This window comes from Paraburkholderia kururiensis JCM 10599 = LMG 19447 (genome assembly GCF_003986935.1).
GTDB classification, from domain to species: Bacteria; Pseudomonadota; Gammaproteobacteria; order Burkholderiales; family Burkholderiaceae; genus Paraburkholderia; species Paraburkholderia kururiensis.
Window position 1 is genome coordinate 283322 of sequence record NZ_RJZE01000005.1, and the last position, 57224, is coordinate 340545.

The window sequence follows — 57224 nt, forward strand, 5'->3', positions numbered from 1 at the left end:
CATTCTGCACGAGCTGGGGTGCCGCAAGATGCAGGGCTATCTGTTCGGCAAGCCGATGGCGGGTGACGCGGCCTGTGCGCTGCTCAGCCGGGAAACGATTCAGGCGGCTTGAGTTGCCGGCGGTGTGAATGGCGGGCGGCAGGCGCGGAAGGCCAACGCGGCCGACCGCACGGCTCGCACCCTTTAGCGATTCAAAGCACGTTCAGCATCGCCAGCGCCGTTTCCTGCATGTGCGGCAGCACGCGCTTGAGCGACGCGTCCGCCGTCTCGTCGCCCATCGGCATGTTGGTGCTCAGTGCCGCCACCACCTGGCCGTGCCGGTTTTTCAGCGGAATGGCGATGCCTCTTACCCCCACCTGCAATTGCTGCTCGATGATCGCGTAGCCCTTCGCGCGGGCGCGCCGAATGCTGGTCAACAGCTTCGCGGGGTCCGTAATGGTGTGCGGCGTGAAGGGGTGCAGCGGGGTCGAGTTGAGCCAGTCCACCACGGCGTGCTCGTCCGGCTCGAATGCGAGCAGCACGACGCCGGGCGACGTGAGCGGCGCCGGCACGCGCGCACCGAGCACGAAGCCCGTGGTCATCACGCGCGACGGGCTGTTGCGCGCAATGAACACGAGTTCCCATTCATCGAGCACGCTGATGTACACGCCCTCGCCAATCGCCGCGCTCAATTGCTGCAGATACGGCTGCACCATGCGCGGCAGGCGCGCCGAATCGAAATACGACCAGCCGACGCGCAGCACGCGCGGCGTGAGTCCGAAGAGCTTGCCGTCCGTGTAGAGATACCCGAGATGCTCGAGCGTGAGCAGATAGCGGCGAGCGGCGGTGCGGGTCAAGCCCGTGCGCTCCGCGGCCTGGGTGGGCGTCATGCGGGGATGGGAGTCGTCGAAGGCTTCCAGGATCGCGAGGCCCTTTTCGAGCCCTGCGATCCAGTCGCGCCTTGCCAGCGGTGTCTTGCTCATGGGTGTAGCGACCGTTGTCGTTCGATCGTTGCGCGCGCGGCTGGCGAGCCGCGGCGCAATGTGTTGCGGATCAGGCTTTTTTCAGGCCTTTTTCAGGCCTTTTTCATGAAGGCGGCGACGATCAGCGAAATCGCGCAGCCGGCACAGAGATACGCGGCCACGAGGTGCCACGAGCCACCGGCAAAGCTGACGAGCGCCACCGCGATGAACGGCGTGAAGCCGCCGCCCACCACGCTCGCGAACTGGTAGCCCACGCCCGCGCCGCTGTAGCGGTACTCGGCGCCGAACAGTTCGGTGAAGAGCGGCTGCTGGACGCTTACCACCATGTCGTGCGCCATGTTGGCGAGCAGCACGGCGAAGACGGTGATCCAGACCACCGAGCGCGCCTCCATGGCCAGAAAGAACGGCACGGCGCACGCAAGGCCGATCAGCGCGCCGATCATGTAGATGCGGCGCAGGCCGAAGCGGTCGGCCAGCCACGCAAAGCACGGAATCGTTACGCAGCTCACGGCGCCCACGAGCAGGCTCACATTGAGGAAGAACTCGCGCGGCATGCCGAGGTTCGTCGTGGAGTAGCTGAGGGCGAACGCCGTCACGATGTACATGGAGAACAGCTCGGCCAGACGCAGCGCAACGATCAGCAAAAACGCCTTCGGATGCCGGGTCAGCGCCTCGATCACGGGCATGCGCAGCTTGCGGTGACCCTTCTCGACCTTTTCCACGAACTCGTGCGACTCCGCCATGCTGGAGCGCACCCACAGACCGATCAGCACGAGCACCACGCTAAACACGAACGGCAGGCGCCAGCCCCACGACTTGAACGCGGCGTTGTCGAGCAGATGACTGAGCAGCGAGACGAGCCCCGTGGCCAGCACGAGCCCCACGCCATAGCCCACCTGCACGCCGCTGCTGTAGAACGCCTTCTTCTTCGCGGGCGCGGATTCCACGGCCATCAGCGCAGCCCCGCCCCACTCGCCGCCCACCGCGAAGCCCTGAATGGCGCGCAGCGTCACGAGCAACACGGGCGCCCACCAGCCGATGCTCGCGAAGGTGGGCAAGAAGCCGATCAACATGGTGGAGAGGCCCATCATCATGACCGTGAGCACGAGCATGCGCTTGCGGCCGAGGCGGTCGCCGAAGTGGCCGAATACGATGCCGCCGAGCGGCCGGAACAGGAAGCCGACGCCGAACGTCGCGAATGCGGCGAGCGTGCCCATCGTGGGGCTCACGTTCGGAAAGAAGGCGCTGTTGAACACGAGCGCCGCGACGATGCCGTACAACAGGAAGTCGTACCAGTCCACCACCGCGCCGACGAAGCTGCCGAGCGCCGCCCGCCGGGCTTCGCTGCGCGTGTTGTCCCCGTACGCGAGGCGCGATGAATCGACGGCTGAATGCATGATGTGTCTCCTGAACTTTCTATCTGGATATGTCTTCGGCGCGGCGGCGAGCGTTGCGCGGATCGCCGCCGCCATGCGCGCCACGGTGATATCGTCCGTGGCTTGCAGGATAGTGGCGGCAGCCGCACGAGAGCAATCGGGCCCGAAATGTCGACGTTCGATAATCGCACGCTCGCGTGCAATAGTCGAACGCTCCTCGGGTTAGCACCAGGCGCCGTCGCGCGTCGAAAAGGCAACGGCGCTCTGCTTGCGCCGCCCGTGTCCTGTCGGGATGCATCGGTCAACGAAAGGTAAGTGCAAAAGTCATGGAAAAAACCACCTCGCTTTCAGACGCCGCGCAAGGCCGGCTGATCTCCCACGGGCCCGGCGAAGAAGCAAGCTTTGAGGCCGTGCTGGAATCGGCCAGGTCGCGATTACGTGCGGCCCCGGCGCTGCCCGGCGTCACGCTCGACCAGCAGTTGGCGCTGCTCGACGAACTCTCCCGCTTCGAACTGGGCCGCTTTCTGTTGGTGAACCGCGGGCTCAACGCGTGGTGGACCCATCAACTCGTGACCTACGACCCCTCGGCGGCGCTCGCGAATTCCCTCACCGATCTGGAGCGACGCGTGTTCGAAGCATTGCCGGCCACGCTCGCCACGCGTCAGCGTTTCGGCATCTTTCGCGAGCAGTTGCAAAGGCGGCTCGCGCCCGGCATGGCGCTGGCATCGGTGCCGTGCGGGCTGATGGGCGAACTGTTGCTGCTCGACTACGCGGGGCTCGAGGACGTCACGCTGACGGGCATCGATCTCGATCAACAGGCACTCGATGCCGCGCGCAAACTCGCCGAAACGCGCGGGCTGAGCGAGCGCGTAACGCTGCGCCGCGAAGACGCCTGGTCGCTGTCGCTCGAAAACGCCGTGGACGTGCTGACCAGCAACGGCCTGAACATCTACGAGCCGGACGACGTGCGCGTCGTCGCGCTGTACCGCTCGTTTTTCAAGGCGCTCAAGCCGGGCGGCACGCTCATTACGAGTTTCCTCACGCCTGCGCCCACGATGTCGGCCGACTCGCCCTGGGATATGGCGAAGACGCAGCCCGCCCTGCTCCAGCTGCAATATCTGCTGTTCGTGCGCGTGATCGATGCGAAGTGGAGTGCGTATCGCACGCATGCCCAGACGGCGCAGCAACTCGAAGAAGCGGGCTTCACGGAAGTCGAATTCATCGACGACGATGCACGGATGTTCCCCACCGTCATCGCGCGAAAACCGGCTTGAAACAAGGCACGAAACGCCAGGACTGCGATGGCGCGAAGGAGTGTGAGCGCCGCCGCCGAGCGGGAAAAACGGCAAGGTTAACACCGCTCGCGGAAAGTTAACAGCGGTACGTGCACGGTATATCGCCGATGCACACTTTGCGTGTGCCGTGAGCAACATTGTCCTGGTGTTTGTGCGCGCTTCCTGGCAAGCTATCTCTCTACGTTGGCTCGCGGTCCGAACACCGCGAAGACCATGAACAATGGAGAGTCCTATGGCAATGAGCTCGCATTCACGGGAAGCAAGCGCGGCGGAGCGATTCGTTTGGGCGACGCGCAAGGTCGATATGGCGTTTCGCGCGACGCGTGCCGAGCCGTCCGCAACGGACAGCGCGCAGCGCGATCACTCGCGCGCCGTGCTGGAACTCGAACAGGCGTTGGACGAACTGGCCGCCGCGCAGGCGCTGTTCGACGCCACCGTGCGCAAGAGTTCGGCACGCCGCTCGTAGCAGGCTGCGCACGCGGCCCGCGCAATCCGCAGTCAGCGCTGAGGCGGCTGCGGATTGTTGGCCGGATTCGTATCGAACTTCGCCACGCGCTCGATACCGCTACCCTCATTCACGAGTGCCAGTAGCTCACGCTCCAGCGCGTCGGCCACATCCTTCCCGTACACCTCGTTGCCCTTCACGTACACCGTGAACGACTTCAGGTATTTCGCCTGTTTCGCGGGGTTTTCGATCGTGTCTTTCGTCCACTGATAAAGCGGATATCTTTCGACGCCTTCTTTCTCGGCCTCGCTGACATAGCCGGCAAAGGCGTCGTACTGACACACCAACTGCGCGCCATGCCGTTGCAGCACCTCATGCAACGGCGCATACGCGTGCCCGGAGGGATCGCTGCGCAGCCCGGGCGCCAGCGCCTCCGACGCCGTGAGTCTGAGCTGGAACTGCCACGCGTTGTCCATGTTCGCCTCTCTTCGATGGATTCGTGCACGCGGGTGCCCCGGCTCGGCCCGCGCTCAAGTGGACTTCAGGTGGAAAGCGGAACGCGCTCGGGCTCGTCGGCCTCGAACCAGTCGGGGTTGCGCGCCGCGATGGGCCCGAGCGAGACGAGTATTTCACGCAGATGCGCGCGCATTGCTTCCTCCGCGGCGCCGGCATCGTGAGTGCGCAACGCCGCCAGAATCTTTGCGTGCTGACGGATCAGCAAATCGAGCGGCGACACCTCGGGCAAGCTGAGGTAGCGCACGCGGTCCATCTGCGCCTTGATGTCCTGAATGGTGTCCCAGGCGGCAGTGCAGTCGATGGACTGCGCGATGGAGCGGTGGAATGCTTCGTCGAGTGTGAGGAACGCTGCCGTGTCGTTGGCGCGCGCCGCGACTTTCTGTTCGCGGATATTGTCGGCCAGGTCCTGCAACTGGGTGTCGCTGATCGATGCAGCGGCCTTGCGCACCACTGCCGTTTCGATCGCTTCGCGGATGAACCGCCCTTCGCGAACCTGGCGCGGCGAAATGCGCTTCACGAAGGTGCCACGCTGCGGCAACACCTGAAGCACGCCTGCTTCCACCAGTTTGATGAACGCTTCACGTACGGGCTGCCGCGAAACATGGAACATCTCGGAGACTTCCTTCTCCGAGAGTGGCGTGCCGGGCGTCATGTGTCCCACGAAAATGGCCTCACGCAGCGCACGAAAAATCTGCTTGCCGATGGGTTCGTGCGAATCGTGCTGCACTTGATCGGTGAGGTCGGGCAGTGCGACGCGTGCCGCAGCCGTGCTTGCGGCACGCCCCGCGCGCGTGACACGCGACGCGCGTGGCGCCGCAGCGCGCGGAGCGACAGCCGGGTCAACACGCGCAGTGGCGGAGGTGCGGTTCGAAGCGGATTTCATCTCGGTTGAGCGAAGCGGATGGGCAGAGCACAGTCCAGTAAAACGCGGCAAGGCCCAGCAAAGCGCGAACGGTGCGGACTGGCTCGAACCGCGCCATCCTACCACGCGCGTTTCACGCTCAAAGCCCGTGCACGAGGCTCGCGAATCCAGATAGCGGAGCAGATCGATCCGAGTACGGCCACACCGCCTGCCAGCACGAAGGCGCTGCCGTACGCACCATGCGTGGCTTCCACGATGAAGCCGGTAATCGCGGGGCCGATCACGCCGGCGAGGTTGGCGAGCAGGTGCACGAAACCGCCTGCACCACCCACGTGTTCGCGCGGCACCGTGTCCTGAATCACGGCCCAGTACACGGAGCCGGTGACGTACAGGAAGAAGATGGCAAGCGACATCAACGTCACCGCGCCGCTCACGCTTGCCACACGGCCCGCAAGTGCGACGCACACGGCCGTGGCGCCAAGACAGACGGCCAGCACGATGCGGCGAGACAGCAGCGCCTTGCCGGTCATGCGCAAAATGCCGTCCGACACGAAACCGCCTAGTGCGAGCCCGATGCTGCCGAGCAGCCAAGGAATGACTGTGGCAAAGCTCATGTCGCGCAGGCTCAGATGATGTGCCTCGGTCAAGTAAGTGGGGAACCACGAGAGAAAGAAGAACAGCACGTAGTTGTACGAGAAGAACGCGAACGCCGTGGCGAGCACGAGCGGCTTGCGCAGGTAGTAGCCGAGCGGCGCGGCAGCGCCCTCCGGCGCGAGCGTGGCGGCTTCTTGCCCGGCCCGTCCGGCCTCGATCAGCGCGAGTTCCTCGCCGGAAATGCGCGGATGGTCGTGTGGACGCTCGGTCGTCGTCGTGACCCACAGCACGAGCCATGCGAGACCCAGCAGCATGATGCCGACGAATGCCCAACGCCAGCCGAACTGCACCGCGAGATAGCCGACCACGGGCCCCGCCAACGCGCCGCCCAGCGGCGTACCTGAGCTGATCACGCCGATGGCGCTCGCCACTTCGCGGCGCGGAAACCAGTTGTTGACCATCTTGCTGTTCGTGGAGCTGAACGGCCCTTCGCCCATGCCGAACAGCACGCGCAGCACGATGAGCGAAACGATTCCTGTGGCAAGCGCCGTGGCTCCGCAGAAGATCGACCACACGCCCATCGCGACACCGAATACGAGCTTCGCACCCAACCGGTCAGACAGCACGCCGCCCACGAAGTTGAACAATGCATAGCCGATGAAAAAGCTGCTGAAGACGATGCCGAGCTGCGCGTGCGAGAAGTGCAGGTCCTGCTGGATCAGCGGCGCCGCGATGGAAAGCGCCGCGCGATCGAGATAATTGATGATGCCCGCGAGAAAAAACAGGGCGACGACGAACCAGCGCTGACTCCTGATCATGAAGTGTCTCCTGATATTCGCCTCTTGACGGGCGTCTGGTGAAAAACATGGGACCACAGATGCGGCCAGGTCCGGCGGTCGTCAATCGAAACTCAAATGCACCTTCATCGACTGCGAACGGTCATGGGCAATCTCGAATGCCCGATTCGCTTCGGCAAGCGAAAACGAATGCGTCATCAAAGGGCTCAGGTCGATGCGGCCCGATGCGATTTCATCGGTTGCAACGGCGTATTCGTTGGCAAAACGAAACGAGCCCATGTAGCGAATCTCTTTCGACATCACGAGGTTGGCCGCCACCGGCGATTGCCCTGCCGGCAGATTGCCCACCTGCATCACCGTGCCGCCCGCACGCACCGAACGCAGCGCGGTATCAAGCCCGGCAGGGCTACCCGAGGCTTCGATCACGACGTCGAACGTGCCGCGCTGCGCTGACCAGCGGGCGATCTGGTCGGCATCGGCGGCGTTCACGGTTTCGTCTGCGCCGACCGAACGAGCGACTTGCAGCGCCTTGCCGGAAAGATCCACCGCCACCACGCGATGCGCCCCTGCACGCCGCGCCACGGCGAGCAACAGGCATCCGACAGGCCCGCAGCCGACGAGCAGCACGCGTGCGCCCACGAGCGAGCCGGCCTGCTTCACCGCATGCAACGCGACGGCAAGCGGCTCGGCCATCGATGCCTGCGCGAAGCCGAGGCTTTCCGGCACCGGCACGCACTGCGTTGCGCCTACCACGATGAACTGCCGGAACATGCCCTGGCTGTGCGGAAACGTGGACGCGCTACCCATGAAGCGCATGTCGAGGCAATGGTTCGGCATGCCCATGCGACAGAAGCGGCACGTGCCGCACGCGAGCCCAGGATTCACGGCCACGCGCTGCCCTCGCACGAGGCCGGTTACGTCTGCACCCACGCAGTCGATCTCGCCCGCGGCTTCGTGCCCGAGGATGAACGGCTCGCGCACCGCGAAGTCGCCGCTCTTGCCCTTGAAGTAATACGAGAGGTCCGATCCGCAGATGCCGCCCGCGCGTACGCGCACGCGGACCTGGCCCGCGGCGGGTTCGGGCGGATCGAGTTCGTCGATACGAATGCGTTGGGGCTCGTGTAATACCGCAGCCAGCATGGTCAGCTCCTCACCAGTTCCACAGTGTGCCGTCTTCGAGCCGCGCGACGGGCAGCCACGCGGGATCGTAGGGATAACGTGCCGCCAGCGCTTCGTCGATATCGACGCCGTGTCCCGGCGCTTCGCCCGGATGCATCACGCCGCGCTCGAAGCGCCATGCGTGCGGGAAGACATCGAGCGCTGCTTCCGGATAGCCCATGTACTCCTGCACGCCGAAGTTCGGCACCCACAGGTCGAAATGCAGCGCCGCGCCCATGCAGACGGGCGACAGATCAGACGCACCATGACAGCCCGTGCGCACCTGGTAGAGCGACGCGAGATCCGCCACGCGCCGAAGATGCGTGATGCCTCCCGCGTGCGTGAGCGTCGCGCGAATGTAGTCGACCAGTTGCTCTTCGATGAGCTGCTTGCAGTCCCAGATGCTGTTGAACACCTCGCCCACCGCAATGGGCGTTACCGTATGTTCCCGAATCAGACGAAACGCGGCCTGATTTTCGGCGGGCGTCGGGTCTTCGAGCCAGAAGAGCCGGTAGGGTTCGACAGCCTTGCCGAGACGCGCCGCCTCGATGGGTGTCAACCGATGATGGACGTCGTGCAGCAGATGCGTGTCGAAGCCGAAGCGCTCGCGCACCGCCTCGAAGAGCTTCGGCACGAAATCGAGATACTTCTCCGTCGACCAGCTCTGCTCGTCCACCGCGCCCTTTGTCGCCGGCTCGTAGGCGCCCGCGCGCTTCGAGACGCCATATACCGAACCCATGTTCGGGATACCGCACTGAATGCGGATCGCCTTGTAACCGGCCTCGACGTGCTCGGCATAGCGCTCCAGCGCCTCGGGAAGGTCGCGGCCGGTGGCGTGGCCGTACACCATTACGCTGTCGCGCGAGGCACCGCCCAGCAGCCGGTACAGCGGCAGATTCGCGGCCTTGCCGAGAATGTCCCAGAGGGCCATGTCCACGGCGCCGATCGCCGTCATGGTGACGGGCCCACGGCGCCAGTAAGCGCCCTTGTACAGGTACTGCCAGATGTCTTCGATGCGGCCAGGGTCGCGCCCGATCAGCGTCGGGCACACATGGTCCTTGAGATACGAAGCGACCGCGAGTTCGCGGCCATTCAGCGTCGCGTCGCCAATGCCGTACAGGCCTTCGTCCGTCACGATCTTCAGCGTGACGAAGTTGCGGCCGGGGCACGTGACGATCACGTCCGCGCGAACAATCTTCATTCTTCGATCCTTGCAGCGAGGTGAGGAAATGACGCTTTCAGACGCACGGCGACGAGACTTTTGTCTGCTCGCACACGTCGCCTGCTCGCGTCTTTCGATAAGGTTTGGTCATGCTACCATACAAGTATTCTCGTACAAGCCGGGATCGCCCTTTCGTCGCCCCAGGGATAACGCGGACGTTGCGCGGCATTGCGCTTGCGGCTCGTCCAGACCGCGTGGCTTGAGGCACACTCACGTGCGTCGCCCCGGCTTCTTCACTTCATTCACCCATTTTCCGAGCCGTCATGACCCTCGCTCACACATCACGTCTCACGCGGCATGCGTTGCCCTCGCTCGGCCATCATTTGCTTTCGACCGCGTGGCACGAACCGCGCATTGGCATCGTGCACCTCGGCATCGGCAACTTTCATCGCGCGCATCAGGCGCTCTATACGGAAGAGGCGATGACTGCAGCGGGCGGGGAATGGGGTATTTGCGGTGTGACGCTGCAAGGCGACGTGACGAAGCGCGACGCGCTGATGGCACAAGACAGCCTTTATAGCGTGGTGGAACGCGGGCCCGAAGGCGAGCGCATCACGGTCGTGCGTGTGCTGCGCGAGGTGCTCGCCATGCCGCATGACCGGGCTGCGCTTTTTGCGCGCCTCGCCGATCCGCACGTACGCATCGTCTCGCTCACCGTGACCGAGAAGGGTTATTGCCGCGATACGCGCACCGGCAACGTCGACTTCGCTCATCCCGACATCGCGCACGATCTCGCTCGTCCCGACTCGCCGAAGACCGTGCCCGGCATTCTCGTGGCCGCATTGCGCGCGCGCCGCGGCAATCCGTTCACCGTGCTCTCGTGCGACAACCTTGCACACAACGGTGCGGCGCTGCGGCAGGTGGTCGCTTCATTCGCGCACGCACTCGACCCGGCACTCGCCGACTGGATCGCCGCCGAGGTAGCCTTTCCGTCCACGATGGTGGATCGCATCGTGCCGGCGACGACAGACGCCGACCGCGCATCCGCTGCGGCCGCCCACGGATACGGCGATGCTGCGCCCGTGCCCTGCGAGCCGTTTCGTCAGTGGGTGATCGAAGACCGCTTTCCGCTCGGACGTCCCGCATGGGAGTTAGCGGGCGCGCAGCTCGTGGACGACGTGACGCCGTTCGAAATGGCCAAACTGCGCATGCTGAACGGCACGCATTCGACGATGGCCTATCTCTCGATGCTGGCGGGCATCGACACTGTGGACGCCGCGATTGCCGATCCGCAGTTGCACCGTCTGATTCACGCCATGATGACGCTGGACATTGCGCCCACATTGCGTGTACCCGCCTCGTTCGACGTGCTCGCGTATCGCGATGCATTGCTCACACGCTACGCGAACCCTGCGCTCAAACATCGCTGCGCGCAGATCGCAATGGACGGTAGCCAGAAAATTCCGCCGCGCCTCGTCGCGCCGATTGCCGAACGCATCGAGGCAAACCTGCCTTTCGATCGACTCGCACTCGCCGTCGCCGCCTGGATGCGTTTTCTGCGCGGGCGCCGCGACGACAGTACGTCGTACGAGATTCACGACCCGCTGGCCGAACGCTTGCACGGGCTCGCGGTATCGGCAGGAGAGAACAATCGTGCCTTGATGGACGCTCTGCTCGACGTGCGCGAGGTGTTTCCCGCTGCGCTGGCACAGAGCGAGCCGTTAAGACGCGCATTGCTCGACGCACTCACGGCGTTGCACCACGGCACGCGGGAAGCCATCGCGGCCTACGCGTGAGGTGCACGTGCCGGAAACGCCATCAGCCCGGCCGACGCGCAACGAAGTCGATCTCGACCAGCGCGTCGCGCGCAAGACCTGTCACGCCGATGCAGGTCCGCGCCGGCAGTCGGCCCTTGGGAAAATAGCTGGCGTAAGTCGCGTTCATGGTGGCGTAGTCGCGCTTGAACTCGGTAAGGAAGATGCGCGTCGACACCACGTGTTCGAGGCCGAGACCCAGCCCTTCCAGCACGATGACGAGGTTGTCCATGACACGCCGTGTCTGCGCCACAACGCCTTCGGGCAATGGCGCGCTGTCGTCGTCCGGCGAAGTGGGCATCTGGCCGGTGACGAAGATCCAGCCATCGCTTTCCGTGGCATGCGAGAAAGGACCCACGGGCGTCGGCGCGCCCTCCACCATCCAGAACCGCGTCGTTTCTTCCATGTCGCTGTGCTCCATTGCTCGATGCAGGTTTGCGTTACAGCCGCGAGTAAGGCTCCGATAGCGCCTTTGCCGACTTGATCAGGTCATCGAGCATCAGCTCGCGCTTCTTCGGGTCCGTGTCGCGGCTCGTCATGAAGCACAGCGCCGCAACCGCAGTGCCCGCGCGGTCGCGAATCGGTGCGGCCATACAGAGCCGGAATGTATGCGAGAGGCCTTCCGTACAGCAATAACCTTGTGCGTCGGCGTGCTGTACGTCGCGCAGGAAGTCGTCGAACGCAATACGTGTGCTGTTTTCCAGCACGAAGTCTTCGTCGGGAATCAGCGCGCGAATCTCGTTGACGCTCAGGTGGCCCAGCAGCAGGCGGCCCGTCGCGGTCCATGGAATGGGCACTTTCACGCCGATGTCGGAGCTGATGTTGAACGGCCGCGAGCTGCTCTCAGAGAGCATCACCGTGTACTTGTTGCCTTCCAGCGTGCACAGTTGCGCCGTTTCATCGTGCTTGCGCACGAGCGACAAGATGGACTGATGCGCGCGGCTGATCAGGTCGTTGTGCGCGGCGTAGTCCGCCCCGAAGTAATGCATTTCGCGGCCGAAGAACACGCTGCCGTCGCCGCTCAGTTCGAGCCAGCCGGCCTCGGAGAAAATGGCCACGAGTTCGTAGATGCTCGAGCGCGGCGCACCGGTTGCCTCGATCAGCTCGCGCATGGTCATGGGTCGTCGGGCAGTGTGCAGTTGCCTGAAGATGTCGATGATGCGTTCTACGCCTCGTGCCCGCGACGATGCGGGCGTGGAGATTCCTTCGTCTTTCTCGGCCATGTGTGTCGTGTGTCGATTCGATGTTGTCGAGGCGCCTGCCCGCAGCGCCCGGCACGCGCATGTGCGCAGCGCCGTTTCAGTGGTCCAGCACGCGATGCAGAAACTGCCGCGTACGTTCGTTCTGCGGGTTCACGAAAATCTGCTCGGGTGCGCCCTGCTCCGCAATCACGCCCTTGTCCATGAACACCACGCGGTCCGCGGTCTTGCGCGCAAAACCCATTTCATGGGTGACTACGACCATCGTCATGCCGTCGCGCGCGAGGCCGCGCATGACGTCGGTCACTTCGCCCACCAGTTCCGGGTCCAGTGCGGACGTAGCTTCGTCGAAGAACATGATGCCGGGCTCCACCGCGAGCGCGCGCGCAATCGCCACGCGTTGCTGCTGCCCGCCGGAAAGCTGGCTCGGATAGTGCGCCGCGCGATCGGCAAGACCCACGCGGTCCAGCGCTTCCATGCCACGCCGGTTCGCCTCTTCACGGTTCATGCCGCGCGCCTTGATGAGCGCGAGCGTCACGTTGCCGAGCGCCGTCTTGTGCGGAAACAGGTTGAACTGCTGAAACACCATGCCCACGTGCCCGCGAATTTCCTTCGCGCGGCGTGCGTCGTGCAGCGGCACCTCGTTGACCCAGACCTCGCCGGCGTCCGCGGTTTCGAGACCGCTCATGATGCGCAACACGGTGCTCTTGCCGGACCCCGAAGCGCCGATGAGCACCAGCACCTCGCCGGGCCGCACGTCCAGATTCACGTCCTTGAGCACCTGCGTGGCGCCGAACGACTTGCTGACGCCCGTGAGATTGATGACAGGTTTCGATGCAGTCGCGGTGGTCATGACGGCAGTCTCCTTCGATCGTGGCGACGCACCCACTGCGAGAGCGGGAAGCAGACAACGAAATAAAGCACGGCGACGAGGCCGTAGATCTGCACGGGCTGGCCGATGCGATCCACGATGGCCTGCCCACCGTGCATGAGTTCCGACATGCCGATCATGCTGACGATCGACGTGTCCTTGATGAGCGAGAGATATTGGCCCACGAGCGGCGGCAGCACGATCTTGCCGGTCTGGGGCAGCACGACGGAGAAAAACGCCTGCGTCTTCGTGAGCCCGAGAATCTGCGAGACTTCCCACTGCCCTCTGGGCACGGCTTCGATGCCGGAGCGGAACACCTCGGCAATGTACGCACCCTGATAGATGCTCAGGCCCACCACGCCCGCGGCAAACACATCGATTGCATAGCCGAAGTACGACACGCCGAAGTAGATGAACATCAACGTGATGAGTATCGGCGTGCCGCGAAAAAGCTCGACGTAGAGCTTTGCGACGCGGGCCGTGCCCCATGGGCCGAATGCGCGCAGCACGGCCGCTACGAGCCCGATCGCCGTTCCGCCCGCGATTGACGCGGCCGAAAGCGCGAGCGTCATGAGCAGGCCTTGCAGCAGGATAGAGAGGCTGGACATCAACAGATCGGCTGACATGTCGTGTCTCCGTTTAGCCGGCTCGCGTGCGATTCGGCTCGCGCAGCACCGGCAGCACGCGGCGCGTGCGACGTGGTGCGACGAGCGGCGGATGGAACAGATGGGCGCCGATACGCCCCGCAATCCACGAGAGCGCGTTGCTGAGCACGAGATACGCCACCAGCGTCACCGCGAACGTCTGGATGTAGAGCAGCGTGCGCGAGTTGATGACCGTTGCCGTCCCGGTGAGTTCGGGCAATGCGATGGCCGATAACAACGAAGTGCCCAGCAACAGCTGGATCAGGTTATTGACGATCGCGGGATACACGGCGCGCGCGGCTTGCGGCAACACGACTTCCATGAAGATCTGCGTGCGCTCCAGCCCGAGAATGCCGGCGGCCTCGATCTGCCCGCGCGGCACGGACTGAATGCCCGCGCGAAACACCTCGGCCATGTAGGCGCCGACGTTCACACCTAGCGCAATCACGCCCGCCGTGTACGCATCGAGATTCACGCCGAGCGACGGCAGGCCGAAAAATACGATGAAGATCTGCAACAGCACCGGCGTGTTGCGGATCGCCTCGATGTAGCCGCTCGCGGCGAAACGCAGCACACGTGCACGCGAACCGGCCGCAAGCGCGGTCACGAGACCCAACGCCAACGCAAGACAGAAGGCGAGCAGCGTCACCTGCAGCGTGAGCCATGCGGCCCGCACGAACTCGGGCACGTAGCCCCATAGTGTCAGCCATTGGTAACTCATCTCGCCTCCCTCTGCGCGTGCCGCACGCTATGCTCAGAACTGCGGGTTGAGCGGATAGCGCGGATCGACGCCGAACCACTTCTTGTACAGCTGCGCATTGAGCTTCGACGCGTTGACGTTGAAGAGGAACAGGTTCAGGTAATTGAGCCACTGCTGGTCGCCGGCCTTCACGCCGAACGCGTTGTATTCGAGCGGCACCAGTGCTTCGTCCGTCACGGCGAGGTCCGGGTCGAGCTTCGCCTGGTACGCGAGGAAGTTGTTGTCCTCGATCATCGCGTCGGCCTGGCCCTGCTTCACGGCGAGAATGGCCGCCTGCGAGCTGTCGTACTCCTGAATCTTGACGGGGATGTTGAGTGCCCGCACTTCGTCGCCGTTGGTCGACCCCTTCACGGTGGCAATAGTGCGGCCCGACATGTCCTTCACCGACTTGATGCCGCTGCTCTTCTTCACGAGCAACGCCTCGCTTGCCACCACATAAGGCGTGGTGAACGCGATCTCCTTCGCCCGCTCCAGGTTGCGCGTGAAGTTACAGAACACCACGTCCACCTTGTCAGTCTGCAGATTCGGAATGCGGTTCGCGCTGGTCGTGTTCACGATCTCGAGCTTCACGCCCATTTCCTTCGCCAGTTCCCTTGCGAGGTCGACGTCGTAGCCGTCGGGTTGTCCGTCTTTGTTGTAGAAGCCGAACGGCGCGAACGTAAGGCAATCGCCCACGCGCAGCGTGCCGCGCTGCAACACGCCTTGCAACGCGGAGCCGCCGGCCGCGGCCGCGCCTTCGCCGGGACTTGCCACTTTCGTGCAGCCTGCCAGCGCGAGCAGACCCGCTACGACGAACAAACCGGCGAACTTCGCGCTCACTCTGACGTGTTTCATTTTTCGATCCCGATACGGAGTAAAGAATCCCATGCGAATACGCGCAAAAAGACGGGCACAAGCAGGCCGCCGCATGAGGCGCACGATGCGTTCGGCGACGGGATCAAGGTTGGTCGCCGCGCCGTCCGATATACCGGATCGTCGTCCGGCACAGCAGATGGAGCGCAGTGTTTCATGGAAAAAAAACGGCTGCAATGGGGAATACGCGGACCGGTGAGGATGCAGCGAGGGTGCTTCACAGCGGCATGGAGCACGACAGCGAAGCTCGCTTTACCGTGGGCAGAACGCGTGTTTGCCTTGCCCTATATGCATCGATGGCGACATGTGGGGCGGTTCGAGATGCCGTCTGAGATGCGGCGATTGATGTCGCGAAATGCGCGCGCGAAAAGTGTGGCGGGTGAAACGAAAGAAGCCAAAAGACGTCGTTACGCAGCCACCTCGGGCAAACCGAGCATGTCGAGAAAAGCGCGCGCCACAGGCGTTGCGGGTTCGCCCTCTTTGCCCTTGAACACGGCTGCCAGTTCCCAGCACGGCTCGTCGGCCTCGTTGAGTGCTGCCGTGGCAATGGGTGCGCCACGCGTCTCGCGCATTCGCGCAGCGGCCACGGATTCGGGCGCCATCGCAATGGCGAGCCCTTCGGCCGCGAGATCCAGCAGCATGGGAATGTCGTTGACCTCGAAACCGATGTGCCGATGCAGTCCCGCTGCCGCGAAGGCGCGGTCCACGAGCCGGCGCATGCCCCATTCGGGACGCAGGTCTGCGAAGGTCTCTCCGGCCAGATCGGACAGGCTCAATCCATGCGCGCCGGCAAGGCGATGGCGCGCCCCGCACACCACCACCATGCCCTCGCACGCGAACATGCGCAGCCCGAGGTCATCGGGAATCGGCACGGCGGGTTGCGTGAACGCGATGTCCATGCGGCCTTCGCGAACGTCGTCGATCAGCGTGCGTGAGCCGTCGAGCGTGAGCTCGATGTCGATACCGCTGAATGCCGCGCGAAAACGGCCCAGCGATGCGGGCAAATCGATGAAAGGGGCAAGACCGTGAATGGCGCCAATGCTGAGCCGCCCACGCGCAAGCCCATGCACCTGCGTCACGGCGTGGCGCGCCTCGCGCGCGGCAGCGAGCACGCGGCGTGCTTCTTCGAGCAGGACTTCGCCCGCAGCCGTGAGTGCGACACGACGCGTGCTGCGCACGAAGAGCGGACCGCCCAGGTCTTCTTCGAGTGCGCGAATGGAAGCTGAAAGGCCGGACTGCACCACGTTCACGCGCTGTGAGGCACGCGTGAAATGCCGCTCTTCGGCAACGGCAACGAAATGCTCCAGTTGCTTCAGGTCCACGCTGCGCCTCGCAAAGTGAAAGCGGAATGAATGCAGGATTAATCGAAAATCGCGCTTAATTTAAGCACATTTTTCCATTGGAACGATAGGTCGATGTTCTATATCGTCATGGAATTCCTTACGCAATCGGTCGCGCGTCGGCCGCAATCACGGTAACCCCTCAAGCGGAGAAAGTTTCATCATGGAATATCGCCAGTTGGGCCGTTCCGGCCTCAAGGTATCGAGCCTCACACTCGGCACGATGACGATGGGCGGCAAAGGCAAATTCGCGAACGTCGGCACAGTGGGACTCGACGAAGCGCGCCGCCAGATCGACATGTGCCTCGACGCAGGCGTCAATCTGATCGATACGGCAGACGTGTACTCGAACGGCGCGTCTGAAGAGATCGTGGGCGAAGCGCTGGGCGGCAAACGCAAGAGCGGCGTGCTCATCGCCACCAAAGCACGCTTTCCGATGGGCGATGGCCCGAACGATCGCGGCCTCTCGCGCCATCATCTGATCGAGGCCTGCGAGGCAAGCCTGCGGCGCCTCAAGACCGACGTCATCGACCTGTATCAGGTGCACGAATGGGATGGCGTGACGCCGCTCGAAGAAACGCTCGAAGCGCTGGATCTGCTCGTTCGTCAAGGCAAGGTGCGTTACGTGGGTTGCTCGAACTACTCGGGCTGGCATCTGATGAAAGCGCTCGGCGTCAGCGCGCGCGATCGTCTGCCGGCCTTCGTGAGCCAGCAGATTCACTACACGCTCGAAGCGCGCGAAGCGGAATACGAACTCGTGCCCATCTCGCTTGACCAGGGGCTCGGCATTCTCGTGTGGAGTCCGCTGGCGGGCGGCCTGCTGTCGGGCAAACATCGTCGCGACGTCACGCCGGAAGGCACGCGTCAGCTGGCAGGCTGGAAAGAGCCGCCCATTCGCGATCAGGAACGGCTGTGGTCCATTGTCGACGCTCTGGTCGACATTGCGGGCGCGCGCGGCGTTTCGGCGGCACAGGTCGCGCTCGCGTGGCTGCTGGGGCGTCCCGCGGTGGCGTCCGTCATCATCGGTGGACGCAACGAAGCGCAATTGCGCGACAACCTGGGCGCGGCCAATCTCAAGCTCACCGCGGAAGAGCGCGAGCGACTCGACAAGGTCAGCCAGCCCCCGCTGCTCTACCCGTACTGGCACCAGATGCAAACGGCAAGCGATCGCCTGGGCGCCGCAGACCTTTCGCTGATTGCGCCGTACATGAAGTAAACACGCAGGTTAGGTCCGCTGCATGGGCCGGTGCTGTGCTATACCGATAGCGCAGCACCGGCCCTTCCTTTTGTGGCCTGCGCAAACGCGGATATTCGCCGTAGCGCGATATGTCTACGGGTTGCAGCCTTTATTTCATTTCGAAAGCTTCATTAAGCGTGCGGGCGCGCAATCCAGTCTTTTCCTGCGTTTTCCCAATATCTAGAAAAATATCTATAGTATTACCATTCCAGGTAATTGAAATACTGAAACCCCACTATATAGATAGTTCCGTAAAAATAGTCCGACTAGTTAAGGGTATACCGCGATTATTGGACAAAACCGCCTGATATAGCATTTTTTCCACGCCGCAGCCCGCCCCACCACCCACGCATGAGCGACAGGCCGGCGGCCGCCGCAGGAAGTTGTGATGCCCGGTGCCCGCTCTCTTCCGAGCTTGCGCCGCCGTTGACGATACGACACTCAACACGACGGAAACAGGAGACCATCATGGCGCAAAAGCGTGACGACGCGGATCAGGTGAACGACTCCCGGCGCGGACTATTGCAGGGAGCCGCACTGGGAACAGGGCTCGCCACGGCAATGGCATTGCTTGGCGGTGCAATTTCGCCGGCACAGGCGGCCGAAGCCGCGCCATTTCCAGGCCATAAGCGGTGGAAAATCGTATTCGTCAATCACGTGACGACGAATCCTTTCTTTGTGCCAACGCAATATGGCATTCAGGACGCGACTGCGATATTCGGCATGGACTATCAATGGACCGGGTCCGCCAATGCCGACGTCAGCGAAATGGTGAATGCGCTGAATGCGGCCGTTGCAGCAAAAGCCGACGCGATCGCCGTGCCCATTGTCGATCCGAAAGCCTTCGACAAACCCATTCAGAACGCGCTCGACGCCGGCATCCCTGTGTTCGCGTACAACGCGGACGCCCCTTCGGGCACAACAAATCCGCGTCTTGCGTACATCGGTCAGGATCTGTATCTGTCCGGGTATCAGATGGGTGAGCGCATTGCGAGCCTGATCGACAGCGGACTCGTCGCGCTCTTCATCGCTACGCCTGGGCAGCTCAACATCCAGCCGCGTCTCGACGGCGCGATGGCGGCCATCAAGAAGTCGGGCAAGAACATCGATGCGCAAACCATCGCCACGGGCGCGACGGTCAACGAGGAACTCTCGAAGATCAAGTCGTTCTACCTCGGCCACCAGAACCTGAAAGGCATGTTCGCCGTCGACGCGGGCAGCACGCAGGGCGTGGCCGAAGTCATGAAGGAATCGAATCTTCAGTCGAAGGGCGTACACGGCGGCGGCTTCGACCTGCTGCCGCGCACCGTGCAACTGATTCACGAAGGCGTGCTCGACTTCACGATCGACCAGCAACCCTACGTGCAGGGCTTCTATACTGTTCTGGAGGCGTTCGTGTTCCTCGCGTCCGGTGGGCTGGTTGGCCCGGCCAACATCAATACCGGTCTCAAGTTCGTGACGAAGGGCACCGTCGAGCCTTATCTCAATACGTCGACGCGCTATGAAGGCAAGAGCACCAAGGCGCAAATCGTGCCGCGCAGCGGCGGGATCAAGTCGTAATGTCTTCCGTGGCTGACAGACAGACCAGCAGTGCCCGGCCCCAACGGCGGCTGGGCACGATTGCACGTTCGAGCGAGACGCGCATCTTCGTGGTGGCGCTGATTCTCAGTGCCTACTTCGAATTCATGAACCGCGACTTTCTTCTGACGGGCGCGAGCCTGCAGAACCTTTCGCAGTTCATCGCGCCCGCGGCCATCATCGCGTGCGGCGAAATCATGCTGATGATCGGCGGCGAAATCGATCTCTCGGCCGGCATGGTGTTTGCGTTTGCCCCTTTCGTCATGCATTTCGCGAGCGAGGCCGGTGCGCCCGCGTGGGCGGCGGTGCTCGCCGGCGTGCTTGCAGCCGCGGCGGTGGGCTTCGTGAATGGCGCCATGACGGTGTATCTGCGCATTCCATCGTTCGTCACTACGCTTGGCACGCTCTTCTTCGTCAACGGCTTCACATTGACCATTTCGCGCGGCACGCCCGTGACGCCGCCCGAGGGCGAAGCGTTCGCTTCGTTCATGGGTGCGTGGGGCTACAGCGAAATCATCTGGGCCGTGGCGATTGCGCTCGTGATGCACGTCACGCTGCGCTACACGCGCTGGGGCCTGCACACCATTGCGGCGGGCGCCAATCCGCTGGGGGCGAGCGAGGCCGGTATCCAGATCCGCCGGCTCAAGCTCGGCAACTTCATCATTGCCGCGCTGCTGGCGGGCTTTACGGGCATTCTGGAAGGCTTTCGCATCAGTTCGATCGACCCGCAGGCAGGCGGCAACCAGATCATGTTCCTCGCCGTGGCAGCCGCGGTGATTGGCGGCACACCGCTCGCGGGCGGTTCGGGCACGATCATCGGCGGCTTCATCGGCGCGGCGGTGCTCGGCATTCTCAACGACGGCTTCACGCTCATCGGCATCAACGCGTTCACGTTCAACATGATTCTGGGCGCCGCCATTCTGGCCGCGATGATCATCAACATCCACGTCATGCGGCTCGCGCGCAAAGGAGAGCTGTGATGACGGACACCGCTACGACTCCGGTTACGGCGGCGGCAACCGTGGATGCGCTGCGCGGCGAAAACATCGTGAAGCGCTTCGGCGCGGTCACGGCGCTGGACGGCGTGAACATCCGCCTCGGCCAGGGCGAGATTCTCGGCATTCTCGGCGACAACGGCGCGGGCAAGTCCACGCTCATGAAGATCCTCACGGGCTTTCATCCGCAGACGAGCGGCACGCTCTTCGTGCACGGCGAGCAAACGGAGCTGCGTTCGGTGGACCACGCGCGCGCGCTCGGCATTGAATGCGTCTACCAGGATCTCGCGCTCGCGAACTCGCTGAGCATTTATCACAACATGTTCCTGAACCGCGAGATCGTGCATCGCGGCCCGCTGCGTCTGCTCAATAACCGCGCCATGCGCCTGCGCGCGGCCGAGTGCCTGGAAGATATCGGCGTACACGTGCCTTCGGTGGACTTGCCTGTGGAGCAGCTTTCGGGTGGCCAGCGCCAGGCCATTGCCGTGGCACGCGCGGTCAATTCGAACGCGCGCATCCTGCTGCTCGACGAACCGCTCGCCGCCATGGGCGCCCGCGAGGCGGGACTCATCATCGACCTCATCATGCGGCTCAAGAAAAAGGGCAACCTTTCGATCGCGATGATCATGCACAACTACGCGCAAACGCTCGACATTGCCGATCGCATCATGCTGATGCAGCGCGGCCGCGTGACTTACGAACGCGATTGCGCGAGCACGTCGGTGGCGGAGTTGATGGACATCGTGCGCCGCGAATATCGCGAAATGCGGACGGGTACGCGCTGAGCCGTTTGTGATCGGCGCGGGCCGCAGGGCGTCGCGCGCCGTTGCGCTCGTGCACTTCGATAGCGCCTTACATATTCCCTTCACCCATCACTTCAAGATCAGCCCCTTCGCGTCGCGAAGTCCCCGCCCAAAATTTCGCGGCTCGCGTGGAATAATTCTTCGTCCTGTCTGTTATTCCGGTACGCGCGTGACCGATACCGGAACGATTCGATGAACGACGACGACCTGCCAGCCGTGCTGCCCACGCTGCTTCCGCGGCTGTGGCGGTTCGCGCTGCGCCTCACGCAGAACCAGCACGACGCCGAAGACCTGGTGCAGCGTGCGTGCGTTCGCGCCCTCGAACGAAGAAATCAGCTTCAGCCTGGCACGTCGGCACTCAGCTGGCTGTTTTCGATCGTGCATTCGACGTGGCTCAATGAACTGCGCTCGCGCTCCATTCGCAGCCGCGGCAGCATGGACTGGCAGGACGACGAGATCGAGTCGTTCGCCGACCCCTCCGGACACAACCCCGAAGTCGATCTCATGCACCGCCAGGTCATTCGCGCGGTGGAATCGCTGCCGGACGCGCAGCGTGTGGTCATGGTGCTGGTGGCCATCGAAGGACTCAGCTATCGCGAAGCCGCCGAGGTACTGGACGTGCCGATCGGCACCATCATGAGCCGGCTCTCGCGCGCGAGGCTGACGGTCGGACAACAATTCGGGGTACAGGCGCCAGCCTCCACCCGCAAGGGGGAAGCACTATGACGAACGTCGACGATACGTTGCTGATGTTGTACGTGGACGGCGAACTGCCGCCCGAGCAGCGCGCCGAGGTGGAAGCCGCCGTCGCGCATTCGCCCGATCTGTCGGTACGCGTGGCGGCGTTGCGCGCATCGTGCCTGCCGTATCGCGCGGCCTACGAGCGCCAGCATCTGCCGCCCGTGCCGCAGAGCCTCACGCGCCGCATCGACGAGCTCGTGAGCGTCAGCACGCCGCCGCAACGCGCAACACGGCCGGCTCGCCGCACGCAGATGCCGTGGCTCGCCGCGGCGTTCGTCGCGGGCGCGATCTGCTCCGGTGTGTTGACCGCGTATTTCGCGAGCGGAAATGCGCTGCACGCGGGCGTTGATCCGTGGGTGCGTAGCGTGGCCGACTATCAGGTGCTCTACGGTCGCGAAACGGTAGCAAGCCTCAAGGAAGACCACACCGCTACCGAGCAGATTCTCACGGACCTGAGCCAGCGCCAGGGCATGCCGATTCGTGTGCCCGACCTGCGCGAGGCAGGACTCAAGTTCAAGCGTGTGCAGGTGCTCTACTACCACAACCGTCCGCTGATTCAGATGGTGTATCTGCCTGAACGCGGCGACCCGGTCGCGCTCTGCGTTATTGAAGATACGCACGGCGACGCCCCGCTTCGCACGCAGCAAGTAGGCGAAATGAAGACCGTGACGTGGCGTGCCAACAAGCTCGCTTATGTGCTGCTCGCGCGCAACGACAGCGTCGATCTGAACGAAATGGCGCAGCGGATCGTCAACGGAAAAACGGGCGATCTGTATGGGAATGCGACGGAGAACACGCCGCGCGGAAACTCGATGACGTAAGCGTGTGTGGTCTGGATGCACGAGGTCGGCAGGGCCGTCGTCGCTCATGCTGAGCGTAGCAAGGGTGTGTGAACGCTTCTCGCCGGGTTATTTCTGTGCGGGTTCTGCCGCACGTGGCGCGTTGATGCTTCGCTCGTCGCCTCGTCGTTCATCGCGTTGCGGATTCGCTCGCCTCGCTTTGCGCTCGCGATTCGTCTGCAACGCGGCTGCCCGCCGCCCTGCCCGCTTCCTCATCCAGATCAGGACACCCGTCACGCTCAGCGTCGCGACCATGACGCCCATGAAGCTGATGGCGATGCGCCCTGCCGTACCGAACAGCCGCCCCGAATGCAGCGGAAACTGCGCCTGCAGAAAGAGGTCGCCTGCGCTGCCCACGCCCGGCACGGTACGCGCAATCTGCGTTCCGGTCGTGGCATCCCAATAGGTCCAGGCGTTGCCAAGGTGATAGTCGCCGTAGTCGTCACCGGGGGCGAAGTAGCCCACCGCGTAGTAGTTGCGATCCGGTGAAAAGAAGAGTCCGCCTGGCGCCGCGCGCAGCTTCAACTGCCGCCCGGCGGCGCTCGCGAGTTCGAGAACGCGTTCGCGACTCAACATCGCCGGTTGCGGCTGCGGCTGGGCTGAGGGCTTCGCTTCGCTCTCCGGCTCGGGCGCCAGCGTGGAGAACATCGACAACACAGGGCGCACAACCGGCTCCCTGAGGTTCATCGATATCGACGTGACAGCGATCACGCCCAACAATACCCATACCCACACGCCGCCCGAGCGATGCACGTCGAAGGCCAGCGGGTAACCGCCGCGACGCACGCGAAACGCGAACGACTTGCGCCATGTCTTGAAGCTGGGAAAGGCGAGCATCAACGCGATGACGCTATCAAGCGTCCATACGATGGCGACAAAACCCAGGAGCCATACGCCTGTCGCCAGGCCGCCCGCCGTGCCGGGCAGATAGAGCGTGTAGTGCAGTTCGTAGAGGAACGGCAGCAGATTGAGCCGCGAAAGCGACAACGCGCCCCATTCGCGACGGCCCTGAACCGCGCCCGTGGCGGGATCGATCGCCAGTTGATTGAAGTCGAGCGCGTAGGGCTTGCCGGTATGAGGATCGTTTCGCGGCGCGACGAGCACTTGCAACGTGCGCCCCGGCTCCGCTGCAAGCGGCAGCCAGGTCACGCGCAAGCGGGGGTCCGCGGCTTCAACGCGCTTCGCCAGTTCGAGCGACGGTAATGCTGGCCCCGACGTGTGGGCATAAAAGAACGCGGGGTTGAGCGTAGCATCCAGTTCGCGGTGCCAGGCGATGATCGAGCCCGTGAGTCCCGAAAGGAACAGGAATACCGCTGTTCCAAGCCCGAACCAGCGATGCAGGCGAACCAGGATGGGTCTCACGGACATCTCGACGCCGCTCAGAAATCGATCTTCGCGTTCAGGCTGATCGTGCGCGGATCGCCAGGCTTCACGTAGTCGGCGTACTGGAATTCCCAGTAGCGGCGGCCCAACACGTTGTCGAGCGCGGCGCGCAGCGTGACGTCGTGAGCGCCGACGCGTGTGCGATAGGTCGCGCCCAGATTGACGAGCAGGAAGCCCGCTGCACTCAGGTCGCCCGCCTCGCGCAGCGACGTGTTGCCGGTGAACTTCGCATCGACGCCAAGCTCGAGCCCCGGCACGGCGGGCACGATGTAACCCACATGTCCTGCCACCACGAAGCGCGGCGCACCCGCCACGCGGTTACCGTTGTAGGTGCTGCCTTTCGCGTACCAGGAGTCGAGCAGCATCATGCTGCCGCCGACGTTCCACTGCGAGCCGATCTGCGCGGCGCCGGCCACTTCGAGACCCTGATAGATCGATTCGCCATCCTGAACATAAACGTTCGCGCTGTTCGCATAGGCGGCGCCACGTTCAATGCGGAACAATGCAGCCGTTGCGCTCCAGCGGTTGTGCGCCGTCTTGATGCCGACTTCGTACTGCTTGCTGCGTAGGGGGTTGAGCAGCGCACCCGCGTTCGCATAGGTCGACGCAACCGAAGCGCCCGCTTCCAGCGCCTCGACGTAGCTCGCATAGACCGTCGTACGCGGGTCGAGCTTGTACATCACCGCGAACGATGGCGTGATCACGCCGTTCTTGCCGTACGACGAAGTTTGTCCGCCGGTCAGATCGAATCCGCGTTGCTCGTAGTTCGTGTAACGAATGCCCGCGAGCACGGACCAGCGGTCGGTGATCTGCACGGTGTCGCTCGCGAACAGGGCCTTTTGCGTGATGTCGCTCGCGCGGTACGTGCCTGCGTTGACGGAGGGATAGTAGGCATTCAGGTTCGGCGAATAGATGTTGCCCGTGCCGATGGTGCCGTAGAAGCTGCCGTCTTCGTAGTAGTTCACCTGCTTTTGCCACGACGCACCGAACACCAGTTGATGCGCAAGCATGCCCGTTCGCACCTTGCCTTCCACGAGCGCCTGCATCTGGCTGTACTGATGCGCTTCGATGCCGTAGAAGCGCGAGTCGGTGTAGTCGCCCGAGCTGTTCGCGAGATAAAGCGTGCTTTCGTTGCGGTCGCGCCGCGCGGTGCTGTAGCTGTACACGAGGCTCGCGGTCCAGTCCGGCGAGAGCTTGTAATGAATGCCGCCGGTATAGAGCTGCAGGTTCGTGTTCAGATGCTGACCTGCGCTGCTGAGATTCCCGTTGCCGCCGCTGATCGTCGCGGGCAGGCTCGTGCCGGTGTACTGCGCAACCGAAATGGACGGCGGCTGACTGGACGCGCTGCGCTCCTGGTAGAGCAGGTTGAAATCCGCGGAGAGCGAGCGGGTCAATCGAGCGTCGAGTGCGAGCGATACCGAGTTTCGATTCAACTCGCCTTCGTTATAGGTCTTACCCTCCTCGTGCGTGGCATTGAGGCGCGCACCGAACATCTGGCTGGGGCCGAAGCGCTGGCTCAGATCCACATGCTCGCTGAACACGCCGTTGTTGCGATAGCCGATGTCGACGCTACGCACAGGCGTCGCGCCAGGCTGTTTCGTCACGTAGTTGATGATGCCGCCCGGCGTCGCGAAACCGTACATGAAGCCGGAGAGCCCCTTCAGCAGTTCCACGCGCTCGAACTGCTCGTAAGGCAGCGTGATGCCATAGCCGTTGAACGGCATGCCGTCGATCTTGAAACCGTTCTGCCAGTCGAGCTGCAAGCCGCGCACGGTGATGTAGCTGGCCCAGGCGCTGTTCGCGTCGGAGTTGTCGGAGACGGAGGCATCGCCCATGAAGATGTCGCCGAGCTTGCCCGGCTGACGCGCCGCCAGTTCCTCTTCGTCCACTACGGTGGTCGAGAACGGCGTGTCGAGCTGCGAGCGGCTGCCGAGCGCGCCCGTCGCTACCTTCGTTTCCAGATGCTGCTCGGACTCCCCCGCCGTCGCCGCGCTGACCGTCACGGCAGGTAGCACGGTGTCGCCCTGCTTCGCACCGCTCGCCGGCGCAGCGGACGGCGTCGTGGAGACGCCGGCATTCGTACTGTCGGCTGTCGTCGCGGCCCAGGCAGGCTGGCCGGCGAGCCAGGAAAATGCCAAGGCGATTTGCCACGCGCACCGGTTACGCTTCTGCGCCGGCACCGCGTGCCGCACAGCCCCGAAGTCTGTTCCCATGCTTTGTCGATTCGCTCTTTGTTGGTCTGGTGATCCACGCACAAAATCTAAATGCGAGTCATTTGCATTTAGATTTTGTGCGCATCGTACTGGAGGACTATGCAAATCGCAAGAGGAAATGCGCAGCGTGCGGAGTGGGACGGCTGGAGGGCCGCCAGGACGGCGCCCTCGCGTGACATGGCAATAGTCCGGCAACGCGGGCGTTTCGGGCGTGGCCTTGTCGACGGGGAGAAAACTGAATCCGGAAGAGTTCGCGGAGCCGCGACCGGATGACGCTGAAGCAGAAGCCGCCCTGCAGCGCGCCCGAGCGAGGGCACAACAGGCAGGGCGGCGTTACTACATCTGGAGAGTTTGAAGAACAGCTAACGGTAGCGCGATACCGGTTCCGCGCAGGCGCGCGGGCGCGTCAAGGCTGCCGTGTCGTCGCGGCAGTTGGGCAAGCCGGGTCTTTACCCCAATGCCCGTCGCAGACACGCCAGCGACAGAGCTGGTCTTCGAAGAAGCCTTTCTGGCCGCACTCCTTCACGCGCTCCGCGAGGCGCACATCGCCTGCGTTCGATGCCGCGATTTTTGTCGGGGCTTGCTTCGAGGTTTCCTTCGCATTGGCCTGCTTCGCCGAAGATTGCTTCGACTGCGCAGGCTTCGCAGGCGCTTCCTTCTCAGACTCGGTGGACGGCTTCGTGCGCGCGACGAGCGCGGCCAGCAAGTCCGCGTCCGAGTCGTCGTGGGTCTTGCCGCCCTTCGTGTCGCGAGACTTCTGCGTCTGTGCTACGGCTACAGGTTTCGCCGCATGGTGGCCGCCACTCGGCGCCTCATGTTTGCCGCGCGATGCGACTGTCTCGTGTTGCTTGCTGTTCGCTGCCGTCGCAGCGGCAGAGGCAGAGGCAGACTTCGCATTCTTCGCCGGCGCAACCGCAAGCGTGGTGGCCGAGGCCGGTGCGCCGGTGTCCTCAGCCCCATTCGCCAGGGCGCGGGACAGGCGATTGTCGTCGGCGGCCCCTGATGCCGATGCCACGTCCGGCGACGACGCCGCGCCCGACGCATTCGGTGCGCTCGCCGAATCGTCGGCCACGATGGTTGCCGCTTGCGACGCAGAAGCCGGCGCGGGGCTGGCCGCAGTGGTTTGAGCAGCGCTCGCGCCACTCGCCTGTGCCGCGGCAGTTGTTGCTGAAGTTGTCGCTGAAGTAGTCGCGGCGTCGCCCTGCGCTGCGCCAGCAGGATGCGTCTGGTAGCGCCCTTGCAGTTGCCAGGCGCCCACTGCGGCCAGCGCCACGACCAGCAATCCGCCCACCACGAGCGGCTTCTTCGCGCGCGGCGGCTTCTTCTCTGCGGGAGGTACGACACGGCCTTCCAGGTTCGCGAGGATGCGCGAACCGTTGGCTTCGCTTGCCGGAGCCGTATCGGAAAGCAGGCTGGGCGGGGTTCTGGAATTCGGGCTGTCCGGCGCACTCATTCGCTGTCTCATTGAATCCTTGTTTAATTCGCCGCGATAATAATGTCCGAACCTGGCGAGCAGGCTGATTCTAAAGTCTCGCATTACAAAATACAATTGCCAGCAAATTGCGGGGTGCACCTTGATTGCAGCGGTCCTTACTTTCTATTTCCTTGTCGTCGTGCTGGCCGCGGCAATGGTCCTTTTGCCGGCAGTGCGCGCATCCATTCTGGGTGCGGCCTTCCAGATTCACGGACGCGTGATGCGCCGTGCATCGGCGCATGCAATGCGCACTCGCGAGCAATTACATAAATCGGCAAAAATTTCCCAAACAACTTTAGTCGACGTGCAAAATTTGCTGATACGCCGGCGCTTGCTGATTTTTACTGCCACAGGTATTCTTGCCACGCCGCCGTTGATTGCAATTGCATTGAGAGGCCGTCAGCTATTTCAATATGACGACAATGTGCGGGTGCCCGACGAAAAAATCGCTGCCCTGCTGAATGGCGAGCAGCTCGTGCCCCCGCCGCCGCTTCCGCCTGAGGTCTTCGCCACGCAGGAAGTCGAGCAGGTGCGGCCTGCGCTGCAGGACGCAAGCCGCGACTGGAACCTGCTGGACGCCGATTTCAGAACGCGCTTATTGCTCGTGTACAAGATCATGCATGAGCAATACGGTTATCAAATGGCCTTGCTGGAAGGCTATCGCAGCCCGGAACGGCAAAACCGGCTCGCGCAGATGGGGGGAAACGTGACCAATGCCGCGGCGTATCAGAGCTATCACCAATATGGATTGGCCGCGGACAATGCCTTTTTGCGTGACGGCAAGCTGGTCATTTCAGAAAAAGATCCATGGGCCATGCGAGGCTACGAGTTGTACGGACAGACCGCCGAGCAGGTCGGTCTCACATGGGGCGGCCGCTGGAAAATGATGGATCTGGGGCACGTCGAATATCACAAGCCCGGGTTCGTATTGGGCCGCGCGCACTAAATTGCGCGAAAACGACATAAGAAAGGGGGCGCATGGGGCATTTAACAATTTCCACCGCCAGGAAATGGCGCGTTCAATCCTGTGCAAACGGGACTTTCGAACCCTTCGTCATTTTTCCTTCACGAAATTGCGATAACCGCCATGCAGTTGCTGCGGGCGGCATCTGTCGCCATCCAGACACGATCCGGCAACCGGGGCCCGCTACGCTCGCGAGACTCCAGCGCCGCTGAGCAGAACGCCGACGCGGCCGCATGCCATCCGCGCTGCGCCCACCGGCTCGAAAAGCACACCACACCGAGTACATCACCAGCACTGAACGGCACCCATGCAACGCTTTCTCACCGTGTTGACCAGTAAACGCACGCTCACGATCGTCGGCTTCATCGCGCTCGCAGCGGTCCTGTTCGTCGGCGCGAGCCTGCTCGATCTACCGCCGCTATGGCCGGCGCTCGTGCTGGGTGCGCTCGTCGCGCTATGGCTCGTGGTGTGGCTCGTGCGGCGCCTGCGTGCACGGCGCGCCAATCGCAAGCTGGGCGAAATGCTCGAGCAGCAGGCCGAGACCGACAAGGCCGCGGCAGCCGCCGCCCCGCCTGCACGTCAGGCCGAACTCGACACGCTGCGCGCGCGCCTCATCGATGCGGTCAAGACCATCAAGACGTCCAAGATCGGTCAGGTCTCGGGCGGCTCGGCGCTTTACGAGCTGCCCTGGTACATCGTGATCGGCAACCCGGCTGCCGGCAAGAGCAGCGCCGTGCTGAACTCGGGGCTGCAGTTCCCCTTCGCCGACAAGAACAACGCCGTGGTGCACGGCATTGGCGGCACGCGCAACTGCGACTGGTTCTTCACGACCGAGGGCATCCTGCTCGATACGGCGGGCCGCTATTCGGTGCACGAGGAAGACCGCAGCGAATGGCTCGGCTTTCTTTCGCTACTCAAGCGGCACCGTCCGAAGGCGCCCATCAACGGCATCATCGTGACCGCGAGCATCGCGGAACTCACGGGCAATCGCCCCGAATTCGCAATCAACCTTGCGAAGAACCTGCGTCAGCGTGTGCAGGAACTTACCGAGAAGCTTGAAGTGTTCGCGCCGGTCTACGTGATGTTCACGAAGGCCGACCTCATCACGGGCTTCAGCGAATTCTTCGGCGGCAACGACCGCAACGAATACGACCGCGTGTGGGGCGCCACACTGCCCTACGAGCCTGACGAGAAACGCGACATCGTCGCGCTCTTCGACGAACGCTTCGAAGAACTCTACGAAGGACTGAAAGAGATCAGCGTTGCGCAACTCTCCATCAGCCGCGGCAACAAGCTCTCACCTGGGCAACTGAGCTTTCCGCTCGAGTTCTCCACCATCAAGCCGGCGCTGCGCGCGTTTCTCGCCACGCTGTTCGAGAACAACCCGTTCCAGTACAAGCCCATCTTCCGCGGCTTCTATTTCACGAGTGCATTGCAGGAAGGCGAAACGAACAGCGCCGCCGCGCAACGCATCGCGAACCGCTTCGGGCTCTCGGCGGAAGGCTTGCCGCAACCGCAAGGCGCCGTCTCGCGATACGGCTTTTTCCTGCGCGACCTGTTCTCCAAGGTGATCTTCGCGGACAAGCAAACGGTGCGTCAGTTCGCAAGCCCGGCGAAGACACGGCTGCGCTATGCCACGTTCTTCGGCTTCGTCGCGGCGCTCGCGCTTGCGCTGGGCGGCTGGACGTGGTCCACCATCGGCAATCAGCAACTCACGGCCAACGTGCAGGCGGATCTCGATAACGTGGTGCGCCTGCAGCAGAACCGCAGCGACCTGCAATCGCGCCTGCAGGCCATGGACATTCTCGAAGACCGCATCGAGCAGCTCGAACAGTTCCGCCATGACAAGCCGCTTTCGGTTTCGCTCGGCCTGTATCAGGGCGACCGGCTGGAGCAGCATCTGCTCGCCGAGTACTACAACGGCGTCAAGCAGATCCTGCTCACGCCCGTTTCGCAGAACCTCGCGTCGTTCCTGAAGGACGTCAACGCGCACCCTGAACAGCTCGCCCCCATGACGCGCGCGCCCGAATCCGGCGCGATGCCCGTCTCCGCACACGCGGCAATGGCCTCCACGAGCCAGGGCGGCCTCTATAGCGACGCGTCGCCCACGAACGTCGAAGACGCCTACAACGCGCTGAAGACGTACCTCATGCTCTCGGACAAGCGCCACGTCGAGCAGGCCCATCTCACCGACCAGCTCGCGCGATTCTGGCGCGGCTGGCTCGAAACGAACCGGGGCAACATGCCGCGCGACGAGATGATCCGCAGCGCCGAGCGCATGATCACGTTCTACCTCTCGCGCGTCACCGACGACGACTGGCCGATGATCGACGAGAACCTCGCGCTCGTCGACCAGACCCGCGAAAACCTGCGCCGCGTGGTGCGCGGCATGCCGGCACGCCAGCGCGTCTACGAAGAAATCAAGGCACGCGCCTCCACGCGTTTTGCGCCGATGACGGTGGCGCGCATCGTCGGCGAATCGAATAACGGCCTCGTGGCCGGCAGCTACGCCATTCCGGGCACCTTCACGCGCGAAGCGTGGTTCCAGTACGTGCAGCCCGCCATTCGCGACGCCGCCACGAAGGAACTGCAGGCGAAGGACTGGGTGCTCAACACCTCGGCCACCGACGACCTCACGCTGGAAGGCAGCCCCGAGCAGATCCAGAAGGCGCTCGTGCAGATGTACAAGACCGAGTACGCCCAGCACTGGCAGAAGTTCATGCAGGGCATTGCCGTGCAGAGCTTCGGCAGCTTCAACCAGGCCGTGGACGCCATGAACCGGCTGGGCGATCCGCAGGATTCGCCCATTCGCAAGGTGCTGGAAACCGCGTACGACCAGACGTCGTGGGATAACCCGTCGCTTGCCAATACCGTGTTGAAGAGTGCGCAGGCCGGCGTGACGGGCTGGTTCAAGAACCTGTTCTCGCGCGCTCCGGCACCCGCGCAAACAGCGAACGTCGACATCAACGGCAATCCGGTCGAACTGCCCATGGGTCCCATCGGGCAAGAATTCACCGGGCTCGCGCGCATCGTGCAGACGCACGAGGGCACGTCGCTGCTGCGCAATTACATGGATTCGCTCTCGAAGGTGCGCACGCGCTTCAACGTGCTGAAGAACCAGGGTGACCCGGGGCCGGGCGCGCGTCAGCTCATGCAGCAGACGCTGGACGGCAACGGCTCCGAACTCGCCGACTCGCTGAAGCTCGTGGACGAGCAGATGCTGACGGGCCTCACGGATTCGCAACGCAAGGCGCTGCGTCCGCTGCTCGTGCGTCCGCTCATGCAGGCCTACGCCGTGGTGATTCAACCCGCTACCGTGGAGGTCAACAAGATCTGGAACGCGCAGGTGTACCAGACCTTCCAGACCTCGCTCGCGAACAAGTATCCGTTCTCGGGTGACGCGAAGATCGAAGCCGGCGCGGGCGAGATTGCCCAGGTCTTCGGGCCGGACGGCGCTATCGCGAAGTTCGTGGGCACGACGCTCGGACCGCTCGCGGTACGCCGCGGCGACACGCTCACGGCACGCACATGGGGCGACATGGGCCTCGCGCTCACGCCCGACTTCACGAACGGCTTCGCCCGCTGGGTAGCGCCGCTTTCGGGCGGCGCGGCAGGCAGCGGCCAGTCATCGAGCGAGCCGCAGACCGTATTCCAGATCCTGCCGCAACCGGCCACCGGCACGACCGAGTACACGATCGCCATCGACGGGCAGCAGCTGCGCTACCGCAACACGCCGCCGCAATGGACCAACTTCGTGTGGCCGAACCCGCAAGGCTCGCCGGGCGCCACGCTCACGGCGACCACCTTCGACGGCCGCACGCTGCAGCTCGTGAACGAGCCGGGACGCTACGGTCTCGAAAAACTCATCAACTCGGCGCAACGCAAGCGCCGCCCGGACGGCACGTTCGATCTGTCGTGGACGCAGGGCAACGTCACCGTGGCGGTCAGCATGCGCATCATCAGCAGCTCGCAGCCGACGGGCGGCGGTGGCAGCAGCGCTGGCTCCGGCGACGCGCCCCAGCAGCAAAGCCTGCGTGGGCTGCGACTGCCCTCCTCCGTGGCCGACGTGAGCGCGGCCACGGCGCTGACCGCGCCGACGGTCCCGGCAGCCGGAGCAGCATCCGCGTCGGGCGTCGCCACGCCGGGCGTCGCACCCGCCGCGAACGCCGGCGCAGGCACGCAGTCATCCGCTGTCGTATCGGCAGCATCGCATTCGGGGAGTGCGCAATGACGCAAACCGTAGAGGCGCAGATCGCCTACTTTGGCAAGATCCCGTCGCGCGGCGACTTCGTGAAAAGCGCGCATAACCCGCAACTGCTCCAGACGCTCGACCACTGGATCGCCCAGGCCATGGAGCTGCTCGCGGAAGACCCGCGCTGGAAGATCGTCTACGAAGACGCGCGGCCCATGCACTTCGCGTTTCTCGGCTCACGCAGCCGGCTCGCCATTGCGGGTCACATGATGGCGAGCCACGACGTGTCGTCGCGGCGCTTTCCGTTCCTTGCCGCCACGGCGCTCGAAGTCAACCAGCCGCTCGCGTTTCTCGCGCGTAGCCCGCTCGCTTTTGCGCGGCTCTGGTCACGTGTGGCCGCGCAGATGAAACCGTTGCTGGGCGCCTCGGAGCCGGCGGGCGCGCTCCAGGCGCTGGGCGAAACGCTCGTGCCCATCGAGACGAGCGCAGGCCCCGGCAGCCCGCACGACGGCACTTTCAACGATTTCGTGGAACACCAGACGCTCGCCGGACTCGAACAGATGCTGCTCGCAAGCGGCCACCCGGTGAAACTGCGCGGCGCGATGCTCGCGCTCGGTTCGCTGCTGCGGCCCGTGATGACGAGCGGCTCGTCGCATCTGGAGCGCGGTCTCACGCTGCCGCTGCCGACAGACCCGTTCTATCGCAGTCTCGTTGCCGCGTTCTGGCTCGAGCTGATTGCGCCCTTTGTTGCGCACGCCGACTTCGAGCTGGCCATCTTCATCGGCACGATCGCCTCGCGCGAGCGGCTCGTGGTGGGCTTCAACGGTGCCTCGGCGAAGACGCTGCACAGCGTCGTCGATCCGCAGGCGTACGCGGCGCACAACATCGACATCGACGATCCCGAGTGGATCGACGCTCATGCACAGAACGACCATGGAATCAGCAAGCTTGTCAGCTATCTCGACCAACCGCAGCTTTCGTTGCGTATGGCCATCGACACGTTTCGCGAAGCGTTCGTCGCAGCATGACCGCATGATGAGCGCCATCGACCGTCGCGCCTTACGCCCGTCCACCGCCGCCATTGCATGCGCCGCGGCCTGCGTGCTGTTCGCCGCCTCTGGCCCGGCGCGCGCCGACAACGCCGGCCCGGCGAACGTCACGCCCGTGGACAACAGCGGCGTGCAGATCCATACGACGATCCTGCCGCCGCAGCCTCCCGCGTCGACAGGCGCGCCCACAGGCACGGGCGGCAGCGTCAACGCCGCAGCAACCCCGGGCGCCTCGGCCGGCAGCGGCACGACCTATGTACCGCCCGCAGCGAACACGGCGCCGGGCCAGGTCGTGGTAGGCGGCAAGGTGCCGGATGAAGCCACGAAGGCAGCCGTGCTGCAACGCCTGCGCGACACGTACGGCGCGACCAACGTGGTCGATCAGATCGAAGTGGGCAACGTTGCCACGCCGCCCAACTGGGGCACCAACGTGCAGAAGCTGATCGGCCCGCAGTTGAAGCAGATCAGCAAGGGGCAACTCAAGATCGACGGCACGCAGATCGACGTGAAAGGCGAAGTGGGCAACGAGGCGCAGCGCCAGCAGCTTGCAAGCGACATGGCCAACGCGCTGAACCCCACATGGACCATCAAGAACGGACTGCGTGTGAGCGCATCCGAGCAAGGGCTGCTCGATCGCACGCTCGCGAACCGCACTATCGAATTCGAAACCGGCAGCGCGACGCTCACGCCACAAGGCCGCGCGATTCTGGATCAGATGGCGACGGTACTTTCGAAGATGTCGACGAAGACCGTCGAGATCATCGGCCACACCGACAACCTCGGTAATCGGGCGTCCAACATTGCGTTGAGCCAGGCGCGTGCGGATGCGGTGAAGGGTTACCTCGTGGCGCGAGGCATCTCGCCGCAACAGTTGAGCACGACAGGCGTGGGCCCCGATCAGCCCATTGCCTCGAACGACACCACCGACGGCCGCGCCCGCAATCGGCGAATCGAATTCAGAGCGGGGCTCTGATAAGCGAGGCTCCTATGTGAAGAGGCGCTAGCGCCTCTTCACGCGGCGCGCGAGCCGCGAGGAACAGCGAACGCCCGCTGCTCCTCTGCTGCGACCCTCAACCGTTCGCGTCGGGCTTGATGCCCAGCAACTCGCGGATGTGCGAGAGCGAGCCGTCGTCCTTCACGACCGTCGAAAGCCATTCGTGCAGCGGCATGTCGGCCCATTCGGCGGCCTTGTCCGCGAGATAGGCCACCGGACTGTGCGGTTCGGTGCTGCGGAAATACTTCGCGACCGCGCGCAGTTGAGCCACGGCCTGCGCGCGGTTTTGAATGCCGGCGTACGCAACGTTCGACACGTGCGTGGTCTGTGATGCGGGAGCGAGTGTGGTGGGCACGGCAGCCTCGTGCGACAACGGCGTCTTGAATGTCGGCTCGGTACGCTCCTGCGCACCCGCCGCCTGATCCTGCTTCGATTCCCGCGCCGCCTGACCGTCGGGTGCATCCGGGTTCACGCCGGCTTCGCGCGCGAAGCGCTCGGCCAGCCGATACACCGACTCGTACGCGTCTTTTGCCTTGCGAAAGCTCGGTGCGACTTCGCCTGCGCGCAGATCCAGCTCGCGTTCGAGGCCCAGCATCGCGTCTTCGAACGCCCTCAACTCCGCGAGCAGCGATACGTAAAAGCGCGCGGGCGTAGCACGCCGGCTCGCCTCGATCTGCTCGACAGCCGGTTTGCCGCGCGTGATGTCGTCCGCGTGTTCGGGGTCGCGCTTCGCCGCCTGCGCCGCGTGCGTGGCGACCTCCCAGTCGAGCGCGCTGAACGAGCTATCGCCCGTCTGCGTGAGCGGCGCTGCGCGCAGCAGTTCAGCCGTACGCCCCACGAGCCAGCCGACATTGCCCAGACGGTATTCGGCGTCGTCGCCTTCCGGCAGCGGATGCAGATACTCCCAGTACCGCTCGCACAAACCCGTCACGAGCGCATAGCCCTGCGTGAGCCCAGGCACGCCGTCTTCCATCGCCAGCGCTTCAGTCAGCCACACCGCGAGCCGCAAATCCTTCGTCTGCGAGCCCAGCAGCGCCGAGGCGCGCGCGACCACGAACGACCAGTCGGCTTCCTTGATGTCCGTCACCCACTCGCCCTGATCCAGCGAAGGATCGTCGAAACGGCGCGCGTGCTGGATGGCGTCGAAGTCCGCGGAAAACAGCAAGTCCTCGCCGCACGGCGACGATTCGCTCACGGGCTCGATCAGCAGTTTCAGATCGATTGGCATGCGTTACTCCACCGTGTATTCGAATTCGCCCGACTCGTGCGCATGCACAGCAATCTTCGCGATGGGTTCGCCGTCGGCGATGCGTTCGAGCACGTGCTGCGCGATCTCGGGCAAGAGCGTGCCGTTCAGGATGTGATCCACGTTGCGCGCGCCCGAATCCACCTCGGTACACCGCGAGAGCACGGCGTCGATGAGCGATTCGTCCCATTCGAACGCAGCATGATGATTCGCTTCCACGCGGCGGCGAATGCGATCGAGCTTCAGTTCGATGATCTGCGCGAGCACGTCGTCGGAAATCGGGTAGTACGGCACGACCTTCATGCGGCCGAGGAACGCGGGCTTGAACGCCTTGTACAGCTGCGGGCGCAGCAGTTCGGCCAGTTCGTCCGCGTCGGGCAACTCGCCTTCGCCTTTGTTGAGGCAGTGCTGCATCACGGTCGTGGAGCCCACGTTCGACGTCAGAATGATGAGCGTGTTGCGAAAGTCGATCTCGCGGCCTTCGGCGTCGTCCATCATGCCCTTGTCGAAGACCTGGAAGAACATTTCGAGCACATCGGGATGGGCCTTTTCCACCTCGTCGAGCAGCACAACCGAGTACGGATTGCGCCGCACCGCTTCGGTCAGCACGCCACCCTCGCCGTAGCCGACATAACCCGGCGGCGAGCCCTTGAGTCCCGAGACGCTGTGTGCTTCCTGATACTCGCTCATGTTGATCGTGACCATCTTGCGCTCGCCGCCGTACAGCACGTCTGCCAGCGCGAGCGCCGTTTCGGTTTTACCCACGCCCGAGGGCCCGACGAACATGAAGACGCCGCGCGGCTTGTTCGGATCTTCGAGCCCTGCGCTCGCGGTTCGCACGCGCTGCGCAATGGCCTCGAGCGCGTGGTCCTGGCCGATCACGCGCGCAGCGAGCAACGGCTGAAGGTTCATCACGGTACCGATTTCGTCCTTCACCATGCGTCCCAGCGGAATACCGGTCCACGACGCGACGATTTCTGCCACCACGTGGCCGTCCACCTGCAGGGGCACCATCGGTTGCGCGCCCTGCAACGCGTGCAGACGTGCCACGTGTTGCGTGAGTGTTTCGCGCGCCTCGCGCAGTTCGTCGGATTGCGCGGCATCGGCCGCGCGCTCGCGCAGCGTATCGATCTGACTGCGCAGCGCGGCGATCTCCGTCACCAGTTCGCGTTCCTGCGCGTAGCGTGCCTCGTCGGCAGTCATGGTTTCCTTGTCCGCCGCGAGTTGTGCGCGCAGCGCGGCGAGCCGCTCAGAGCGCTGCGGATCTTCAAGCGCATCGCCCGCGGCCTCGCGTTCGAGCGCCGCGATTTCCGTCTCCGTGCGTTCGATGCGCTTTCTCGCGTCGTCGATCGCGCCTGGTGTGGCGCTCTGCGCGAGCGCGACGCGCGCGCACGCCGTGTCGAGCACGCTGATCGCCTTGTCCGGCAGTTGCCGTCCGCTGATGTAGCGATGCGAAAGGCGCACGGCCTCGGTAATGGCATCGTCGAGAATGCGCACGTTGAAGTGGCGCTCCATCAAGCCGGCCATCGCGCGCAGCATGGCTGCGGCCAGCGTTTCGTCCGGCTCTTCGACCTTCACCACCTGAAAGCGCCGCGCGAGCGCCGCGTCTTTCTCGAAGTACTTCTTGTATTCGCTCCACGTCGTGGCCGCGATGGTGCGCAATTCGCCGCGCGCGAGTGCAGGCTTGAGCAGATTGGCGGCGTCGTTCTGGCCCGCCTGCCCGCCCGCGCCGATGATCGTATGCGCCTCGTCGATAAACAGGATGATCGGGTGCGCACTCTTTCGCACTTCGTCGATCACGTTCTTCAGGCGGTTTTCGAATTCGCCCTTTACGCTGGCGCCCGCCTGCAATAGCCCCATGTCGAGCACGTGAAGCGCAACGCCCGAGAGCGCGGCCGGCACATCGCCTGCCGCGATGCGCAGCGCAAGTCCCTCCACGACCGCGGTTTTCCCCACACCCGCTTCGCCCGTGAGGATGGGGTTGTTCTGGCGGCGGCGCATCAGGATGTCGATGGCCTGGCGGATCTCGCGTTCGCGGCCCACCACGGGGTCGATCTTGCCTTCGCGGGCACGCTCAGTGAGGTTGGTGGTGTAGGTGTCCAGCGCAGGCGTTCGGGAAGGACCGCCAGAGGTCGCCTGAGGCCCTTGTGCGTCCTCGGCGGTATCGGCTCCGGTTGCGGTCGCACGCTCGACTTCGCATGAGCCTTCCGTGATTTCGTCGAAGCGATGTTTGAGATCCGTCACCCGTACGCCGGCGAAGCGCGGCGACATGCGTTGCGCGAATTGTGCGAGATCCGACGCGCTCAACAACGCGAGCAGCAGATGCCCCGAGCGAATTCGTCCGATCTGCGAATCCAGCGACGCAATGAGCCACCCCTGCTCGAACAGTTCGATGAGATGCACGGAAAACACCGGCGTTCTGGTGTTGCCGGTCTTCAACCGCTCGAGTTCGCCTTCGAGGTCGGCACGCAACGCGTGCACGTCCACGCCGCTCGCCTTCAGGACGATTGCCGCGTCGCTGGCGGGCTCGTCCAGCAGCGCGAGGAACAGATGTTCGAGGTCCACCTCGTAGTGACCGCGCGCAAGACAGAGACTGGCCGCGCGCTCCGTGGCCTGGCGGCACGTCGTGTTGAGTTTGGTAATGAGGGTCTTGAGGGGCGTGCTCATCGGGTGCGTCCGGTTCTCGTACGGTTCGGTTCTTCTTTGAGATCTTCGTCAGTGGATGACGTGCAATTCGTAACGCGCATCCGCGCGATCGCGGTCCGCTGCGTGGGTGCACAGGAAGGCGTCCCAGCCCAGTCGCGCGCCGCCGCCCAGTTGGCTCGGGCCGACTTCCGTGCGCCGCAATACGAGCGACACTTCGTACTCCAGCGTGACGCCCGCCAGCAACGTGAGCATGCGTTCGAGCGCGATAGCGCAATCGAAGCCCGGCAGGAACGATTCGTAATCGGCCTTCGAAAGCGGGCCAATCACGAGCCGCGCGCGCATGTCGCGCTGCCACACGCGTTCGCCCGCGAGCGCCGACGCGCCAAGCGTCGCATTGATCTCGCCCAGCACGGTGAGCTGATCGCGCGGCACGTCATACCACTTGCCGATGAACTGGTCCACGCGCACAGGCACCTTGAAGTAATCGGACAGCGTGCGCTGCAGATAGGCCGCCGAAACGGGACGATGTCGCGCGGGCAATGCGTAACCGGCAATGGCTTCGTCGAACAACGCGCCATTGCCCGTTTGCAGGCTCTCGCGTGTGCCGCCATCGCCCACGCCCGCCAGAGCGAGCAGCAACGGCAGATAGCGTTCGTCGCGATCGAGTTCGTAATGGAACGGCAGGCGGTACTTCTTCCAGGCCGCGTAGAAGAGCGCCGTCGCGCGATTGCCGAATACGTCGAAGAATTCGCGCGCCGCGCGATCGCGCTTCAGCTGCTCGCGCGAGACGATCTGCTCCGTGTAGTGCAGCGGCAACGCGCCCTGACCGCCCAACAGGCCGAAAAACGACGGCGTGATATCGACGCGCGAGAGTCCGCCGTTGGCCAGCGCCGCTGTGCGTTGATCCTTGTTTTTCAGCGCGTCGCCGCTGTGGTCGTAGGGTTGAGCCTGCTCGATCTCGCTGGGCGGAAACGCGAGCGACAGCGTGCTGCGAAAGCCGATGCGCTTCGCCAGCACGTCGCCGGTGCGCGTGGCCGCGGCGGCATCATTGTCCGAAAACCAGCGCTCCAGCATGCGCACGGCCTGGAAAAATTCGAACGCGTGCGGCTCGTCGAGCAGACGCTCGATTACACCAGGATCGACTCGCCGCTGCGCGGTTTGCATCGCAGAATCTCCTCGCCGGTGCGCTTCGACACGACGATCAGTTGCACAAAACTGTTCAGATGCACGTAAAGCCCAAAGAACGTGTCGAGCAGGCGCACGAACGTGGCCACGCTCGTGCCGACGAAGTGCTCCTCGTCCAGCGTAAGCCGGATTTCGACGCCGCGCACGAAGGTCGCGAACGGCTTGCCGGGCAGCCATTGCACGGCGGCACGCTGTTCGATGCCGACAATGCCTTCGATATGGCGCGACGACACCGCCGAGCGCCGCAGATCGTAGAGCACGAGCATCTCTTTCAATGCAGCAAGGCCGCTGTTTGCGAGCGATACATGGCTGAGCGCGAGATGCGAAACGAGCCGCCAGTGCGCGCCGCGTCCACGTTCGAAGCGCGCCGTGGGCGTAGGCCGACGCAGCATCGCAATGCTGCTGCCTGCCGGCGCGCCCCCTTCCACGAACAGGTCGCCGCCTTCCAGACCCACGGCGAGCCGCGACGGCAAATCGCGATTCGTGCAGGTGAGATCGACGCTCAGCGTATCGGTTTGCGGCGCCGAGGGTTCGAGGTCGATATCGACAATCGAGATCTCCGTCTCGTAGCCAGGGCTGTTCTCCGCCACCCAGGCATTGCGCCGAGCGAACCAGTAATGCCCGGCCTTTTCCGTCTCGCCGTGATGCAGCGAATAGAACGGCCTGAACTCGATCACCTTCTCTTCGTGCGCACGCTGACGCACGAGGTGGACGGAGTCGATGGAATAGATCTCGTAGGCGAACGCGTTGCGCCCTTCGGCAATGACAGGGTAGGACACGGCCTGGTGACTCACGCGAATCGGCTCGCCGCGCTGCCTGAAGAGATTCACGACGGGCGTGCAGAAGAGCCGCAAGTGGCTTGCCGAAAGCGTCTCCAGCAGGCGCGCCATATGCGAGTCGCCGCGCACGTCCTTGAGTACGACGTGAAGCGTAAGGCCGCGGCACGGACCCGCGGTACGCAGCATGGCGCCGAGATCGAAATCGACGAAATCGAATTTCTCGGGAAAGCCGAAGTACTCGGTGAGCAAACGATAGGCGGGATGCGACCGTGCCGGATAGTCGATCAAGCCGTCCGCTTCGTCGAAACCCGCTTGCGTGACCGGCGTGGCGCGCATTTCCTTCCAGCGTCCGCAGCGGTCCGGCTCTACATACGTAGCGAGTGCATTGACGAAGAGGCAATCGGCGAGTGCCGCGATGAAGGACTGCTCGCCATGCAGATGGGCCCGCAGGCGAGGCACTTTCAGCGCAGCCAGATCGAGCTGAGGTGAAGTCGAAGCGAACGTGATCGAGACGATGCCGGTGGCGTTCGGGGGCAGCACGGTGGCACCCGGCGCCATGGCGAGCGGCAGATACTTCGCATCACTGATGGCGAGCGGCGCCAGCGTGACATCGTAGGCCGTGCGAAACCGGCACTCCACGCCGCGAATGGACCGGCTGCGCAGTTCCGTGCCGCGCGGCACGGTCTGCGGTTCCGTTAACTGGCTCACGGCAGCCGACATACCGAACTGCGCAATCGAACATGACGGAAACGGTCGAAGATAGTGGGGGTACAGCACCTCGAGCAATGCTTCCGTGAATTCCGGATAGTCGTCGTCGAGCTTCTTGTTGATACGCGCGCCCAGCAATGCGAACGACTCGATCATTCGCTCGACGTGCGGGTCTTCGCAATGCTCGCTCGTCATGGCGAGGCGCGCCGCGATCTTCGGATAGCGCTCGGCGAAGTCACGCGAATAACGACGCAGGAACGACAGTTCGCGCTCGTAATACGGCAGCAGTTCTTCCATCAATCTATCCCCGAACCCCTCTCGTGCTGCCGCGCCCGCCGCCGTGGCGGGCAAGATGCATCAAGCTCTCGCGCGTGTTCGCGAGACCGAGTATTGAAGCGTGGCCGGTTGCAGCATCGCGTCGAAGCTCACCGGCTCTTCTGCCGCCGAAACCACGAGCAGGGCCTGAATCGCAAAACACAGCGCATGCGTGGATTGCCCGTTGAGTTCCAGCGTGACGGCGACCTGCCGCAAACGCGGCTCGTGACGCTCGATGGCCTGCTGGATCGACTTGCAGATGAAGGTTCGGTCGTAATGACTCGCGAGACTTAAGCCCGCGAAATCGTTCAGACCGTAGGTCAACACCGAGCGCGAGCATTCCGGCAGCGACGTGAGCTCTTCCTCGGTCAGCGCGATTCGCGTGTTCAGGATCGCTTCCACGTCGCGCGCAACCGCGCCTTTCAGCTCGTCCAGCGACAATTGCCGCATCGCGGCCGGCGCCGGCAGATGCGGTTCGTCATCGAACAGCTTGTCGAGAAAGCTGGGTTCGAAGCGCTTCATCAGGCAGTCGTCAGTTCAACGACGGCAAGGTGGCGCACCCGTTACCGAATGCGCACACCTCGCCGCACGATCAGACCGCGTAGGTCTTGTCGTTCTTCGTGAGACTCCAGGCGCCCTGCGCGTTGCCGCCCTGGTTGCCGCCGATCTTCTGCTGCGTGTACTTCCACTGGACGGCGGCGTACTTCAGCGAGAAGTCCTCGGTCGGCAGGCCTTCGCCCACCACGCTCGGCGTGATGCTCGAAATGATCACGTACTTGAGCTTGATTTCGAGGTACTTGATGCGGTTGCCTTCGCCGTCGGAGCGCATGAAGTCGATCGTGACTTCGTCGAACGTCGTGCCACCCGACGCATGCTGGTACAGCAGCGGGCTCACCACGTCGATGTCCTTCGTGAAGCGCATGTCGGAATGCTCGCAGCGCTCCGCCGTGTGGCCGCCTGCCGTCGATGCCGTTGCCGAGCGCGGCTGCAGGATCGAGTGGTTCCACGAATCGATTTCGATCCAGCCCGTGTGGTCCTTATCGGCCGACTCGCCCTTGATCGCAGGATTGCCGAATTTTAAATAGATGTCCTTCATAACTCATCGACTCCCCAAAGAGGTGGTTTTGACAGACGGCCCGGGCGGCCCCCGCCCGGGCGATGGCCTTCGATTTCAGGAATTGGCCGGCTTCGGCAAGTCCGCGACGAGCCGCAGCGAAATAGACAGCTCGTCCAGCTGGAAATGGGGACGCAGGAACGCCACCGAGCGATACGACCCAGGCTTGCCCGGAATCTCCGAGACCTGGATGGACGCTTCACGCAGCGGGAATTGCGCCTTTTGCTCCTGGGTGGCGTTGTCGTCGAGCAGCACGTACTGGGAAATCCAGCGGTTCAGGAAAACCTCGACGTTCTGAGCCGATGCAAAGCTGCCAATCTTGTCGCGCATCATCGCCTTCAGGTAGTGCGCCACGCGCGAGACCGAGAAGATGTACTGGAGCTGCGCGGAGAGCACGGCGTTCGCATTCGCACTATCCGTGCTGTACTTACGCGGCTTTTGCACCGACTGTGCTGCGAAAAACGCAGCGTAGTCCGAGTTCTTGCAGTGCACGAGCGGAATGAAGCCGAGGTCGCTCAGTTCCTTCTCGCGCCGATCGGTAATGGCAATTTCGGTCGGACACTTCAGTGCGACTTCGCCGTCGTCGGTCTTGAAGGTATGCGTGGGCAGGTCTTCCACCAGCCCACCGCCCTCCACACCGCGGATCGCGGCACACCAGCCGAAGTCGTCGAATGCAGCGGTCAGACGGGCAGCAAAAGCCCAGGCTGCGTTACACCACAGGTACTTGCTGTGGTCGGTGCCGTCCACGTCTTCGACGAAGTTGAAGCCTTCCGCCGTGGCGCCGTCTTTAGGATTGAACGGCAAACGGCCGAGAAAGCGCGGCAGCGTAAGACCGACATAGCGCGAATCTTCGGAATCGCGGAACGACTTCCACTTCGCGTACTCGACGGTGTCGAACACTTTGCCGAGATCGCGCGGCTTGCCCAGATCGGCGAACGATTCGAGGCCCAGCAGTTCGGGCGAAGCCGACGCTACGAACGGCGCATGCGCCGCGGCGGCAACGTGCGCCATCTGTTCGATGAAATAGACGTCCTCGGGCTGACGCGTAATTTCGAAGTCGCCGATCAGCGTGCCGAACGGCGCGCCGCCAAAGGTGCCGAACTCTTCTTCGTAGACTTTCTTGAAGAGCGCGCTCTGGTCGAACTCGATAGCCGTCTTGAAGTCGCGCACGAGGTCGCGCTTGGTCGCGTTGAGTGCCTTGATCTTGATGGTGGAGCCGGTGTTGCTCTCCTGGCACAGATAGTGAAGCCCGCGCCATGTGCTTTCGAGGCGCTGGAATTCCGCCGCGTGCATGACCGCGCTCAATTGTGCCGAGATGAGCCGGTCCAGTTCGGCCACGCGTGCGTCGATGGTGGCCGACAGGTTGTCGGACACGATCACCGTGCCGTCGAGCACCTGATGCACGAGTTCGCCGATCAGGTCCTTCGCGCGCGCGTGCTCCGACTCGGACTTCGCGACCTTGCTCTTCTCGACGATCTCGTCGAGCAGCGACGGTGCCGCGTCCGCTTCGTCCACGCTCGTGAGTTGCGCTGCTGCCGTTTGCTGGTTCATCTCATACCCCTCGCACACCCCGTACTGCGTTTATTCGTCTTTGGCTTCGCCGTCTTTCAGGTCGCCCGCCGCTGCACCGCTCACCCGCGCAAGTGCCTGGAGTTGCTGCGTATTGCTGAGCACTTCGGCGAGCAGGTCTTCCAGCTTGTCGTTGCCGGCAAGCTTGTTGCGCAGGTCGGCCAGTTTTTGGCGCGCTTCGAGCAGGCGTCGCAGCGGCTCGATCTGCGCGACGACTTCGTCCGGGTTGAAGTCGGCAATGGACCGAAAACGCAGGTCGACCGCGAACTTGCCGCCGGCGTCCGAGAGGCGGTTTTCCACCTGATACGCGGCGCGCGGCTCGATACCGCGCATCACGTCGTCGAAGTTGTCCCGATCGATGCTGACGAACTTGCGATCGCGCAGCTTCGGCTGCTCGACTTCAGACTGACCGGCGAGATCGCCAACCACGCCCACCACGAACGGCAGTTCCTTGATTTCGATAGCGTCGCCGCGCTCGACCTCATAGGTGAGCTGCACGCGGGGCGGCCGCACCTTTTGCAAGCGCTTCTGAATGCTTTCCTTCTTCGCCATGAACGGCTCCCAGGTGCAGACGAACAGTCGTTTGAGTGTGAATCAGCGCAGCGCGCTGAACGGGTCCGAGGCGCCACCGCTCTGCGCAGCCTTTGCAGGCGCGGGCGCCGGAGCGGCGGCCGGCGCAGCTTCGGGAGCGGCGCTGCCCGTTGCGCTTGCGGTCACCGCCGGCTTCTCTTTCACCACGTGGCGCACGATGCGGCGCTTCTTCGGCACGGGCTTTTCAGCCTGTTGCTCGGGCGGGAACAACGACTCTTCGCCCAGCGTGTCGCGCAATTGTTTGGCGAGGACCTGGGCGTCCGACTTTGCGTCGCCGGCAAGCGAGGCGTCCTGCCTCAATTCGCCAAGCGATTGCGTCGCCACGCGCAGACCGGCCACCGCCAGTACGCTCTTCGCCTGGCGATCCGTCTGATCGCGCTGCAGGGCTTCCTGCGCAGCGACGATGGCCTGGCCGTAATGACCTTGGGAGAACTGGATCTGCGCAATGCGCGACCACGGTTCTTCGCGGGTCGGGTCGCTCTTGGCGAGTTGCTGATACAGCGCGATGGCACGATCCTGATCGCCGCCCTTCGATACCGTATCTGCGTCCGCCAATGCCTTGTCGAAAGCTTGCGGCGTAGTCGCCACGTTGTTTTGCGTCGCGCAGCCGGCGACGAGTCCGCACGCCAACACCACCCCAGATAGTTTCGTGTGAAGCCGCTGTTTCATCTTTTTCACCGACAGGCGAGTTTTTTAATTCCGGTGCAAACCGGGTTTTACTTTAAGTGAAGTGCGCGGGTATAGTACAGGCCAAATTTCTACAATTCAACTTCCGCGCGAAGAGGTATTGCACAAAAAGAATTGCAGTTGGCCTTTACCGCTAGCAGCAAGAAATTCTTTCCGAAATTATCTGGAATATCCGATCCGGCCCGGAAAAAGTTTCCTGAAAGCGGCTTGAACTGCCACGCGGAGAGCCCGTGTGGCATATGCGTCGAGCATCGTTAAATATGTGCAAATATGTGGCAAAAGGCCGTTTTTCTGATTTTCCAGGGCTTGACGGGGGAGGCGCCGGCGCTCGGCCGGCCGATTCACAATGAATCCGCGCTTTATTCAATATGCATCAGCACTTGCAGCGAGCGTGGCGCTCGCGGGCTGTGCCGCAGGCATCTCGGTGCTGGGCGCCGCGGCGTCTTCTGCCCTTCAGGCAGCGGGCATCGGCAAACCCGACGTACCCGACGCGCAGAAGCCGCCGCGCAATATCGGCCTGACGCTCTTTGCCGCGCCAAACCTCAACGCGGCCAACGACAACCGGCCGCTCGCCCTCGTGGTGCGAGTCTATGCGCTAAAAGACCCCACCTCGTTCGAGCAGGCGCCTTTCGATACCTTTACAGATCCTCAAAAGGAAAAAAGTACCCTGGGAGCTGATTTGCTTAGTGTCCGGGAGGTGACTTTAATACCCGGTCAACGCTATTCGGCCACTGAAAAGGTTTCCAGGGAAGCACAGGCGCTGGGTATCGTGGCATTGTTCCGCGATCCGGCCATGCAGCGCTGGAAATTCGCGTTCGATCCTGCGAAATCGGAGAAATCCGGCATAATGGTCGGCCTGCATAACTGCGCCATGACGGTTACGAATGGCACAGTGATCGCGCCTGAACAGGGAATGCCGTCGCAACCGCTGAATATGCTGTCTTCAGTGAGTTGCGGATAAGAATGACGCTGACGTGTCATTTAACAATCTTTGAATCCGGCATGGCCGGCCCCGTTCTTGTATTCGGCCGCACGCATACGACAGGTTTGAGATGAGCTATTCAGCCAAGGTGCTCTGGGGGGAAGGCCTGTTTCTCAGGCCGCAGCATTTTCAGCGGCAGGACGCCTATCATGAGGCACGCCTGTTCGAGTCCATTCAGTCCATCCAACCGTACAACTGGGGCGTGCGTTCCGTGCGCTTCGATCGCGACGCGCTGGGCAGCAACGTGCTGCGGGTGGCCGATCTCGCGCTGGTCTTTCCGGACGGCACGCTGTACTCCGCTCCGCAGGCCGACGACCCTCCGCCGCCCGTAGCCCTCGATACGCTGCCCGACGGTATCAACGAATTCACGTTCTTTCTTGCCCTGCACCCGCTGCGCGATACCGGCGCGAACTATACGGACGATCGCGATGCCGGCTTCGTCGCGCGCTACGTGAGCGAGCAGGCCCCCGTGGCGGATCACTTTACCGACGCCGCCGCGGCCGACATCGCGTTCCTCAAGACCAGCGTCAAGCTGATCGCGCACAGCGAGCCGCGCGACCAGTTGCTTGCGGTGCCGCTCGTGCGTGTGCGACGCACGGCGACGTCGGGCTTCGAGATCGACGATACGTTCGTGCCGCCGTGTCTTGCCATCGAGGCATCGCCCATCCTGCATCAGCGTCTGCGCCAACTGATCGACGCGCTGCAGGCCAAGGTGAACGCGCTGTACGGCTTTCACCGCGAGCCGACGAAAAACATCATCGAGTTCCGCTCGGGCGACATCGCCTCGTTCTGGCTGCTGCATACCGCTAACGCGGCATTTGCAACGCTTGCGCACCTGTACCAGCACGCGGCGCTGCATCCCGAGCGGCTGTTCCAGGAACTGCTGAGATTGACAGGACAACTGATGACGTTTTCGAAGGGCTACGCGCTCGCCGATCTGCCGGCCTATCGTCACGACGACCCGGGTCCCGGCTTCGCGCGACTCGACACGATGCTGCGCGATCTGCTCGAGACTGTCATCTCCACACGCTACTTCGCGATTGCGCTCGACGAGCTCCGTCCGTCGTTCCATACCGGGCGGCTCGACTCAGGCAAGATCGACGACAAGACGCAGTTCTTCGTCGCGGTGTCCGCCAACATGCCGACAGTCGAACTCGTCGAAGCGGTGCCGGCGCGCTTCAAGGTGGGCGCACCCGACGACGTCGACAAGCTCGTGCTCTCCGCCATGCCCGGCGTGCGCCTCGTCTACACGCCGCAGGTGCCGCCCGCCATTCCGGTGCGTCCGGGCGCCTGCTACTTCTCGCTCGAAGCGCGCGGCCCACTCTACGAGCGCATGCTGCAGGCCCAATCGGCGACCATCTACGCGCCCTCCGGCATCGACGATCTCAAACTCGAACTCATCGCGGTCACATCATGAGCTACGCGCCCTCCCTTTTCGGCAACGGCACGCCGACGGCAACCCCGAATCCCGCATCGTCGCCCGCGAGCGAACCGACCTATCAGGTCCGCTCGCTGCTCGATCTGCTGTACGACGGCTTCTTCATGCTGTTCCTGCTGAAGAACGGACGCGAGCCGGGCGACGCCGACGAATTCCGCGCGCGCATCCAGCAATTTCTCGGCGATTTCGAGCGCGGCGCGAAGAAGCTCGACGTGGCTGCCGAAGACGTGTACGCGGCGAAGTTCGCGTTCTGTGCCGCTATTGACGAATCCGTGCTCGCTTCGCAGTTCCGCATTCGCGCGGAATGGGAGCGCCGGCCGTTGCAGCTCGTGCTGTTCGGCGAACAGCTGGCCGGCGAGAAATTCTTTCAGTACCTCGAAGAATGCCGCGCGCAGGGCGCAAGACGCCTACAGTCGCTCGAGGTCTTCCACATGTGCCTGCTGCTCGGCTTCCAGGGCAAGTATCTGCTGGAAGGTCCGGAGAAGCTCGCGTATCTGACGGCTCGCCTCGGCGACGAGATCGCCCATATGAAGGGCAAGCGTGCAGCGTTCGCGCCGCACTGGCCACTACCGGACCAGGTGGCGCACCGCCTGAAGCGCGAGGTGCCGCTATGGGTGATCGGCGCGGTGTTCGCGCTCGTGGGTCTTGTGGCGTATCTCGGGCTCAACACGTATCTGCGCGACAACACATTGCGCACGCTGTCGCCCTATGCCCAGGTGATCAAGGTCGGACCGGAGTCGGCGAATCTCACGATATCGCTGCCTTGACGAAGCCCGCGTCGCACTTTAGCGCCTCGGGCGTGAAGTGCCCGCGGTGTTGGCCGCCTCGGCCGATTGCCACCTGTCATCGTCGAGCAGACGCTCGAAGAGGCTGTCGAGCTGGGCCTCCGGAAGCGGCAGAAGGCCCAGCAATGCGTAGAACGCCAGACCTCGCGCCGCGGCAAGACGCAACAGGGCGAGTTCGGGGTCAGCGGCTTCGGCGCGAATCTTGTCGAATTTCTCGCTATCGGCTTCTCGCAACGCGTCGAGCAGATTGGGATCCTCCACGAGCGCGGCCAGGACCGCGCGCGCAAGCGAGTGCGGCTGATTAGTCGACTCCCGCGCCACCGCGATCTGCGAAAGCAGCGCCGGATGCTGCGCCGACGCACCTTGATTGGCCGCATAGTTGCGCGCGAAGTTTTCGAAATACTCCCGCTGATATTCGAGGAGCGCTTTCAGGATGCCGCTCTTGGTCCGGAACTGGTGCAGCAGGCCTCCTTTGCTGATTCCGCTTTCGCGTGCCAGCGCATCGAACGTCAAGGCGCCTGGGCCGTCGCGCGTGATGATGACAAGCGCAGCCTGAATAGCGGTGCTTCGGGATCGCTCCGAACGGGTGGGATTGTCCATTTCCTTTCTAGTCAAACGTCTTGTGTGCTCGCAGCGTGCCTTGCTGGCCGCATGGCCGTGTCGGCGCGAGGCGTGCGGCATGTCAGAAGAATAAGCGCAACTTGCGGGCGGAATCCCGCGATTCTATCAAGGCGGCGTACCGGCCCGCGCCGGCTCGCCTGTGCCTTTGCGCCGGGCGTGCAGGCAGATGATGGCCGATCGTTGCTCGCGCAGTCATCGCTTCAAGACGCTACCGGCTGTCTGCTGGCCTTGCGCCGCCGGGGGCGCCGCCGCATGACCATCCCGCAAATCCGGATAAATGCCGACGATAAACACGATGTAGACGAGCCCCGCAAACAGGCCCGCTATCGTCCCGAACACATGGCGCGTTTCTGGCGGGTCGCGCCGCCAATACAGCGGAACGGCAACGAGCAGATAGGCCGCTACGAAAACGAGCGCGGCCATTAACGCCGGCGGCAAGCTAAGCGCAAAGAAGTCCGCCGCGGCCAGCACGCGCTCGTGCACGGGCGCGCTCGTCAGTAGCGAAAACGTCGAGACTAGCGGCATTCGCGGCCTCCCTTCCAGGCAACGTTTTTCACAGGCGACCCGCAATCACCGCATACAGGCCGCAGACGAACCGGCCAATCGCCGATCGCCGCATCTCCGCCAGCCGTTCGATAGTCCGCTTCATCGCCCATTCCCTTCAGACGGAATCACCGTCCGTCCATCGCAATATCGGGCGCATCCTAATATACAAACCGTCTGGACGGTTTACATCCAGAAATGGCGATGCTACGCTGCGGGCTCTTTTCACGTTGGGCACCGGCGGTGCCCGTAACAGGCGGTCCGCAAGGACGAAAATGGAGAATCGGATGAAAAAGTCAGGTCAATCCGTGCGACTCGTGGTGGCAGCCGCGTGCCTGGGAATAACGCTCGCCGGATGCTCGAACGTGCAGCCGGTCAAATATGCGGGCATCGCATCGTCACCGTCGCTGCGTGCAGACGCACAGGACAAGTCTTGGCGTGTGCCGTACGAGTACGCCGCCCAGGTGAACTGGAGCACCTACCGGAGCGCGATCCTGGACCCGGTGACCATCTATCAGGGCGCCGATCACCAGTTCGGCGACATGAGCGCGCCAGACAAATCAGCGCTCGCAAGCTACATGCAAACCACGTTCGCGAAGAAGCTGCGCACGCGCTTCGACCTCGCGAACACGCCCGCGCCGAACACGCTGAGGCTCAGGCTGACGTTGACGGGCGGCGCCACGACGACGCCCGTCATTAGCACGCTGTCCCGCTTCGACATCGCGGGCGGTCTTTACAACGGCGTGCAGGCTGTTCGTGGCCGCGAGGGCGCATTCACCGGCTACGTGATGTACGCCGTTGAAATCTACGACGCCTCGACAAACCGTCTGCTGCGTGCCTATGTGAGCAAGCAGTATCCGAATCCGATGAACATCGGCGCGAGCTTCGGGTCACTGAGCGCGGCGAAAACAGGCATCGACAAAGGTGCAGACGCACTCGTCGCCCAACTCGATTGATTTCCTCTCTTCCCGTTCCTTCGGACTGCTACCGTGTCGATCATGCGCTGGCTACCGCCTTTGATCTGGCTTGTGCCGCTTGCCGCGGCGCTGGTCAGTCTCGCGCTGATCATCAAGGCGGTCAGTAGCAAAGGGCCGGGCATTACCATCGCCTTTGCTACCGCTGAAGGGCTCGAAGCTGGCAAGACGCGCGTGCGCTACCGGAACGTGAACGTTGGCTCGGTCGAAGCGATACGTCTTTCGAATGATCATTCCCGCGTGCTCGTGGACGTGCAGCTCGCCGCGGATGCAAAGGAATTCGCCGTTGCCGACACGCGCTTCTGGGTGGTGCGTCCACGCGTGGGCGCGGCAGGTGTGTCAGGCCTGGAGACCGTGCTTTCGGGCGCATACATTGGTGCGGATCCGGGACGCTCGCATCAGGCCAGCGCGCGCTTCAACGGACTCGAAACGCCACCCGCGGTTGCAAACGACGACGCCGGCCGACGCTACGTCCTACGCGGGGAGTCGATTGGATCGGTGGATATCGGCTCGCCCGTCTACTACCGGCACGTGAAAGCCGGACGCGTGCTGGGCTACGCGATCGATACCGACGGAACAGGCGTCACCATCGACGTTTTCGTGAACGCGCCCTACGACCAGTACGTTGGCGCCGCAACGCGCTGGTGGCATGCAAGCGGCGTGGAGCTTCGGCTCGATTCGAATGGCGTGAAGCTCAACACGCAGTCGCTTGCGACCGTGATGACCGGCGGGCTCGCCTTCGAAACACCACCGCGCCAGGCGTCCCGCGACCCCGCGCCGAGCGGCCGATCGTTTCCCCTCGCCAACGACGAGGCTTCCGCCATGCGCGAGCCCGAAGGACCGCCGGCGCCCGTCGTCATGAAATTCACGCAGTCGGTCCGCGGTTTGGCAGTAGGCGCGCCCGTCGACTTTCGCGGCGTCGAGCTCGGCTACGTGACGGCAATCGACGCCGAGTACGATGCACGTCGACGGGCATTCACCGTTCCCGTCAGCGTCATCCTCTTTCCGGACCGGCTGGGCCGCAGTTACCGACAATCCATCAGATCCGGCGACGCCGCGGCCGGCAAGGCACTGCTGCGCAAGATGGTGGCCGACGGCCTGCGCGGACAGCTTCGCACTGGCAATCTGGTCACGAGCCAGCTCTATGTCGCGCTCGACATGTTTCCCGCGGCGCCACCCGTGTCCATCGACGTGGACCGCACGCCCCTGGAACTGCCGACCGTGCCGAACACTCTCGACGAGCTTCAGACGCAGATCGCCGATATCGTGAAAAAGCTCGATCGCGTGCCCTTCGACGAAACGAGCCGAAACCTGAACAACGCGTTGAAGAGCGCATCGAATCTCTTCGAGCAGCTCGATACGCAACTCGTACCCGAGGCACGAGATACGCTCGCGGCCACGCGGAAGTCCTTCAGCGCAGCACAGGCCACGCTCCAACAAGGATCGCCCTTGACGGGCAACATGCATGAAGCGCTCGGGCAACTCACACGTACGCTGCAAACGCTGAAACAGCTCGCCGATCAGTTGCAGCTGCATCCCGAGTCGCTGCTATACGGCAAACGCCCGGATCCGCAGCCGTGAACGGCGCGGACATGTCTGCGCCCGCGACGAGTTTCGGTCTGTGTCAGTGCAGCGTGCCGAAGAACACCGTAGCGCCTTCATGCGGCGACAATCCCACGTTGAAATAGCCCTCGAGCCGCTCTGCAACCGCCTCCTTCAGCTCATAGGGTGGGTGAATGAAACCCGCCGACACTGCGTAGTCATACCACTCGCTGAGCCAGGCTCGCAGGTTGGCTTCGTGGTCGAGCGGTGCGTTCGTTTGACCCGACATGGCTAGCTCCTCGCTGTGTGCAGCCCTTTCTGCTGTTCCCGCATTCTCCTCTCGCTCACATTACCGCTAGCAGGCGTTGATTTTCGGTGTCGTACTCTGCGGCGGAAAACGTCCCACGAACAACCTTCGTGACGTAAGCAGAGGAATGCGGACATGCCGGCGAGCCGCTGTACGTGCACTGTACGTGAATACATACGCAACGCTTTGTGAAGGGTATGGCCAGTGCAGCAGCGAGAGCTGGGCGGACACGGTTCCGGATCCGCAGATGCTCTTGCCCAGGCGTTCCCGCAGGGATTACTGCTCGTCCAGCCTGCCCTTTTCCATCGCGCTGACGAGACCATCTTAGGCGCGAGCTGGAACCCGGAGCAGTCGGCGCAGGCGGAATGTCGATTAGGAAGGCACTGCTTGCGGTGTCAGGATTTCCTGACAGGACGTGGTGCGAAGCGAAGGTAGGGACGACAGAAGGCTTGAGCTGCAGACCGCCCCTCTTCTGCACTTTGCCCGTTTACATGTCCAGGCTTGACGACAACATCGAATTTTTCGATTCACAACGTTGAGAACGAGTTTCTTTGCCTCACTCGAATTTCGGCCAATCGAGATTCATCCTCCAAAATAATCTGGGTCATCCCTCAAGAAATCACCGAAGCACCACGAGGGATCCCATGAGTACCAATGCACCCGCCATCAATCTAACCAAAGACCACTTGCAAATGGCAGTCGTATTTCACGCCCCATCAAACCACACAATATCTGGCATATTCAACGAGACATCTTCACGCAGCCCGTCGAAACAATCAGTCAGGAACGCCCGCACGCTCTCGACACTCACTCGACGGATTAAAATCGCGAAAATTTGTCAAACGGCACATTAATTTATCCAAAAATACTCAATAGACATAATTCCAGGCGCATTTATAAAAATTCATAGCGAAATTTTGAAAATGTGTAACGATTTCGATCGCAATCTACTTTTTAACTGTACGACATCAATTGCTTGTAGATAGAATCATGCAACAAAAATTCGCAACGCTTTTAAATTCCCAGATATGCTCATTTATAAATCGCCGCGCTACGAGAACCTCACTCTGACGCAGGTGCATCCCAAAAATTACGAGCAACGAATGAGCTTAGGGCTGGAACCGCCGCAGCATCTAACGACGAGCCGAGCGGCAGGCCGGAGAAAATCTTACCCACTGCGGAAAGGCATGCGACCAATGCGGCGCGCGCGGGAGTGCGGTTGAACCATGGCCCGCAGCCATCGCCATTCGGTGCGAAAAAAACCATTGACGCGAGAAATGCTCCTGCCATTGCCACTAGCGACAACGCGCGCGCTGTCGCTGGAAAACCACCTTGCACTCGTCGCGATACGTTCAGGTAACGGCGAGGCGGACCACATCAGTTGTCTGCTAAAGGTCGTCTATCTCGCCTGGTTCATGCTTGACAAGTCAGCCTTGGATGAACGAGCGCTGCTCCGTCACGCGGAACATGTGCTCGATCGCAGCATGACCAGTGCAGAACATGGTGCCCAATGGGCACTGCCCCACGACGACTACGTCGTCATCGAGCAGATTCTGACCCTGCATGATCGACAACTCGCCTCATTGCCGTCGCATCGGTACGCGCTTGCCTGGAAGCAACTGACGAGACTCGCAACAGGCTCGGATCACACACGCTTGCCGACGCCGGGGGCATCTTGAGAAGGCACGACTTGCTTCAAATGGTACGGTACGCGGATAGAGCCGACAAACCGGTTGTTCCCACCACCTTGGGCTGCCAAGGAAGTGAACCCGGCGTCAAGCATTAAGATCCACGCAACGTACCATGGTCGCCTGACCGTGCCGGCATGCCACACGCAGAACTAACGCGCGGTATGCCGGGACGGACCAGGTCAAGCGGATGTACGCGACATCAGCTCAGCAGTTCCGGCGGCAATTTCCCGCCATTCGCTGCAAGCGCTTGCATCAGTTGCTTGTGCAGCCAGATGTTCATCGTTGCGGAGTCGCTCATATCTCCGCCGTACTTCAGTTCCTGAGCTAATTGCTTGCGATGTTCCAGGCTGCTGTCCATACCCAGCGCCTTCATAGCGTCGACAATCGACGTGCGCCAGTTCAGCGTTTGACCGCTCTCGCTCACCAGTTGCTCCATCACGGCAGCCACGTCGACATCCGCGAGCGGGGCGGCAGCTGGTGCGGCGTCCGTCGCCGCCTGTGCGGCAACAGGGTCGGGCGTGGGCTGCGCAGCAGGCGCCGGCTGATCCGGCTTTGCCTTACCGAAAAGCTTGCTTACGATGTCACCGAAAATGCTCATTGAAATCTCCCAAAGGTTTGCAATCGACGCATGCGTGCGCCGCGCGATCATCATGGTACGCGGGCCCTCGTAGCGCTTCGAAACAAAATGCGTCAAAGATTGTTAAAGGCTTCGCAGCGCCTTCTGATACACGCAGACCGATGTACGGAAATTCAGGCGTAGCGAAACAAGGGCGACGCGCACGTCAGTGCTCGTAATAAAAAAGCGACGCAGGGATGCAGGAACCGCCCCCTTACGTCGCCTAAGCAAGCTCGCTCCGGGTGCGCGGAAAAAGTCCGCGCCCAGGTGCAACGTCTTACTGGCTAGCTGTCATGGACGGCGCCGCGACGCTCGTGTGATGCTTGCGATGATGAGGGTGCATATGACGCTGATGCTTAACCGGCGCGACGCTCGCCTCGGGTGCCGGTGCAGCCACGGTGCCCCTCAGGCTCAAAGGCGCCGGTGCGATAGTAGACTAAGCCTGCGCGAAAACTGCGCCCGAGAATGCATATGCAATCGGTGCGACGGTGATGTTTTGTTTCATGCTGCCTCTCCTTCCTGTCAAGAAACTCGATCACTACGCGATACCGAATAACAACGGGGATGCCCAGTGGCGCGAGGTTCCATCGATGCTACGAACCAGTGGCACCGCTTGTGCCAAGACTCTCGCTGAACGTCCGCACGCGCCGTTCGCGACGTGCGGACGCCTTTTGGCCGCCACATCAAGCGGCCATCATTGGACCGCGACGATCAGAACTTGTGGCGAATGCCAACGCGGGTAACGACCTGATGATCGTTGGACGAAGGGCCCGAGGTACCGGCGATGTCCGCCAGCGCAATGCCTTGCCCTTGCTGGTACACCATCTGACCATACACGTCGGTGCGCTTCGACAATGCGTAGTCGGCCATCACGCCAAACTGATTCCAGTGGCCTTTCCAAACGCCAGCTGACTGCACGCCCGCGCGCACATGGGTATAGTCGTACATCGCGCCGAGGGACAACGCCGGGGTCAGCGCGAACTTGGCGTTCACCTCGTAGTTCGTGAAAATCAGCGACGACAGCGCGCCCGTATCGTTGAGATTCGTGTACGTGAAGACGCCACCAAGCGTGACCATGCCGAACGTGTAGTTCAGGCCCGCGCCCGCAACACGTTGACGGCCGGCCGCGAACGTCGCATCGTCACTGACAGCACCGTACGCAGTCGTCCCGGGCCGATTGAGGTGCAGATACGCAACCGCCGCCTTCAGCGGGCCGTTGTCGTACGACGCCCCCAGGCTCCATGCGCGGTTGTTCTTCTGCGAACCCGGCTGATTGCTGAAGCCGTACAAGCCACCGAAGTTGAATCCACCGTAATTGACGCTCGTGTACTTGACCGAGTTATTAATGCGGAAAGAATTGTTGGTGTTGTCGTTGTCCAGCGGATGCGAGAAGAACGTGCCGCCCCAGCTTCCGTTTGCGGTCAGCGGACCCACGTAATCGACCATCGAGTCATACTGGCGCCCCAGCGTAATCGTGCCGGCCGCATTAGAAGAGAGACCCACATAGGCCTGGCTGTTGATTTGCACGGAAACTTGACCCGGCCAGGGCAGTAATTTGCATCGAATATTGACCCACGTAGAACACTGACCTGCTCGGCAACGGGCAGGGGAACGGAGTGATCGACGTGGCTATATTGAGCATCATCCGACGCTGGCACTTTCGCGATCAGGTCTCGTTGCGCGAGATTTCCAGACGGCTGGGCGTGTCCAGAAACACGGTCAGGCGTTACATCCGGGCCGGCACGGTTCTGCCAGCCTATCCCGAGCGCCACAGCC

The 57224-nt window shown here is 63.1% G+C and carries 52 protein-coding genes (1 of these 52 cut by a window edge); 21 read left to right on the top strand and 31 right to left on the bottom strand.

The features are described 5' to 3' along the window. Window positions 1-112, top strand: the end of a protein-coding gene (locus PKKP23_RS08195) for a putative bifunctional diguanylate cyclase/phosphodiesterase (protein ID WP_126876515.1). Its footprint begins 1907 nt before the window's first position; only the last 112 of its 2019 coding nucleotides appear in the window; its start codon lies off the left edge, out of view; it ends in the stop codon at window positions 110-112. Window positions 113-191: 79 nt separating this feature from the next. Here the strand turns inward: PKKP23_RS08195 and PKKP23_RS08200 are convergent, their stop codons facing one another. Further along, on the bottom strand, window positions 192-962 hold the full coding sequence (locus tag PKKP23_RS08200; protein ID WP_126876516.1) for an IclR family transcriptional regulator domain-containing protein: 771 nt from the start codon (window positions 960-962) through the stop codon (window positions 192-194). Window positions 963-1054: 92 nt separating this feature from the next. Beyond that, entirely contained in the window at window positions 1055-2359 is a 1305-nt protein-coding gene (gene shiA / locus PKKP23_RS08205; protein ID WP_126876517.1) for a shikimate transporter, read from the bottom strand. A gap of 305 nt (window positions 2360-2664) precedes the next feature. Here shiA and PKKP23_RS08210 point away from each other — a divergent pair, with 305 nt between their 5' ends. Then, the gene (locus PKKP23_RS08210; protein WP_126876518.1) at window positions 2665-3612 is read left to right on the top strand and encodes an SAM-dependent methyltransferase; all 948 of its coding nucleotides are present in this window, start codon (window positions 2665-2667) and stop codon (window positions 3610-3612) included. A 259-nt stretch (window positions 3613-3871) separates the two neighbouring features. Beyond that, window positions 3872-4099 carry a hypothetical protein gene (locus PKKP23_RS08215; RefSeq protein WP_338120139.1) on the top strand — a complete coding sequence of 76 codons (228 nt, stop codon included), beginning with the start codon at window positions 3872-3874 and terminating at the stop codon, window positions 4097-4099. 32 nt (window positions 4100-4131) lie between these two features. Here the strand turns inward: PKKP23_RS08215 and PKKP23_RS08220 are convergent, their stop codons facing one another. The 5 genes from PKKP23_RS08220 to manD form a co-directional block, all read right to left on the bottom strand. Further along, the gene (locus PKKP23_RS08220; RefSeq protein ID WP_126876520.1) at window positions 4132-4554 is read right to left on the bottom strand and encodes a hypothetical protein; all 423 of its coding nucleotides are present in this window, start codon (window positions 4552-4554) and stop codon (window positions 4132-4134) included. Window positions 4555-4619: 65 nt separating this feature from the next. Then, the gene (locus PKKP23_RS08225; protein ID WP_126876521.1) at window positions 4620-5477 is read right to left on the bottom strand and encodes a GntR family transcriptional regulator; all 858 of its coding nucleotides are present in this window, start codon (window positions 5475-5477) and stop codon (window positions 4620-4622) included. 98 nt (window positions 5478-5575) lie between these two features. Then, window positions 5576-6868, bottom strand: coding sequence for an MFS transporter (locus PKKP23_RS08230; RefSeq protein WP_126876522.1), 1293 nt, complete (start codon window positions 6866-6868; stop codon window positions 5576-5578). A gap of 81 nt (window positions 6869-6949) precedes the next feature. Then, a complete protein-coding gene (locus PKKP23_RS08235; protein WP_126876523.1) occupies window positions 6950-7987 on the bottom strand; it encodes an L-idonate 5-dehydrogenase in 1038 nt (345 codons plus the stop codon). Between the two features lie 10 nt (window positions 7988-7997). Further along, window positions 7998-9206, bottom strand: a complete 1209-nt coding sequence (gene manD, locus PKKP23_RS08240; RefSeq protein WP_126876524.1) for a D-mannonate dehydratase ManD — start codon at window positions 9204-9206, stop codon at window positions 7998-8000. Between the two features lie 284 nt (window positions 9207-9490). On the opposite strand from manD, the gene PKKP23_RS08245 reads away from it, so the two are divergent. Beyond that, a complete protein-coding gene (locus tag PKKP23_RS08245) occupies window positions 9491-10963 on the top strand; it encodes a mannitol dehydrogenase family protein (protein WP_126876525.1) in 1473 nt (490 codons plus the stop codon). A gap of 22 nt (window positions 10964-10985) precedes the next feature. Here the strand turns inward: PKKP23_RS08245 and PKKP23_RS08250 are convergent, their stop codons facing one another. From PKKP23_RS08250 to PKKP23_RS08280, 7 genes are all read right to left on the bottom strand, one after another. Beyond that, a complete protein-coding gene (locus PKKP23_RS08250) occupies window positions 10986-11387 on the bottom strand; it encodes a RidA family protein (protein ID WP_126876526.1) in 402 nt (133 codons plus the stop codon). Between the two features lie 34 nt (window positions 11388-11421). Continuing rightward, window positions 11422-12204, bottom strand: a complete 783-nt coding sequence (locus PKKP23_RS08255; RefSeq protein ID WP_420835886.1) for an IclR family transcriptional regulator — start codon at window positions 12202-12204, stop codon at window positions 11422-11424. A 76-nt stretch (window positions 12205-12280) separates the two neighbouring features. Then, a complete protein-coding gene (locus PKKP23_RS08260) occupies window positions 12281-13033 on the bottom strand; it encodes an amino acid ABC transporter ATP-binding protein (protein ID WP_017777343.1) in 753 nt (250 codons plus the stop codon). After that, entirely contained in the window at window positions 13030-13677 is a 648-nt protein-coding gene (locus tag PKKP23_RS08265) for an amino acid ABC transporter permease (RefSeq protein ID WP_126876527.1), read from the bottom strand. Before PKKP23_RS08265 ends, PKKP23_RS08260 begins: the two co-directional genes overlap by 4 nt. A gap of 13 nt (window positions 13678-13690) precedes the next feature. Then, on the bottom strand, window positions 13691-14416 hold the full coding sequence (locus tag PKKP23_RS08270) for an amino acid ABC transporter permease (RefSeq protein ID WP_126876528.1): 726 nt from the start codon (window positions 14414-14416) through the stop codon (window positions 13691-13693). A gap of 33 nt (window positions 14417-14449) precedes the next feature. Continuing rightward, window positions 14450-15289 carry an ABC transporter substrate-binding protein gene (locus tag PKKP23_RS08275; protein ID WP_126876529.1) on the bottom strand — a complete coding sequence of 280 codons (840 nt, stop codon included), beginning with the start codon at window positions 15287-15289 and terminating at the stop codon, window positions 14450-14452. Between the two features lie 425 nt (window positions 15290-15714). After that, window positions 15715-16629: a LysR family transcriptional regulator gene (locus tag PKKP23_RS08280; protein WP_017777339.1), complete on the bottom strand. Its 915-nt coding sequence runs from the start codon at window positions 16627-16629 to the stop codon at window positions 15715-15717. A 181-nt stretch (window positions 16630-16810) separates the two neighbouring features. On the opposite strand from PKKP23_RS08280, the gene PKKP23_RS08285 reads away from it, so the two are divergent. The 6 genes from PKKP23_RS08285 (at window position 16811) to PKKP23_RS08310 (ending at window position 22822) form a co-directional block, all read left to right on the top strand. Next, window positions 16811-17863 (top strand): aldo/keto reductase, encoded by a 1053-nt coding sequence (locus PKKP23_RS08285; protein WP_126876530.1) that lies wholly within the window; start codon window positions 16811-16813, stop codon window positions 17861-17863. Between the two features lie 489 nt (window positions 17864-18352). Next, window positions 18353-19444 carry a sugar ABC transporter substrate-binding protein gene (locus tag PKKP23_RS08290; protein ID WP_126876531.1) on the top strand — a complete coding sequence of 364 codons (1092 nt, stop codon included), beginning with the start codon at window positions 18353-18355 and terminating at the stop codon, window positions 19442-19444. Next, window positions 19444-20442, top strand: a complete 999-nt coding sequence (locus tag PKKP23_RS08295) for an ABC transporter permease (protein ID WP_126876532.1) — start codon at window positions 19444-19446, stop codon at window positions 20440-20442. Before PKKP23_RS08290 ends, PKKP23_RS08295 begins: the two co-directional genes overlap by 1 nt. Continuing rightward, window positions 20442-21242 carry an ATP-binding cassette domain-containing protein gene (locus PKKP23_RS08300; protein WP_126876533.1) on the top strand — a complete coding sequence of 267 codons (801 nt, stop codon included), beginning with the start codon at window positions 20442-20444 and terminating at the stop codon, window positions 21240-21242. The genes PKKP23_RS08295 and PKKP23_RS08300 overlap by 1 nt, the downstream gene beginning before the upstream one ends. 210 nt (window positions 21243-21452) lie before the next feature. Next, entirely contained in the window at window positions 21453-21986 is a 534-nt protein-coding gene (locus PKKP23_RS08305) for an RNA polymerase sigma factor (RefSeq protein ID WP_017777334.1), read from the top strand. Beyond that, complete coding sequence (locus PKKP23_RS08310) at window positions 21983-22822, top strand: anti-sigma factor family protein (RefSeq protein ID WP_017777333.1); 840 nt, start codon at window positions 21983-21985, stop codon at window positions 22820-22822. The genes PKKP23_RS08305 and PKKP23_RS08310 overlap by 4 nt, the downstream gene beginning before the upstream one ends. An 87-nt stretch (window positions 22823-22909) precedes the next feature. On the opposite strand, the gene PKKP23_RS08315 is transcribed toward PKKP23_RS08310, so the two are convergent. The 3 genes from PKKP23_RS08315 to PKKP23_RS08325 all read right to left on the bottom strand — a co-directional run bounded on the left by PKKP23_RS08315 (window position 22910) and on the right by PKKP23_RS08325 (window position 27889). Beyond that, the gene (locus tag PKKP23_RS08315; protein WP_126876534.1) at window positions 22910-24208 is read right to left on the bottom strand and encodes a PepSY-associated TM helix domain-containing protein; all 1299 of its coding nucleotides are present in this window, start codon (window positions 24206-24208) and stop codon (window positions 22910-22912) included. Window positions 24209-24219: 11 nt separating this feature from the next. Continuing rightward, complete coding sequence (locus PKKP23_RS08320; protein ID WP_240658825.1) at window positions 24220-26436, bottom strand: TonB-dependent siderophore receptor; 2217 nt, start codon at window positions 26434-26436, stop codon at window positions 24220-24222. A gap of 406 nt (window positions 26437-26842) precedes the next feature. After that, a complete protein-coding gene (locus PKKP23_RS08325; protein WP_126876535.1) occupies window positions 26843-27889 on the bottom strand; it encodes a hypothetical protein in 1047 nt (348 codons plus the stop codon). A 121-nt stretch (window positions 27890-28010) separates the two neighbouring features. Between PKKP23_RS08325 and PKKP23_RS08330 the strand changes: the two genes are divergently transcribed. The 4 genes from PKKP23_RS08330 (at window position 28011) to PKKP23_RS08345 (ending at window position 35088) form a co-directional block, all read left to right on the top strand. Then, entirely contained in the window at window positions 28011-28856 is an 846-nt protein-coding gene (locus PKKP23_RS08330) for a M15 family metallopeptidase (protein WP_026121951.1), read from the top strand. Between the two features lie 325 nt (window positions 28857-29181). Beyond that, on the top strand, window positions 29182-33105 hold the full coding sequence (tssM, locus tag PKKP23_RS08335; protein ID WP_017777328.1) for a type VI secretion system membrane subunit TssM: 3924 nt from the start codon (window positions 29182-29184) through the stop codon (window positions 33103-33105). Further along, entirely contained in the window at window positions 33102-34094 is a 993-nt protein-coding gene (gene tagF / locus PKKP23_RS08340; RefSeq protein WP_017777327.1) for a type VI secretion system-associated protein TagF, read from the top strand. The genes tssM and tagF overlap by 4 nt, the downstream gene beginning before the upstream one ends. 7 nt (window positions 34095-34101) lie before the next feature. Then, a complete protein-coding gene (locus PKKP23_RS08345; RefSeq protein WP_126876575.1) occupies window positions 34102-35088 on the top strand; it encodes an OmpA family protein in 987 nt (328 codons plus the stop codon). 97 nt (window positions 35089-35185) lie between these two features. On the opposite strand, the gene tssA is transcribed toward PKKP23_RS08345, so the two are convergent. The 9 genes from tssA to PKKP23_RS08390 form a co-directional block, all read right to left on the bottom strand. After that, window positions 35186-36337, bottom strand: coding sequence for a type VI secretion system protein TssA (gene tssA / locus PKKP23_RS08350; protein ID WP_126876536.1), 1152 nt, complete (start codon window positions 36335-36337; stop codon window positions 35186-35188). A 3-nt stretch (window positions 36338-36340) separates the two neighbouring features. After that, window positions 36341-39022, bottom strand: coding sequence for a type VI secretion system ATPase TssH (gene tssH, locus PKKP23_RS08355; RefSeq protein ID WP_126876537.1), 2682 nt, complete (start codon window positions 39020-39022; stop codon window positions 36341-36343). A 48-nt stretch (window positions 39023-39070) separates the two neighbouring features. Further along, window positions 39071-40165 carry a type VI secretion system baseplate subunit TssG gene (gene tssG, locus PKKP23_RS08360; protein ID WP_126876538.1) on the bottom strand — a complete coding sequence of 365 codons (1095 nt, stop codon included), beginning with the start codon at window positions 40163-40165 and terminating at the stop codon, window positions 39071-39073. Beyond that, window positions 40129-41970 (bottom strand): type VI secretion system baseplate subunit TssF, encoded by a 1842-nt coding sequence (tssF, locus tag PKKP23_RS08365; protein WP_126876539.1) that lies wholly within the window; start codon window positions 41968-41970, stop codon window positions 40129-40131. The genes tssG and tssF overlap by 37 nt, the downstream gene beginning before the upstream one ends. Window positions 41971-42030: 60 nt before the next feature. Next, window positions 42031-42510, bottom strand: a complete 480-nt coding sequence (tssE, locus tag PKKP23_RS08370) for a type VI secretion system baseplate subunit TssE (RefSeq protein ID WP_017777321.1) — start codon at window positions 42508-42510, stop codon at window positions 42031-42033. A gap of 70 nt (window positions 42511-42580) precedes the next feature. Continuing rightward, window positions 42581-43084: an Hcp family type VI secretion system effector gene (locus PKKP23_RS08375; protein WP_017777320.1), complete on the bottom strand. Its 504-nt coding sequence runs from the start codon at window positions 43082-43084 to the stop codon at window positions 42581-42583. Window positions 43085-43159: 75 nt separating this feature from the next. Continuing rightward, complete coding sequence (gene tssC, locus PKKP23_RS08380) at window positions 43160-44653, bottom strand: type VI secretion system contractile sheath large subunit (RefSeq protein WP_017777319.1); 1494 nt, start codon at window positions 44651-44653, stop codon at window positions 43160-43162. A 30-nt stretch (window positions 44654-44683) separates the two neighbouring features. After that, window positions 44684-45223 (bottom strand): type VI secretion system contractile sheath small subunit, encoded by a 540-nt coding sequence (tssB, locus tag PKKP23_RS08385; protein WP_017777318.1) that lies wholly within the window; start codon window positions 45221-45223, stop codon window positions 44684-44686. Window positions 45224-45265: 42 nt separating this feature from the next. Next, entirely contained in the window at window positions 45266-45931 is a 666-nt protein-coding gene (locus tag PKKP23_RS08390; protein ID WP_126876540.1) for a tetratricopeptide repeat protein, read from the bottom strand. Between the two features lie 364 nt (window positions 45932-46295). Here PKKP23_RS08390 and tssJ point away from each other — a divergent pair, with 364 nt between their 5' ends. The 3 genes from tssJ to icmH all read left to right on the top strand — a co-directional run bounded on the left by tssJ (window position 46296) and on the right by icmH (window position 49136). Further along, window positions 46296-46910, top strand: a complete 615-nt coding sequence (gene tssJ, locus PKKP23_RS08395) for a type VI secretion system lipoprotein TssJ (RefSeq protein ID WP_017777316.1) — start codon at window positions 46296-46298, stop codon at window positions 46908-46910. A gap of 91 nt (window positions 46911-47001) precedes the next feature. Beyond that, window positions 47002-48348: a type VI secretion system baseplate subunit TssK gene (gene tssK, locus PKKP23_RS08400; protein ID WP_017777315.1), complete on the top strand. Its 1347-nt coding sequence runs from the start codon at window positions 47002-47004 to the stop codon at window positions 48346-48348. After that, window positions 48345-49136 (top strand): type IVB secretion system protein IcmH/DotU, encoded by a 792-nt coding sequence (icmH, locus tag PKKP23_RS08405; protein ID WP_017777314.1) that lies wholly within the window; start codon window positions 48345-48347, stop codon window positions 49134-49136. The genes tssK and icmH overlap by 4 nt, the downstream gene beginning before the upstream one ends. Before the next feature lie 18 nt (window positions 49137-49154). Here icmH and PKKP23_RS08410 read toward each other — a convergent pair whose 3' ends face one another. Together PKKP23_RS08410 and PKKP23_RS34300 are read right to left on the bottom strand one after the other, a co-directional pair. Continuing rightward, complete coding sequence (locus tag PKKP23_RS08410; protein ID WP_017777313.1) at window positions 49155-49754, bottom strand: TetR/AcrR family transcriptional regulator; 600 nt, start codon at window positions 49752-49754, stop codon at window positions 49155-49157. 213 nt (window positions 49755-49967) lie between these two features. Next, complete coding sequence (locus tag PKKP23_RS34300) at window positions 49968-50300, bottom strand: hypothetical protein (RefSeq protein ID WP_205702998.1); 333 nt, start codon at window positions 50298-50300, stop codon at window positions 49968-49970. Window positions 50301-50605: 305 nt separating this feature from the next. Between PKKP23_RS34300 and PKKP23_RS08420 the strand changes: the two genes are divergently transcribed. Both PKKP23_RS08420 and PKKP23_RS08425 read left to right on the top strand, forming a co-directional pair. Beyond that, on the top strand, window positions 50606-51274 hold the full coding sequence (locus tag PKKP23_RS08420; protein ID WP_126876541.1) for a DUF3313 domain-containing protein: 669 nt from the start codon (window positions 50606-50608) through the stop codon (window positions 51272-51274). 42 nt (window positions 51275-51316) lie between these two features. Then, the gene (locus PKKP23_RS08425) at window positions 51317-52873 is read left to right on the top strand and encodes a PqiB family protein (RefSeq protein ID WP_168724549.1); all 1557 of its coding nucleotides are present in this window, start codon (window positions 51317-51319) and stop codon (window positions 52871-52873) included. A 43-nt stretch (window positions 52874-52916) separates the two neighbouring features. Here the strand turns inward: PKKP23_RS08425 and PKKP23_RS08430 are convergent, their stop codons facing one another. After that, window positions 52917-53123 carry a hypothetical protein gene (locus PKKP23_RS08430; RefSeq protein WP_017777308.1) on the bottom strand — a complete coding sequence of 69 codons (207 nt, stop codon included), beginning with the start codon at window positions 53121-53123 and terminating at the stop codon, window positions 52917-52919. 1244 nt (window positions 53124-54367) lie between these two features. Here PKKP23_RS08430 and PKKP23_RS08435 point away from each other — a divergent pair. Next, window positions 54368-54820, top strand: coding sequence for a hypothetical protein (locus PKKP23_RS08435; RefSeq protein ID WP_240658827.1), 453 nt, complete (start codon window positions 54368-54370; stop codon window positions 54818-54820). 211 nt (window positions 54821-55031) lie between these two features. On the opposite strand, the gene PKKP23_RS08440 is transcribed toward PKKP23_RS08435, so the two are convergent. Both PKKP23_RS08440 and PKKP23_RS08445 read right to left on the bottom strand, forming a co-directional pair. Then, the gene (locus PKKP23_RS08440) at window positions 55032-55430 is read right to left on the bottom strand and encodes a DUF3597 domain-containing protein (RefSeq protein WP_026121948.1); all 399 of its coding nucleotides are present in this window, start codon (window positions 55428-55430) and stop codon (window positions 55032-55034) included. Window positions 55431-56159: 729 nt separating this feature from the next. Beyond that, the gene (locus tag PKKP23_RS08445; RefSeq protein ID WP_244144199.1) at window positions 56160-56975 is read right to left on the bottom strand and encodes a porin; all 816 of its coding nucleotides are present in this window, start codon (window positions 56973-56975) and stop codon (window positions 56160-56162) included. Window positions 56976-57064: 89 nt separating this feature from the next. Here PKKP23_RS08445 and PKKP23_RS08450 point away from each other — a divergent pair. Further along, the coding region (locus PKKP23_RS08450) for a winged helix-turn-helix transcriptional regulator (RefSeq protein WP_205702999.1) at window positions 57065-57224 on the top strand (160 nt) is incomplete at its 3' end.

Bases quoted from the DNA above. Each gene is read 5' to 3' on its own strand.
- tssM (WP_017777328.1), top strand. From the start codon at position 29,182: ATGCAACGCTTTCTCACCGTGTTGACCAGTAAACGCACGCTCACGATC.
- tssH (WP_126876537.1), bottom strand. From the start codon at position 39,022: ATGAGCACGCCCCTCAAGACCCTCATTACCAAACTCAACACGACGTGC.
- PKKP23_RS08235 (WP_126876523.1), bottom strand. From the start codon at position 7,987: ATGCTGGCTGCGGTATTACACGAGCCCCAACGCATTCGTATCGACGAA.
- PKKP23_RS08320 (WP_240658825.1), bottom strand. From the start codon at position 26,436: ATGGGAACAGACTTCGGGGCTGTGCGGCACGCGGTGCCGGCGCAGAAG.
- PKKP23_RS08430 (WP_017777308.1), bottom strand. From the start codon at position 53,123: ATGTCGGGTCAAACGAACGCACCGCTCGACCACGAAGCCAACCTGCGA.
- PKKP23_RS08315 (WP_126876534.1), bottom strand. From the start codon at position 24,208: ATGTCCGTGAGACCCATCCTGGTTCGCCTGCATCGCTGGTTCGGGCTT.
- PKKP23_RS08290 (WP_126876531.1), top strand. From the start codon at position 18,353: ATGGCGCAAAAGCGTGACGACGCGGATCAGGTGAACGACTCCCGGCGC.
- tssG (WP_126876538.1), bottom strand. From the start codon at position 40,165: ATGCAAACCGCGCAGCGGCGAGTCGATCCTGGTGTAATCGAGCGTCTG.
- PKKP23_RS34300 (WP_205702998.1), bottom strand. From the start codon at position 50,300: ATGCCGCTAGTCTCGACGTTTTCGCTACTGACGAGCGCGCCCGTGCAC.
- PKKP23_RS08275 (WP_126876529.1), bottom strand. From the start codon at position 15,289: ATGAAACACGTCAGAGTGAGCGCGAAGTTCGCCGGTTTGTTCGTCGTA.
- PKKP23_RS08285 (WP_126876530.1), top strand. From the start codon at position 16,811: ATGGAATATCGCCAGTTGGGCCGTTCCGGCCTCAAGGTATCGAGCCTC.
- PKKP23_RS08300 (WP_126876533.1), top strand. From the start codon at position 20,442: ATGACGGACACCGCTACGACTCCGGTTACGGCGGCGGCAACCGTGGAT.
- manD (WP_126876524.1), bottom strand. From the start codon at position 9,206: ATGAAGATTGTTCGCGCGGACGTGATCGTCACGTGCCCCGGCCGCAAC.
- tssB (WP_017777318.1), bottom strand. From the start codon at position 45,223: ATGGCGAAGAAGGAAAGCATTCAGAAGCGCTTGCAAAAGGTGCGGCCG.
- PKKP23_RS08435 (WP_240658827.1), top strand. From the start codon at position 54,368: ATGGCCCGCAGCCATCGCCATTCGGTGCGAAAAAAACCATTGACGCGA.
- PKKP23_RS08250 (WP_126876526.1), bottom strand. From the start codon at position 11,387: ATGGAAGAAACGACGCGGTTCTGGATGGTGGAGGGCGCGCCGACGCCC.
- PKKP23_RS08245 (WP_126876525.1), top strand. From the start codon at position 9,491: ATGACCCTCGCTCACACATCACGTCTCACGCGGCATGCGTTGCCCTCG.
- PKKP23_RS08325 (WP_126876535.1), bottom strand. From the start codon at position 27,889: ATGAGTGCGCCGGACAGCCCGAATTCCAGAACCCCGCCCAGCCTGCTT.
- shiA (WP_126876517.1), bottom strand. From the start codon at position 2,359: ATGCATTCAGCCGTCGATTCATCGCGCCTCGCGTACGGGGACAACACG.
- tssC (WP_017777319.1), bottom strand. From the start codon at position 44,653: ATGAACCAGCAAACGGCAGCAGCGCAACTCACGAGCGTGGACGAAGCG.
- PKKP23_RS08270 (WP_126876528.1), bottom strand. From the start codon at position 14,416: ATGAGTTACCAATGGCTGACACTATGGGGCTACGTGCCCGAGTTCGTG.
- icmH (WP_017777314.1), top strand. From the start codon at position 48,345: ATGAGCTACGCGCCCTCCCTTTTCGGCAACGGCACGCCGACGGCAACC.
- PKKP23_RS08215 (WP_338120139.1), top strand. From the start codon at position 3,872: ATGAGCTCGCATTCACGGGAAGCAAGCGCGGCGGAGCGATTCGTTTGG.
- PKKP23_RS08225 (WP_126876521.1), bottom strand. From the start codon at position 5,477: ATGAAATCCGCTTCGAACCGCACCTCCGCCACTGCGCGTGTTGACCCG.
- PKKP23_RS08440 (WP_026121948.1), bottom strand. From the start codon at position 55,430: ATGAGCATTTTCGGTGACATCGTAAGCAAGCTTTTCGGTAAGGCAAAG.
- PKKP23_RS08230 (WP_126876522.1), bottom strand. From the start codon at position 6,868: ATGATCAGGAGTCAGCGCTGGTTCGTCGTCGCCCTGTTTTTTCTCGCG.
- tssJ (WP_017777316.1), top strand. From the start codon at position 46,296: ATGAATCCGCGCTTTATTCAATATGCATCAGCACTTGCAGCGAGCGTG.
- tssK (WP_017777315.1), top strand. From the start codon at position 47,002: ATGAGCTATTCAGCCAAGGTGCTCTGGGGGGAAGGCCTGTTTCTCAGG.
- PKKP23_RS08420 (WP_126876541.1), top strand. From the start codon at position 50,606: ATGAAAAAGTCAGGTCAATCCGTGCGACTCGTGGTGGCAGCCGCGTGC.
- PKKP23_RS08390 (WP_126876540.1), bottom strand. From the start codon at position 45,931: ATGAAACAGCGGCTTCACACGAAACTATCTGGGGTGGTGTTGGCGTGC.
- tssF (WP_126876539.1), bottom strand. From the start codon at position 41,970: ATGGAAGAACTGCTGCCGTATTACGAGCGCGAACTGTCGTTCCTGCGT.
- PKKP23_RS08305 (WP_017777334.1), top strand. From the start codon at position 21,453: ATGAACGACGACGACCTGCCAGCCGTGCTGCCCACGCTGCTTCCGCGG.
- PKKP23_RS08310 (WP_017777333.1), top strand. From the start codon at position 21,983: ATGACGAACGTCGACGATACGTTGCTGATGTTGTACGTGGACGGCGAA.
- PKKP23_RS08375 (WP_017777320.1), bottom strand. From the start codon at position 43,084: ATGAAGGACATCTATTTAAAATTCGGCAATCCTGCGATCAAGGGCGAG.
- PKKP23_RS08345 (WP_126876575.1), top strand. From the start codon at position 34,102: ATGAGCGCCATCGACCGTCGCGCCTTACGCCCGTCCACCGCCGCCATT.
- tssE (WP_017777321.1), bottom strand. From the start codon at position 42,510: ATGAAGCGCTTCGAACCCAGCTTTCTCGACAAGCTGTTCGATGACGAA.
- PKKP23_RS08425 (WP_168724549.1), top strand. From the start codon at position 51,317: ATGCGCTGGCTACCGCCTTTGATCTGGCTTGTGCCGCTTGCCGCGGCG.
- PKKP23_RS08260 (WP_017777343.1), bottom strand. From the start codon at position 13,033: ATGACCACCGCGACTGCATCGAAACCTGTCATCAATCTCACGGGCGTC.
- PKKP23_RS08265 (WP_126876527.1), bottom strand. From the start codon at position 13,677: ATGTCAGCCGATCTGTTGATGTCCAGCCTCTCTATCCTGCTGCAAGGC.
- tssA (WP_126876536.1), bottom strand. From the start codon at position 36,337: ATGCCAATCGATCTGAAACTGCTGATCGAGCCCGTGAGCGAATCGTCG.
- PKKP23_RS08410 (WP_017777313.1), bottom strand. From the start codon at position 49,754: ATGGACAATCCCACCCGTTCGGAGCGATCCCGAAGCACCGCTATTCAG.
- PKKP23_RS08210 (WP_126876518.1), top strand. From the start codon at position 2,665: ATGGAAAAAACCACCTCGCTTTCAGACGCCGCGCAAGGCCGGCTGATC.
- PKKP23_RS08295 (WP_126876532.1), top strand. From the start codon at position 19,444: ATGTCTTCCGTGGCTGACAGACAGACCAGCAGTGCCCGGCCCCAACGG.
- PKKP23_RS08200 (WP_126876516.1), bottom strand. From the start codon at position 962: ATGAGCAAGACACCGCTGGCAAGGCGCGACTGGATCGCAGGGCTCGAA.
- PKKP23_RS08255 (WP_420835886.1), bottom strand. From the start codon at position 12,204: ATGGCCGAGAAAGACGAAGGAATCTCCACGCCCGCATCGTCGCGGGCA.
- tagF (WP_017777327.1), top strand. From the start codon at position 33,102: ATGACGCAAACCGTAGAGGCGCAGATCGCCTACTTTGGCAAGATCCCG.
- PKKP23_RS08220 (WP_126876520.1), bottom strand. From the start codon at position 4,554: ATGGACAACGCGTGGCAGTTCCAGCTCAGACTCACGGCGTCGGAGGCG.